The organism is Streptomyces sp. NPDC091416 (assembly GCF_044756845.1).
Taxonomy (GTDB): domain Bacteria; phylum Actinomycetota; class Actinomycetes; order Streptomycetales; family Streptomycetaceae; genus Streptomyces.
Genome location: NZ_JBIVTU010000001.1, coordinates 1,448,058 through 1,502,860 on the forward strand (window position 1 = coordinate 1,448,058; position 54,803 = coordinate 1,502,860).

A 54,803-nucleotide genomic window follows, 5' to 3' on the forward strand; every position below is an offset into this window, starting at 1 on the left:
AGTGACGGTTCTCGACGCCGGTAGGTCGCTCAGAGAGGCAACCTCGTGGCCAGGTAGTTCCATGTCGGGTCGAAGAAATCCTGGCTTTGCTGCACGACCCCGCGCCCGTCCTCCGCTTCGTTCAACGGCGACGGTACGGAAAGAGGGTCGCTCCCGTCCCGTACGCGTCGTAGATCCCCCGCTTCCTCGTTGTCCGGAGGAAGCAGGAGTGCACCCGCGACCGGGAGACAGAGGCCCTGCAGCGCCAGGCTGCGGTTCAGGATGTACAGCTTCATCTGGGGCGAGAACGGCACCACTCGCACCTCGACGTCGACTTCGGACGCGGGATCGCAGCGCTGGAGCTCGAACACCGCCGCCAAGTACGGCCCGAGCATCACGGGCTTGACGCCCTCAGCCATCACGGCCCAGGGGCCTCCCACATCTCACCGGCACGTCCTGCCGGCGGTGAGGCACGCCCGTCGCCCTGCCCACCACACCGCACGAAGGTCCCGCTGCCCTGCCGGGTGACGATCAGCCGGACAGGTCCCAGGACCGCAGACGGGAGTCGCGACCCTGGACGCCGCATCACACCGGAGGCCTCACCCACGGAGCCAGCCGTTCCCCGACTGCCAGATCCTCGCGCCAGTACCGGAAGACGGTTCCCCGGACGATGTCCAGCCGCCCGGCCGCGATCAGGCCGGAGGCCGGACCCGGCCCGCCCGCATCGGCCTCGAAGGCGATCAGTACGGGCGGTGTCCCACCGACCTGCCGGGCAACGAGCCGGACCTCGTCGGGCGTCGGGGCGCGAAACGCCGGGTCCTGGAACGCGGCCGGGCACATGACGAGGACCGGGTCGCTGAACACCAGCTCCAGGCCATGGGCGTACGCGATGTCGTACCCGGCGCCCAGACGCAGCCGCCCGGGGTCCCAGGCAACGATGTCCCAGTCCCACCATGATCCTTCGGGAAGCCCGATCCCGGATCCCCGCCCGCCCGGGACCGCGCCGTCAGGCGTCCGAGCGTTCATGCGCCCGGTGCGGAGGCGATGCGTGCCCGGCAGGACAGAGCGTCACGGCGCGCAACCCCCCGGCCTCGGCGCGCACCTGTGGCCGGGGCCGCCGAGGAGCGCCGCACGCGGCCCGTCCTAGAACACATCCGGGCACCAGGCCCGCCGCGCCGCCCGCAGCATCCCGTCCGCCCGGGCCGCCGCACCCGGGGTCAGTTCCTCGACGCGGCCGAGGGACGCCAGGCGCGTGACGCTCTCGTCGCCCAGGTACAGGGTGCCCAACTCGGTTACGTCCATGGCCAGGTCGGCCGACCGCGTCGTCGGGGTGCACGTGGCGCCGTCCGGGGTGGCGTCCAGGTGGAAGCGGCCCGCGGTGAGGCCCGCCGGGTCGTGGATGTCCAGGACCAGCGAGCCGGGTGTCGCGTAGGTGCGTGCCTCCAGGGCGCGGACGATGTCCAGGAGGCGCACCCACATGAAGTCGGCGTGCGTCACCACGCGGGCCGCGCGCGGGTCCGGGAGGAGGAGCGGGAGCAGGTCGTCGGGGGCGCGGTGGCCGGTGCGGATCGTGGAGATCCAGTCGACCGAGCAGAGGAAGTGCCACAGCGCCCGCTCCGCCGCCGGGGTCACCGCGATCATGCTGCGTACCGTCGCCCGGTTCAGCGGCTGCTTGGCGTCGCCCCAGTGGTCGTCGGCGCGATAGACCAGCAGGCCGTCGACGCTGCCGTCGGGCGCGCGGTAGACGGCGCAGAAGGGCTCGGTCCAGTTGTCGTGCGGGAAGAGCACGTTGCCGGTGTTGAGGTCCCACCAGCGTTCGCCCCGGCTCACCGTCCCGTGCTGCCGGGCCCGGAGCCGGTCGTGCAGGGCCGGGCCCAGCTTCCGTACCTCCGCGCCGTCCACCAGGTCGATCCGGCCGCCGTCCTCGGCCGACGGGACCCGTCCGTGCGGGTCGAGGCCGGTCCGGGGTACGTCGACCTCCCACTCGGTGGTCCACGCCGCCGGGCCGAAGCCGTACCGCCCGTAGATCGGGTACTCGGCGGCGATCAGCGTGGCGGCCACGTCACCGCGGTCCTTCGCCGCAGCCAGGTCCGTGGCCATCATCCGCGTCAGCAGTCCGCGACGCCGGTGCGTGGGCGACACCGTGACGTTGGTGACCGCGTCGGTCGGGACCGTCGCGCCGCCGACGACCGTCAGCTCTTGCGCGAACGACCGGAACGTCGCCACGCACCGCCCCTCGTCGAACACCCCCTGCACGCGGGCCAGGTCCAGGAACGGCAACCGGCCGGCCACCTCCTCGTCCGACGGTGTCGGTGCGCGCAGGAAGCCGGTGTTCAGGGCGCGCAGCCAGTCATGGAGCTCGGGTTCGGTGATGGGGCGGACGTCGAGGGTGCTCATCCGCCCCACGCTAGGTGGGCGGGACCGGAGATGTCACCGGCTTTTCGGGCGGCCCCGTCAGAACGCCGCCCGGATCTCACCGGCTTTCCGGGCAGCCCTCAGAACGCCGCCCGGATCTCCCCGACCTCCGCGCTGCCGCCCATCAGCGGCGCCCGGCCGATCCGCGACACCACCGGGGCGTCGACGCCGAGCAGGCCCAGCGCACGGGCGAGTACCGGGCCGAGCGCCCGGGTCGAACCGTCGTCGATCTTGAAGGCCAGTGCCCTGCCGTCCGCCAGCGCCACCGCCTGGACCGCCTCGGCGCCCATCTTGGACAGCGTCCCCGGCACCTCCCGCATCAGCCAGGTGTCGGGGCGGCGGGTGCCGGCCACGTACTCGGGATGGGCGCGCATCGCGTCCGCCACCCGGCGCTCCGCCGTGCCCTGCTCCGCCGTGACGAACGTACGGAACGCCCGCGCGAGGCCCACCAGCGACAGCGCCATCAGAGGGGCGCCGCAGCCGTCCGTCCCGACCGCGGCGACCGGCTCGCCCGCCGCCTCCTCGACGACGCGGTGGACCAGCTGCTGGAGCGGGTGGGCCGGGTCGAGGTACGTGGCCGGGTCCCAGCCGTTGTGCAGGCAGACCGCGAGCATCGCCGCGTGCTTGCCGGAGCAGTTCATCGTGATCCGCTCCCGGACGTGGCCGGCGGCGAGATACGCCTCCGCCTCCACCGGGTCCAGCGGGAGATCGGGCGGGGTCTGCAGATCGTCGGGCGACAGGCCGTGCTCGGCGAGCATCTTGCGTGCGAGATCGAGGTGGAAGCCCTCGCCCGAATGGCTCGCGGCGGCCAGTGCCAGCCGCTCCCCCGACAGGTCGAGACCGGCCCGGAGCACCGCGGCGGCCTGCATCGGCTTGTTGGAGGAGCGCGGGAAGACCGGGGCCGCCGGATCACCCAGGGACAGCTCCACGCTGCCGTCCGCGGCCAGGACGACCAGGGAGCCCCGGTGGTGCCCCTCGACGAAACCGGACCGGACGACCTCGGCCAGTACGGGCAGAAGGGGCGCCCGGCCGGATATGCCGGACGGGGACGACGGGGCTGCGCTGGAGGTCATGGTGGCCTTCCGGGGACGGGCGGGACCCGCCCCCGGAAGGGTCGCTTCAGGCGAGCAGGTCGTCTACTTGTGCTTCTCCGTCACGGTACCTGCGGGCGATCTCCGCACCGCAATCGTCCGCGGTGCGCTGGAGACGGTAGCGGCGCCGGGAAACCTGCTGTTCGTAGCGGACCAGGCGTCCCATCGCGGTGTGCAGCTCTTCGTCCGTCCGGGCGTCGAGGTCGGAGAGTTCGACCTCGGCGAGCGTCTCCGCCGCCAGCTTGCGGTACTCGTCGCTGCGCGGCGGGCTCAGCGTGACGTGCCGTGCGGAGGAGCGGTGCAGCGACGGGGTGTCCGCGAGGATCTCCGAGAGCCGGTCCACCACGGGGGACTCCGGGTCCCGCCGCCGCGCCAGCTCGGCCCGCAGGATGTCGATGCGCCCCTGCACGAGCCGCCGCACGTAGCTGAGGTCCGCCTCGTCGCGCTGCGCGTCCCTGCGCAGCGCGCGCAGTTCCGGCAGCCGCAGCGCACTCAGATCGAGCGGGGCCGACGCGGCGGCCCCGTCCTCGGAGTCGTGCCCGGTCCGCTGCACGGGTGGGCGCATGGTGCTCGCACCCACAGAGGCCTTGCTCTTGACGCCGGGGCGCGCGACCGGCACTGCGCCCGGGGACTGCCCGGTTCCATGCATGCTCATGCTTGTGTCCATCCCCTCGACCGGTGCGTCGGCACACCGCCTCCCGTGCATGGTGCCACTCCGAGAGGTCCTGTGGAGATGCTCTGTACCCGTTCAGCCCAAGATAGGTTGGTCTGTATGCGTGCAGTGGTACAGAGGGTGGATGGTGCGAGCGTCACGGTGGCGGACGCCGCGGGCGAGGGCGGCGGTTCGGCGGTCGTCGGCGAAATCGTCGGCGAGGGCCTGTGTGTGCTGGTGGGAGTGACCCATGACGACACCCCCGAGAAGGCGGCCCAGCTCGCCCGCAAGCTGTGGTCGGTTCGCATCCTGGAGGGCGAGAAGTCCTGCTCCGATGTGAATGCACCACTTCTGGTGATTTCACAGTTCACTCTCTACGGGGACGCCCGCAAGGGCCGCCGGCCCACGTGGAACGCCGCGGCGCCCGGTGGGGTCGCCGAGCCGCTGGTCGACGAGGTCGTGGCCCAGCTCCGGGCCCTGGGCGCGCAGGTGGAGACGGGCCGGTTCGGAGCGGACATGCGGGTCTCGCTCACCAACCACGGCCCGTTCACCGTCATCGTCGAGGTCTGAGCCGGCGCGTACGCCGACGCGCGGCCTCGCGTACGCCGGCGGGGCCTACGGTTCGACGACCGTCTCCTGGGCCGCGGCCGTGTCGCCCGCCAGCAGCTCCGCGTCCACCGCCACGTTCCGCTTCACCAGGGCCAGCGCGATCGGCCCCAGCTCGTGGTGGCGGGCGGACGTGGTGATGAAGCCGAGCTGACGGCCCTCCGCCCCGTCCGCGGCGAGCCGCACCGGGGTGCCGTGCCCCGGCAGCAGCACCTCGCTGCCGTCCAGGTGCAGGAAGACCAGACGCCGCGGCGGCTTGCCGAGGTTCTGCACCCGGGCCACCGTCTCCTGGCCCCGGTAGCAGCCCTTCTGGAGGTGGACGGCGGTGCCGATCCAGCCCAGCTCGTGCGGGATGGTGCGGTGATCCGTCTCGAACCCGAGCCGCGGACGGTGGCCCTCGACGCGCAGCGCCTCGTAGGCCAGCACCCCGGCGGCCGGGCCGTGCGCCGTCGCGTACGCCTCCAGCAACGCGCGGGGCAGGAACAGATCACGGCCGTAGGGCGTCTCCCGTACGGTCGCACCGTCGGGGACCTCGGCGATGGAGCCGGCCGGCAGGTACACGACCGCGTAGTCCTCGGTCCGGTCGGCGACCTCGACCCGGTAGAAGAACTTCATCGACTCCAGATACGCGATCAGCTCGCCCTGGGTACCCGGCTCGACGTGCATCCACACGGTCTCGCCGTCGTCGACGAGATACAGGGCGTGCTCGATGTGCCCGTTCGCCGTGAGGACCAGGGCCTCGGTGGCCCGGCCCGGGGCCAGTTCGCTGACGTGCTGGGTGATCAGGAGATGCAGCCAGGCCAGCCGGTCGCTCCCGGTGACGGCCACGACCCCGCGGTGCGAGAGATCGACGAGACCGGAGCCGTCGGCAAGGGCGCGCTGCTCGCGGAACAGATCGCCGTAGTGCGCGGCGACGCCTTCGTCACGACCTTCGGCGGGGACGGCGCCGGGCAGGGACAGCAGGGGGCTCTTCATGCGACCAGCGTACGACTAGGGCTTCGGTTCGGATCAGGCCGGACCCCGCGAGCCCGGCGTGATCCGCACGAGAGGCCCTGGGTCTACGGCTGGGGCCCGTCGGCCGGACCGGTCACCGCTCCGGCCGCCTTCGCCGTGCAGTCGGCGCAGCGGCCGAAGATCGCGAAGTGCTTCATGTCCGTCTCGAAGCCGAACGTGCCGCGCAGCTTCTCGGTGAACTCGGCGACGACGTCGACATCGGCCTCGATGACGTTCGTACAGTCCCGGCAGACCAGATGGATGTGGTGGTGGCGGTCGGCCAGGTGGTACGTCGGGGCGCCGTGGCCCAGATGGGCGTGGCTGACCAGCTCCAGCTCCTCGAGGAGCTCCAGGGTCCGGTACACGGTGGAGATGTTCACTCCGGACGCGGTCCGGCGCACCTCGGACAGGATGTCGTCGGGCGTCGCGTGCTCCAGCGTGTCCACGGCTTCCAGGACAAGCTGCCGCTGCGGCGTCAGCCGGTAGCCGCGCTGCCGAAGATCGGTCTTCCAGTCGGTGCTCACCACAGGCTCCAGTGTAGATCCGGGCCGGCCCGTAACCCGGCGGTCCGCCGGAAAAGCGCCTCGTGGACTCCTCGTGGGCTACTTGAAGAACGCGATCCCGTCGTCCGGCAGATCGCCGAGGCTCTTCGCCATCGCCGCGACCTCTTCCGGGGTGACGACCTTCTTCAGGTGCGCCGACATGTACGGCCGCAGCTCGACCTCGGGCGTGGCCTTCTCGCCCACCCACATGAGGTCGCTCTTCACATAGCCGTAGAGCCGCTTGCCACCGCTGTACGGGCCGGAGGCCGCCGTCCGGGCCACCGCGTCGGTGACCAGGTCGATCTGCGGCTTCTGGTGGGCCAGCTCGCCGTACCAGATCTCGATGACGCCCTGGTCGCGGACCATGACGACCTCGACCTTGCGGTCCTTGTCGATGCGCCAGTAGCCGGACTCGGACTCCAGCGGCCTGACCTTGTTGCCCTCGGCGTCGAGCACCCAGGAGTGCGAGACGTACTCCAGGAAGTCGCGTCCGTCGTGGCGGAAGGAGACCTCCTGGCCGAAGTTGCACTTCTCGGCGCCGGGGAAGTCGGACACCCCCGCACCCGTCCAGTTGCCCAGCAGGAAGGCCAGCGGGACGAGGTCCGGGTGGAGGTCGGACGGGATCTCGATCATGAACGGCTCAATCGATCTGTGAGGCGGAAGGCGGGAGGCAGGGGCGCCGGATGAGGAAGGGGGTTCAGCGCTGACCCTGGTACAGCTTCTTCACGGTCAAGCCGGCGAAGGCGAGAACGCCGACGCAGACCAGGACCAGCAGGGCGGAGAAGAATGCCTCAAGCACGGGGGCTCCTTGAACGAGCGGTATGGCGGCAGTACAGGGCCGGGCCCCAGCCTAATGGGTGGGGTCCCGGCCCGCCGGTTCGGGGCGTGCCGCGGGGCGGGTCAGCCCAGCAGCTGGTTCTGCAGGATCACGGTCTGGTGGAAGGGCACGCGCGGCGTTCCGCCGCTTCCCTTGCGGGACTGGACGATCAGGGCGACGGTGTCGCCGGCGGCCAGATAGCTCTGCCGGACCTGGGCCGCGCCGAACGGCTTCGCTTCGGCGAACACGTGTGCCGTCGTTCCCGCCACCTTCCCGTCGCCCGACCACGACTCGTCGAGATCGGCGTCGGCCGCACCGGCCAGCGGATCGCCGGCCGACCCTCCGATGTAACGGTCGTCGAGGAACGCCTGGGCGAAACCCGTCGAGTTGAACCGGAGCAGATAGACCCGGCTCGACGTGCCGTCCGGCATGGTCCAGCCGCGCGCCGCGATGTGGCGCAGCCCCCCGTCGCGCAGCGTGGCGGCGATGTCGCTCCGGTTCTCCTCCTCGTACTCGGACACGAACTGCCGGGTACTCACCCAGCCGCCCGCCAGCTTCTTGTCCACCGTGGCTCCGGCCGGGGCCGGGAGCAGCAGGGCGCGCAGGTCGGCGTAGTGGATCTCGGCCGTGTTGTCCTCGTTGAAGGGGCGCGGCCTGCCCGCCGGCAGGGCGGGCAGGCTCAGCCGGGGGTAGTCCCAGCGGCCGTCGCTCTCCGTGGCGAGGCCCGGTACGTCGGTGCGTTCCATCGCGGTGATCTCGTACGCGGTACCGGCACCGACCCCGCAGAGCACCAGCACGGCGACGGTCCACCGGGACACGGCCCGCAGGATCCGGCGCGGGGGCCGGGACGAGGCGGGCGGAGCGGGCGGCAGCTGCGGGAGGGATGGGACCGCTGCGTCCGGTTCGATGACGGCGGCCGGTGCGGCCGTCTGCTCGCTCATACGTACTCCCCCGGGGACTTGATGTGGTCGAGCTGGTCCATCACCAGCAGGGCGGTGCCCGACGCGTCGAACGGCTCGGTCCCGCTCGCCGAGAAGCTGAGCAGCACCTCTCCGTCGTACGCGACGCAGTACACCGAGTCGAGCTCGCTCTTGTCCCTGGGCGCCCGGAAACACTTGGCGTTCTTCGTGTGGCCGGTGATCTTCGGCCCGTCCCTGAAGATGTCCACCGCGTCGAAGAGACCGGTCTGGAAGCGGTACATGTCCCGGACCGCCTTCCTGTCCTTCATCCGTACCAGCTGGGTGTCGACCACGAGGTCGTTCGCCTCCGCCGCGTACGACCGGACGGCGAGGCCCTGGATGTGCAGTCCGTCGATCCGCTTCGCCAGCTCCCGGCGCTGCTTGCCGGCCAGCCCGCGGCCGCTCTCCTTCATTTCCGCGGCGGCCGCCCGGCCGCTGAGCTCGCTGTCGTTGCCGAGCTCCCCGATGTCCGGACCGAGCCGGTAATCCTTCGGGACCGGCAGGAGCAGCTTGCTGAGCCCGGTGGACGCGCGGCCACGGGACACCTCCCCGGCCGGGTCCTTGCCTCCGCTGTTCACCGGCTTCTGCCAGAGCTTCGTCGCGGCCGTTCGGTCCGCGTGGTCAACGGTGATCTTCGTGTACGTCGCCGCACCGGCGACGGCGGCGAGCACCAGCACGACGGGGACCGCCGCGAGGACGATCCGGCGGGCCCTGCTCCTCGGCGCGGGTTCGGGCGCGGGCTCGGGCATGGTCAGGTCGTCGTTCACAGGCGCTCCAGCTGTCGCTCGGCCAGCGTCCGGATGTCCTTCTTGCTGATCGGCACGGTGTCGAACATGTTGATATCGACCATCACGTCGCCGTGGTGGAAGATCGCCCTGGCCCGGTACTGCGGCATGTAGCCGGCCTTCCGGGACACCTTGTAGAGGTAGTAGCGACCGCTGCCGCTGCCCTTGAGGGCATCGCCCTCGTTGCCCGCACCGTTGTCGTCCCCGGGCATGTACGCGCGCTGGTCCTCGGCGTGGTCGGCCGCCGGGGAGTCCGTACCCGAACGGAACTGCACCAGCCGGATGCCGGCCACGCGGTGCGCGCTCTTCTTCCAGGACGTGGCCGCGATGCGACGGATGTCGGCCGCCAGGAAATTGCCGTACATGTACGCCTCGTCCTTGAAGTCGAGTGCGTAGTCCTCGACCCCCATCCAGCCGTCCTGGACCGGCATCACGTCCTCGTTGTCGCTCCAGCCGGCCGGCCGGGGAACAAGCAGCTTGCGCAGGTCGCCGTCCGTACGGACCTGGCGGTCCTGCGACGCCGGCAGCGGGTCCGGCACCTGATCGGCGGGCAGTGCCTTCGCCGGGTAGGCGAGATCCGGCTGCGAGAGCGCGGCCGGCGGTGTCGGGGCGCGGTCGGCCTGCACGCCGTAGCCGAAGGCGGTGCCGGCCGCGAGGCCCAGGACCACGGCTGCGGCGATGATCAGCGTCGTACGGCCGCGCGGACGCCGCTTCGCAGTCACGAGCGGTGCGGGTGTCATAAGTGGTGCGGCCGCTTCCGGGGAAGCCGCTTCCGGAACCACCTGTTCCGGCGTCTCCACCTGCACGGGAGGCTCGGCCCGCTCGTCAGGATTGGTGTCTTTCGGGTTCAAATTGGGTCCCCCCACGAGACCTGAGGCGCAGATTCCGTTATCTGCGCACACCACTGACCCGCCGGGCCTCAACGAGGTTGTGCGAGCGGGGATTACAGTTCGGCATATGCCGAAGAAGCTCGTGATCAAGGTGACCGCAGGTGCCGACTCCGCCGAGCGCTGCTCCCAGGCGTTCACCGTCGCGGCGGTCGCCGTCGCCAGCGGCGTGGAGGTCTCGCTCTGGCTGACCGGGGAGTCCTCCTGGTTCGCGCTGCCGGGACGGGCCGCCGAGTTCGAACTGCCGCACGCGGCGCCGCTGCCGGATCTGATCGAGTCGATTCAGGCGGCCGGGCAGATCACGCTCTGCACCCAGTGCGCGGCCCGCCGCGACATCACCGAGCAGGACGTCCTGGAGGGCGTGCGGATCGCCGGCGCGCAGGTCTTCGTCAGCGAGATCATGGCCGACGGCGTCCAGGCGCTCGTCTACTGACCGGAGCGGGCACGGCGCGCGGGCGGAACCGGACGGGTCCTCGCTACGGGCGGCGCTTCTTCCCGTCGAGTTCGTCCCACCACGCGTCCGACTCCGGGTCGCCGGTCGCTTCTCCCTTGCCCGGACGGGCACGGGGACGGGACGGAGGCCGGGGCGGCGCGGCGGTGGGGTCGTCCCACCAGCGGTCCTCCGGCCCCTTCCGGTTGGCGACCATCGCCGCGACGGGCGGTATCACCATCGCGACCACGCACATCGCGATGGCGGCGGGCATCGACCAGAGCCTCACGAAGGCCCAGGCGGAGACGAAGAGGACGAGACAGATCCCCATCATCACGAAGTAGGCGCGCCGGCGTCGGCGGTACATGAATCCAGCGTAGGCCCGATCCGCCCGCCCGGCCGGTTCTGGAACGGCACCGGCTCCCCGCCCGGGCAGCACCGTTTCCCGCCCGGACGGCACGAAGGGCCGTACCCCGTTCACAGGAAGCGTCCAACCCCCTGGGGTACGGCCCTTCGGCCGGTCATCGGCAGCGCCGTGACAGTGATCGCTAGACGGCGATGGCCACCTCGGAGAGGCCGCCCGTCTGGGCCACGACCGTGCGGTCGGCGCTGCCGCCGGGGACGAGGGCGCGCAGCGTCCAGGTGCCCTCGGCCGCGTAGAAGCGGAACTGTCCGGTCGCCGAGGTCGGGACCTCGGCGGTGAACTCGCCGGTCGAGTCCAGCAGGCGGACGTAGCCGGTGACGGGCTCGCCGTCGCGGGTCACGCTGCCCTGGATGGTGGTCTCACCGGGCTTGATCGTCGAAGCGTCGGGGCCGCCGGCCTTTGCTCCACACATGGCGTTCTGTCCTTCTGGTCGAGGGGTCGTGCCGGTCCGGGTCGTACGGGTTACTTGTTGGCGCCGAGCTCGATCGGCACGCCCACGAGGGAGCCGTACTCGGTCCACGAACCGTCGTAGTTCTTGACGTTCTCCTGGCCGAGCAGCTGGTGCAGCACGAACCAGGTGAGCGCGGAGCGCTCACCGATGCGGCAGTAGGCGATGGTGTCCTTCGCCAGGTCGACCTGCTCGGCCTCGTAGAGGGCCTTGAGCTCGTCGTCCGACTTGAAGGTGCCGTCGTCGTTGGCGTTCTTCGACCACGGGATGTTGCGGGCGCTCGGCACGTGGCCGGGGCGCTGCGACTGCTCCTGCGGGAGGTGGGCCGGGGCGAGCAGCTTGCCGCTGAACTCGTCGGGCGAGCGCACGTCGACCAGGTTCTGGTTGCCGATGGCCTTCACGACGTCGTCGCGGTAGGCGCGGATCGACTCGTCCTGCGGCTGGGCCTTGTACTGCGTGGCCGGGCGGGACGGGATCTGGTCGCCGTCGACCAGGTCGCGGGAGTCGAGCTCCCACTTCTTGCGGCCGCCGTCGAGCAGGCGGACGTCCTGGTGGCCGTAGAGCTTGAAGTACCAGAACGCGTAGGACGCGAACCAGTTGTTGTTGCCGCCGTAGAGGACGACCGTGGTGTCGTTGCCGATGCCCTTCTTCGACAGCAGCTCCTCGAAGCCGGCCTGGTCGATGAAGTCACGGCGCACCGGGTCCTGGAGGTCCTTGGTCCAGTCGATCCGGATCGCGTTCTTGATGTGGTTCTTCTCGTACGCGGAGGTGTCCTCGTCGACCTCGACGAGGGCGACCTTCGGGTCGTCGATGTGGGCCTCGACCCAGTCGGCGTCTACCAGGACGTCACTGCGGCTCATTCTGTTCTCCTCCGGGGCAGTCTGCGGCGGGACGATGCGAGTGGTGCGCGATGGTGCGTGGTGATCCGGATGTACGCGGCGCGGGTTCGGCGCGTGCACGCGTGCCACGCGGGATGGCCCCGACGAGCGGTCGAAGGGCCGGGAATGCGGGAGAGTCCGACGGATCCCGCTCAGACAGTGCGACAGAGCATGGCGGCGACGCGGCACAGGTCCACTGCCCGCCGCTTCGTGAGATCCGCCTGTCCCCGCTGCGGGAGACCGCCAATAGAGCACTGCATGGAACCGATCGTAGGGACGTACGGGCGGCCATGTCACCGTTGTGTCGCATATTGAGACACGATCGTCCGATACGTGAGACTCAATCGGGGTCGCGGGCACTGCGGGACGGCCGCCCGGCCCACGCGGCACGTCGGGCATCTACGGAACGGACTCGGCTGTCTCAATATGTGGCGGCGCGGTCCGCCCCGGGGGCATGGCTCCGCCCAGGAACCCCTCTACCCGGCCGCACGGGGGGTTATCCGGCGAGGCGTACGTCGGAGCCCGTCACGGAGATCTCCAGCCCGTCGGCGGTCGGCTGGATCTTCTCCAGCTTCAGGCCGTTGGGCAGCTTGCCCACCTCGCGCTCGAAGTCGGTCTTCTCGCGCACGAGTCCTTCGAGCCCGGGAATGCCCTCGCCCGGCACCTTGTCCGCGTGCACCCGCACGGTGTGGCCGTCGACCAGGGTGACGGTGGACAGGACGCTGCGCGAGACCGTCCGGCCGACGACCGGGAGGACGACCGTGCCGGTCACCTTCACCTTGCCGTTGCCGCCGTACTCGACGACGACACCGTCGGCGGCGGCCTTCGTCAGGTCCTCGTACGAGATGACGGCCGTCCCGCTGGCCCGGGCCGCCGTGGCTCCGGAGAAGCCGTCGGTCAGCCGCACCTGGCGCAGTTCGGCCTCCATGCTGCTGATCCGGAGCACCCGGCCGCCGGCGGTCGCCTCGATCCCGGTGACCTTCACGTCGACCTCGTCGAGCTCCGATCCGGCGACCTGGGTCAGGAACGGGAAACCCCGGATGGAGACGTCCGTCGACCCGGTCCGCGCCCCGGAGACGACCACCCGGTCCGCCGCCTCCGACTCCGCGAAGTACACCGCCGCGCGGTCGACCGCGATGAACACCCCGGCCAGAACCACGACGACGATCAGCAGTATTCGCAGTGCACGCATGCCTGTCCTCCCCCGCGCCACATCCATCGGACCCCTGGCGCCCGTGAGCCTACTGCGGCCGCACGTCACGCCCCGGGTGATCGACGTGCGGAAGCCCCCCATCGGTTCCCCGTGGAGGGCTTCGGCAGGCCGGGCGACGCGGTACGGGCTAGGCGATCATGCGCCCGACCAGATAGACGGCCGGGGCGGCCGCGGTCAGCGGCAGGGCCACACCCGCCGTCATGTGGACGAAGCGTGACGGGTAGTCATAGCTCGCCACCCGCAGCCCGATCAGCGCACATCCGCCGGCCGCCAGGCCGAGCAGCGCGCCCTTGGCCCCCAGGTCGGTGACGGCACCTCCCACCGCGCCGGCACCCGCCGCGACGACGAGCGCCGCCACCACGGAGGCCGGTCCGGGCAGCGGCAGCGCGCGGACGAGCACCGCCGCGGCGACGGCCAGACCCCCGGCCGTCACGGCGTCCGGGACGGCCGCGAGGTGGCCGGTCGCGAGCACCGCGAGCGCGGCCGAGGCGACCGTCGCCATCAGCCCCTCCATCCGCTCATCGGCACCGGCCCGGCTGCGCAGCTGGAGCACGACGGTGAGCAGCACCCAGACGCCCAGGGTGCCCAGGATCGCGGCCGGACCGTTCTCCCGGCCGGCCGCGAGCAGCGCCACATCGGCGACGAGGCCGCCGGCGAAGGCGAGCGCGATGCCCTGCCGGGCCGGCCACATGCCGTTGAGCCGGAACCATCCCGCCGCGGTCACCGCCTGGAGCAGCACCAGCGGGACGACCAGGGCGTACTGGCCGACGGCCGCGCCGAGCGCGAGCAGCAGCCCGAGCCCCGCGGTGATCGCGGCCGGCTGCATCCCGGGCGCGATGATCGGCGACCGGCCCTCGGCGCGGGCGCGCTGGGCGTCGGTGATGCGGCTGTTGCCCAGGGTGGTCGGCGCGTTGTAGCCGTCCTCGCCCGGCGCGGGGGCCACGGGGGCCGGGCCGGGCGCGGCGGGCGCTGCCCGGGCCTCGGGGGGCAGCGGGTACGAGCCGGACGCGCCCGGCACCGGCGCCAGGTACGCGGTCTCCTCGGCGGCGGCCTGCACCGGAGCGGCGGGCTGCGCGGGAGCCACGGGCTGCGCAGGCCCGGCGGGGTCGGCGGGCCGGATCGTCGGCTGGTACTGCGTGTCCCAGGTCTGGCCCTCCCAGGTCTGGGTGACCCCCTGGTCCCCGGCCGGCCAGCCGGCCCCGGGCTGTGCCTGCGGGGCCTGCGGGGCCTGCGGGGCCTGCGGGGCCTGCGGGGCCTGCGGGGCGGGTGAACCCTGCTGCGGGTACCCGGCGGCCTGCTGGGGCGGGTGCGGGTCGTACCCGTGGGCCGGCGGCTGCTGCCCGTACGACGGGTCGGCGTATCCCTGCTCCGCGTACCCCTGAGCGGGGTACGCCTGCCCGCCGTACGGCGGGTTCGCGTACGAAGGGTCCCCGTACGGCGGATCCCCGTACGCGGGGTCCCCGTACGGCTGCGGTTGCTGCGGCTGCGGTTCCTGCCCGTACGGATACTGCGGCTGGGGATACGGCGGCTGCTGCTGCGGGTACGGCTGCTGCTGATCGCTGCTGCTCATGTTCTGCGGTTCACCCTCCTGCGAACGGCGGGAGCACCTCGACCGTGCCGCCCTCGGCAAGGCGTACGGTCTCATGGCTCCGGGTCCCGACGGGGTCGCCGTCGATGAGGAACGAGCACCTGCGCAGTACGCGGCTCAGCTCACCGGGGTGCCGTTCGCGTACCGCGTCGAGCGCCTCCTTGAGCGTCGCAGCGGTGTACGGCTCCTCCGCGGTTCCGGCCGCGGCCTTGGCAGCTGCCCAGTAGCGGATGGTTCCCGCGGGCATGGCGGCACTCCTCTCGTCTCGCGTCAGCTCACGCGTCGGCTGTCCATCATGGGTCACCGCGTCATCGCCCAGTCGGCGATGCGGGTGAGCAAGGTCTCGTCCGCCGCGTTCTCCGCGTGGCCCATGCCGGGCTCCAGCCACAGGTCGGCGGCCCCGCCCGCCGCGTCGGCGAGCATCCGCGGGTGGTCGAGCGGGAAGTACGGGTCCTGGTCGCCGTGCACGATCAGGAGCGGGGCCGGGGCGATCCGGCCGGCGGCCTCGACCGGGGACAGCGGGACCGGGTCCCAGTCGTTGCGGTCGATCCGGGTGCGGAAGCCGTACCGCCCGACGATCCGGCCCGTGGGGCGGGTGACCATCCAGTGCAGGCGGCGCATCGGGGCCGTCCCCCGGTAGTACCAGCGCGCTGGAGCGCTCACCGACACCACGGCGTCCGCGTGCGCCTCCCCGTGCGCTTCCGTGCGCCCCCCGGGCTCCCCCGCCGCTCCCGGGGCCGTATACAGCGCTCCGTGCCGAAGCACCACGGAACCGCCCATCGAGAACCCGGCCGTAACGATCCGCGTGTGTCCGAGCGACCGCGCCCAGGCCACGGCGGCCGCCAGATCGAGGACCTCGCGGTCCCCCACCGTGGACCGCCCGCCGGAACGTCCGTGCCCCCGGAACGAGAACGTGATCACCGCCGCACGCTGCGAGAACACCTCCGCGGCGCGCCGCACCGCCGGGCGGTCCGCCGAACCGGTGAATCCGTGCGCGACGACGATGGCGGTGGTGGCGCCGCCCGCCCCGGCGCGGGCGGCGCCATCTCCCGTACACGGGTCGTACACCGCCTCGATGAGGACCCCGTCATCGGCCCGCAACGCAGTCCGCGACGGACCGTGCGTGATCAAGGGAACAGAGGAACTTCGAAATCGCCCCTCGGACACAGAAGTCATGTGGGCTATTCTGCTGGGAAGAGGATCCGGGCAAAGCAGCCCCCGGGTCCTTTTGTGCTTTCCGCGCGTTGTTACGACGACGTTTCGACAAGCTCAGCGGCCCTGGGCGCGGGCCGCACGGGTAAAGGCCGTATGACGAAACGACGTACGACCGCACACGGAAAAAGCGTACGAAGCAGTGCCGCATACTCCCCCGGGTCCGACCCGGGAGTGCCCCTCTCGCAGGGAACGAGGAGGACCGACGTAATGGGCGAGCCAACCGTGCACGATCATCGACCGACGACCCAGGCAGGTGGGCGGCGATGAGTTCACTGCTGCTCCTGACGAATGCCCTCCAACCGTCGACGGAGGTGCTTCCCGCCCTCGGCCTCCTGCTGCACAGCGTGCGGGTGGCTCCCGCCGAAGGACCCGCTCTCGTCGACACCCCCGGTGCCGACGTCATCCTCGTCGACGGACGGCGCGATCTGCCGCAGGTCCGCTCACTCTGCCAGCTGCTGCGGTCCACCGGACCCGGCTGTCCGCTGATCCTCGTCGTCACCGAGGGCGGCCTCGCGGCCGTCACCGCGGACTGGGGCATCGACGACGTGCTGCTGGACACGGCGGGCCCCGCCGAGGTCGAGGCGCGACTGCGGCTGGCCACCGGCCGGCAGCAGATCACGGCCGACGACTCCCCGATGGAGATCCGCAACGGTGATCTCTCGGTGGACGAGGCCACGTACAGCGCGAAGCTCAAGGGCCGCGTCCTGGACCTGACCTTCAAGGAATTCGAACTGCTCAAGTACCTGGCGCAGCACCCGGGCCGGGTCTTCACCCGCGCCCAGCTGCTCCAGGAGGTCTGGGGCTACGACTACTTCGGCGGTACCCGGACGGTCGACGTCCACGTACGGCGGCTGCGCGCCAAGCTCGGTCCCGAGCACGAGTCGCTCATCGGCACCGTCCGCAACGTGGGCTACCGCTTCGTCGCGCCGGAGAAGGTCGAGCGCGCCGCCGCCGAGGAGGCGAAGTCGGCGGCCGCGAAGGCGACCGCCGAAACCCTCACCCGTTCGGAGCAGCCGGAGGCAGCCGGGGTCACGGAAGAAGCCCCGGTCCGGCCTGCCGGGAAGTAGTTCCATCCGCGTAGACTGCCGCGCGTGGCCAAGGTGACGCGGGACGATGTGGCGAGACTGGCGGGGACGTCGACCGCAGTGGTCAGTTACGTCATCAACAACGGACCCCGGCCGGTCGCCCCGGCCACGCGCGAGCGGGTACTCGCCGCGATCAAGGAGCTGGGCTACCGGCCCGACCGGGTCGCCCAGGCGATGGCCTCGCGGCGGACCGACCTCATAGGGATGATCGTGCCGGACGCCCGGCAGCCGTTCTTCGCGGAGATGGCGCACGCGGTCGAACAGGCCGCCGCCGAGCGCGGGAAAATGGTGCTCGTCGGCAACTCCGACTACCGGGACGAGCGCGAGGTCCACTACCTGCGTGCCTTCCTCGGCATGCGCGTCTCCGGGCTGATCCTGGTCAGCCAGGGCCCCAGCGAGCGCGCGGCGGCGGAGATAGAGGCGTGGGACGCCCGGGTCGTGCTGCTGCACGAGCGGCCCGAGGCGATCGACGACGTCGCGGTCGTCACGGACGACGTCGGCGGCGCCCAGCTCGCCACCCGCCACCTGCTGGAGCACGGCAACGCGTACGTCGCGTGCCTGGGCGGCATGGAGTCGACCCCGTCCGTCGGCGACCCGGTCGCCGACCACGTCGAGGGCTGGCGCCGGGCCATGCACGAGTCGGGCCGCTCGACCGAGGGCCGGCTCTTCCAGTCCCCGTACAACCGTTACGACGCCTACCAGGTGGCCCTGGGACTCCTCGCGGGCCCCGACCGTCCGCCGGCGATCTTCTGCACGACGGACGACCAGGCCATCGGGGTGCTGCGGGCCGCGCGCGAGCTGCGGATCGACGTGCCCGGTGAGCTCGCGGTGGCGGGCTTCGACGACGTGAAGGAAGCCGGCCTGACGGACCCGCCGCTGACGACGGTGTTCTCCGACCGTCCGGCGATGGCGCGGGCCGCGGTCGACCTGGTGCTGGACGACTCGCTGCGGGTGTCCGGCTCACGGCGTGAGCGGCTGAAGCAGTTCCCGTCGGCCCTGGTGGTCCGGCGCTCCTGCGGCTGCGGCGAGCCGCCGACGGCCCGGGTGCTCGGCTGACGGACCGGCCTTTATATCGGGCATACGAGCTTCTGCCGGGCTTCTCAGGGCACACTCAGGGTCCTCTCATGTTCGCTGGACAGGCTCGTAGACATGACAGAGAGCCAGCGCCCGAGCGGCGAGTACCCGATGTACCCCTCGTACGGCAACGGAGAGGCGGCCTACCCGCCGCCGCCGTCATACCAGCCCGTCCAGCCGGCCGCCCCGGACCCCGGCACCGCCGTGTGGCCCGCTCCCGGCACGGCCGACGCGTACGCCGGCGGTGCGGGCCACGGCGGCGGGGGCGCCCACGGGCTGCCGCAGCCGGCGCCCGAACCGTCCGCGTCGCGCCGCCGGGTCCGCCGGCCCGTCGCGCTCCTCGCGGCGGTGGCCATCGCGGCCGCGATCGTCGGTGGCGGTACCGCCACCGTGATCGGCCGGCTCACGGACGGCACCACCACCTCCACGGCCGGCAGCGTCATCCCGGGCACCACCGTCTCGCAGAGCAGCAAGGGCACCGTCTCCGGCGTCGCCGCGGCGCTCTCGCCGACGATCGTCGAGATCGGCGCGACCTCGACCGCGGGCCAGTCCACCGGTTCCGGCGTCGTCATCACGTCGGACGGCGAAATCGTCACCAACAACCACGTCATCGCCGGCGCCTCGTCCATCAAGGTCACGCTGAGCACCGGCAAGACGTACGACGCCGAGGTCCTCGGCACCGACGCCGACAAGGACCTCGCCCTGATCAAGCTCCAGGGCGCCAGTGGTCTGAAGACGGCCACGCTCGGCGACTCCTCCCAGGTCGCCGTCGGCGACCAGGTCGTCGCGATCGGCTCGCCCGAGGGCCTGACCGGCACGGTCACCAGCGGCATCGTGTCCGCGCTCGACCGCGACGTCACGGTGGCCAAGGACAGCGACAGCGGCAGCGGCCAGGAGCAGAACCAGGGACAGGGCCGGGGCCAGGGCGGCGGGCAGCAGTGGCCCTTCGAGTTCGGCGGACAGCAGTTCAACGGCGACACCGGCGACTCCACCACCACGTACAAGGCCATCCAGACCGACGCCTCGCTGAACCCGGGCAACTCCGGTGGCGCGCTGATCAACATGAACGGCGAGATCATCGGCATCAACTCGGCGATGTACTCGGCCAGTTCGTCGAGCGGTTCCAGCAGCGCCGCCGCGGGCAGCGTCGGCCTCGGCTTCGCCATCCCGGTGAACACCCTCAAGGCCGACCTCGACACGCTGCGGGCCGGCAACGGCTCCTGACCGCGCGGTGCGGCACGGCCCGGCGGCGCGCGGCTGAGAAACTGGGGCCGCCCCGGCCCGTACGGAACGAGAAGAGGACGAAGCGATGAGCCCCGCCGAAGACGATCCGCAGCGCATCCTGATCGTCGACGACGAGCCCGCCGTGCGCGAGGCCCTGCAGCGCAGCCTCGCGTTCGAGGGGTACGGCACCGAGGTCGCCGTCGACGGTCTCGACGCCCTCACGAAGGCCGAGGTGTACGACCCCGACCTCATCGTCCTCGACATCCAGATGCCACGGATGGACGGGCTGACCGCCGCCCGCCGCATCCGTGCCACGGGCGCCACCACGCCCATCCTGATGCTCACCGCCCGTGACACCGTCGGCGACCGCGTCACCGGTCTCGACGCGGGCGCCGACGACTACCTGGTCAAGCCCTTCGAGCTGGACGAGCTCTTCGCCCGCATCCGGGCCCTGCTGCGCCGCAGTTCGTACGCGGCCGCGGCGGGCCCCGTCCCCGACGACAACGTCCTGGCCTTCGCCGACCTGCGCATGGACCTCGCGACCCGCGAGGTCATGCGCGGCACCCGCCACGTGGAACTGACCCGTACCGAGTTCACCCTCCTGGAGATGTTCCTGGCGCACCCGCGCCAGGTGCTGACCCGCGAGCAGATCCTCAAGGCGGTCTGGGGCTTCGACTTCGAACCGAGCTCCAACTCCCTGGACGTGTACGTGATGTACCTGCGCCGCAAGACGGAGGCGGGCGGCGAACCCCGCCTGGTCCACACGGTCCGCGGCGTGGGATACGCGCTGCGCTCGGGCGGGGGCGAGGGATGACCGGCCCGCTCCGGCGGATCCGCGCCCTGCCGCTGCGCTCCCGGCTGGCGCTGCTGGTCGCGACCGCGGTGGCGGTGGCGGTGGCGGCGGTGGCGGTGGCGTGCTGGTTCGTGACGAAGGCGCAGCTGGAGCATCAGCAGGACACGTCGCTGCGGAACACCACGGTCGACGGGCGCTACCTGACCTCCCTGTACTCGTACTGCCTGGGCACCGGACAGCAACTGCCCCGTACCGACTCCGGGCTCACCGTTCAGCTCATCGACGCCCAGGGAACGGTCTGCACCGACCCGGAGTCGGCGGCGCTTCCGGTGACCGTGTCCGACCTCGCCGTGGTCAGTGGTGAGCAGCCGTCGGCCCTGCACACGTCGACCGACGCGGACGGCGTGAGGATGCGCGTGTTCACGAAGCCGGGCGAGGTGAAAGGCGTCGGCCAGCCCTCCCTGAAGATCGGCATCTCGTTCGCCCGCCCCCTGAGCGAGATCGACCGGCCCCTCACCACCCTCGCCTGGGTCCTCCTCCTCGTCTCCGGCATCGGCGTCATCGGCGCCGGCGCCGCCGGGCTCTGGGTGGCCCGTTCCGGCCTGCGCCCCGTCGACGAGCTCACCGAGGCGGTCGAACACGTCGCCCGCACCGAGGACCTGACGGTCCGCATCCCGGTGGAGGGCGAGGACGAGATCGCCCGCCTCTCCCGGTCGTTCAACTCGATGACCGCCTCGCTCGCCACCTCCCGCGACCGTCAGGCGCAGCTCATCGCGGACGCCGGCCACGAACTCCGCACCCCGCTGACCTCGCTCCGCACCAATGTCGAACTCCTCGCCCGGAGCGACGAGACCGGCCGGGCCATCCCGCCGGACGACCGCCGGGCGCTGATGACGTCGGTGAAGGCCCAGATGACGGAGCTGGCCTCGCTCATCGGCGACCTCCAGGAACTCGCCCGCCCCGACGCGGCGGACCCCGGTCCGCTCCAGGTCGTCGCGCTCCACGACATCGCCCGCACCGCACTGCAACGAGCCCGTCTGCGCGGCCCCGAGCTGACCATCACGGCCGAGCTGGCCCCCTGGTACGTACGGGCCGAACCGGCCTCCCTGGAGCGGGCGGTCGTCAACGTCCTGGACAACGCGGTGAAGTTCAGCCCGCGCGGCGGCACGATCGACGTCGTGCTGCACCGGGGCGAGCTGACGGTCCGCGACCACGGTCCCGGCATCCCCGCCGACGAGCTCCCCCACGTCTTCGAACGCTTCTGGCGCTCACCGTCCGCCCGCCAGCTGCCCGGCTCGGGCCTCGGCCTGTCGATCGTGGCGCGTACGGTCCAGCAGGCGGGCGGCGAGATCGGCCTGCGCCCGGCGGAGGGCGGCGGCACGGAAGCGATGATCCGGCTGCCGGGAGCGCCGCAGCCACCGCCGGAGCCGCCGCAGGGGTAGCGGCGGCAGCCCTACGCCCCCTCCAGCCGCCCCGCCAGCGCCCGCAGCCCCGCCGCGATCTCGCGGGCATCGGGGGCCTCCTCCGGGTCGGTCAGCCACTGGATCATCACGCCGCTCATCAGCGCGAGCTGCACCGACCCGAGCCCCCGCACCTCCTCCTCGGCGACCTCCGCCTCCGGCACCCCGGCCAGCTGGGCCGCCACCCCCCGGCGGCCCTCGCGCTGGCCGGCGGCCAGGAGGGCCAGCAGGTCCGGTGAGCTCTGGGCGTGCACGAAGGCCTCCACCGAGGCGATCCACAGCCAGCGGTCGGTTCGGTACGAGGCGATCTCCCGCGTCCACAGGGCCGCGTACCGCTCGGCTGCCGTACCGCCGCCCCCCGCCCCGGACTCCGTACCGCCCGCCCGGCCCCACTCGTCGAGTGCCGTGAACAGCGCCTGGTTGAGCAGGGCCTCGCGGGAGCCGAAGTGGTAGCCGATCGCCGCCATCGAGACCCGGGAGGCGGTGGCGATGTCGCGCACGGTGGTGCGGAGATAGCCCTTCTCCTCCAGGCAGCGCCTCGCTCCGGCCAGCAGATCCTCACGGTTTCCCATGCCCGGGATCGTACGGCCCATCTTTTGGGCAAGCGATCTATACAAACGTATTGCGCACACGATCTATACAGACGTACAGTCACGTCATGACCACCCACCAGCACACCGCACGCCGACGTGAACTGACCCTCGACGGCCGCCGCCTCTCCTACCTCGACCACGGCCCCGCCAACGGCCGCCCGCTCCTGGCCCTGCACGGCCATCTCTCCGAGGGCTCCTCCTTCGACGACCTGGCCGGCGAGCTCGGCCCCGAATGGCGGGTCATCGCCCCCGACCAGCGCGGCCACGGCGACTCCGACCGGGCGGACGACTACAGCCGGGCGGGCTACGTCCTGGACCTGACCACCCTGCTCGACCACCTGGGCACCGGCCCGGTCGTCGCTCTCGGGCACTCGCTCGGCGGCATCAACGCGCTGCACCTCGCCGCCGCCCGGCCCGCCGCCGTCGCCGCTCTCGTCAACATCGACGCCGCGGTCGACCTGCCGCACCAGGACCCCGGCCCGCTGGCCTTCCTCGCGGACTTCCCGTACACCGCGCCCACCCGGGAACAACTGATCGCCGCCTGCGGCCCGGTGGGCCCGATGGTGGGGCCCCTGCTGAGGCCACTGCCGGACGGCGACGGCTGGCGGCTGCCGTTCCACCCGCAGGACACGCTCGACTCCGAGCGGCAGGTGCACGGCGACCACTGGGCGCAGTGGCTGGCGAGCGACTGCCCCGCGCTGGTGGTCAACGGCCGCACCAGCCAGGCACTCCCCGCCGAGCAGGCCGCCGCGATGGCGTCGCGCCGCCCGCGCACCTCGCTCGTCACGCTGGAGACCGACCACTTCGTCCAGCTCCAGGACCCGAAGGGATGCGCGCGGGCGGTACGGGAGTTCCTGGCGGGCCTGTGACTTCCCGTCTCAGGAAGCCGGGTTGTGCCGGATCAACGACTCCACCAGCCCCGACCGCGTGGCCGGGAAGTCCAGCGGGACGATACCGAGCCCGGTCCAGCCGGACGCCTGCGAGGAGTCGAGGAACGACTGCACCTGCGGGTTGAGCCGGTCCGCGTTCCAGCGGGGCGGCAGCAGGGCCGCGGTGCTCACGTAGTTCATGAACAGCTTGCCCGGCTGCTCCGCCGCCCGGCGGAACTGGGCCTCGATCTTCGGGTACTTGGCGAACGGCTCCGCCATGTAGTCGTCCTGGATGTCGAACAGCCCCGGATCGGCGTACCGCACCCCGGGCAGGCCCCCGTTGTCGGCGAGCAGCACCACCTTGCCGCGCGCCCCGCCCAGCGTCGGCAGCGCGGAGTCGATGCGGAACAGCGGGCGCCAGCCCCGGTTGTCGAGGTAGTCGTCGAAGACCGCGCGGAACGCGGCGTCGCTCTCCTCCGAGTACTCCTGCTTGACCCGCATCAGCACCGTCTCGGTGGGCCGCTGGGCGAGGAAGTCCCGGCAGGCGCCGAGCACATCGCCGAACATCAGGTTCTGGTACGAGGCCCCGTGGTGGATCGCGAACGAGCCACCGGTGATCCGGCAACGTACGTCCAGGAAGCGCACCCCGCTGTTCAGCTGCTCCGCGATCGTCGTGTTCTGGCATTCGGTCCAGGGGCCACCGTAGCGGGCGCCGGAGTCGTGCGAACCGGGAATCGTCAGCCGCTGGAGCGCGGTGGCGTCCGCGATGCCACGCATCCAGTCCTGCACGGTGAGTGCCTGCCGGGCCTCGGCGCGCGCGGGCGCCGTGCCGACGAGGGCCGTGGCGGAAACGGCGAGCGCTCCGGCCAGGAAGTGTCTGCGGTTCGTGGTGTACGGGCTCATGCGAGAACGCCTCCGGGTGCCGTGTGGGGTCAGCCAGCCTGGGATCGGCCCCCGGATTATGACCCGTACACATCACTCACGGAACAGGGCGTACGCCTCGGGTGCGGCGCGGGAACGACGGATGCGCGGGCCGGGGCCGCTGGCCCCCACCCGCGCATCATGCCGGTGTCGTACGCCGGAACTACTGGACGATCGTGATCCGGTCCGTCGCCGGCGGGGCCAGCGGCGCCGCGGCCGTGGAGTGCGCGGCCAGGTAGGCGTTGAACAGGTCCAGGTCGGAGGCGCCGACCAGCTTGTCGGTGCCCGCGCCGAGGGCCGCGAAGCCGTCGCCGCCGCCCGCCAGGAACTCGTTCATCGCGACCCGGTAGGACGCGGCCGGATCGATCGCCTCACCGTTCAGCCTGATGGTGCCGGTGACCACGCGGTCCGCGCCCGACTTCGTCATGTCCAGGGTGTAGGTCAGCCCCTCGGACACCTGGAGGATCTTCGGGCTGGCCTCGTTCGAGCCGCTGACCTGCTGCTGGAGCGCGGCGACCAGCTGCGCGCCGGTCAGGTCGACGACGTTCATCATGTTGGTGAACGGCTGCACGGTGAACGACTCGCCGTACGTCACGACGCCGTCGCCCTCACTGCCCGACGCCTTGTACACCAGGTCGGAACGGATGCCGCCCGGGTTCATGAACGCGACGACCGCCCCGCCCTTGTCCGCCGGGGCCAGACCCTCCAGCTGCGCGTCGGCGATCAGGTTGCCGAGCGGCTTCTCGGGGGCCGTGGAACCGCGGCCGTTGATGTCGGCGGAGATGAAGCCCTGCGGCCGGTTGGCGATCGGCGCCGCGAGGGTGTTCCAGCGGGCGATCAGGGCCGTCATGTCGGTGGCCTTGGCCTGGTCCCGGGTGACGACGTGGTTCGCCGAGACCGGGTTCGCGGGCGCGGGGCGGTGCTTCGAGGACGTCTTCACCGCGGTGCGCACGATGTCCTTGGTGCGGCGGTCGTACGTCAGCGTCGTGTCCGTGTACAGCTTGCCGAACGACGAGGCCGAGGTGACCAGGCGCGGGTTGCCCGCCGGGTCCGGGATCGTGCACACGTACGCCTGGTGGGTGTGGCCCGTCACCAGTGCGTCGACCTTCGGCGAGATGCCCTTGGCGATCTCGGTGATCGGCCCGGAGATCCCGTCACCCGCGGCCGGGCTGTCGCAGTCGTAGTTGTACGAGGACGAGGCCGGGGCGCCACCCTCGTGGATCAGCGCGACGATGGACTTCACGCCCTGCCGGTCCAGCTCCTTGGCGTACTTGTTGACCGTCTCGATCTCGTCGTGGAACTTCAGGCCCTTGACGCCGTTGGCCGTCACGATGTTCGGCGTGCCCTCCAGGGTCACCCCGATGAAGCCGATCTTGACGCCGTTCTTCTTCCACACCGTGTACGGCTTGAGGATCGGCCTGCCGGTCTTCTCGTCCGTCACATTGGCCGCCAGGTACGGGAAGTCGGCGCCCTGGAACTTCTTGCCCTGCTCGTAGCACCCCTCGACCGGGTGACAGCCGCCGTTCTGGAGGCGGGCCAGCTCGGTGGCGCCCTCGTCGAACTCGTGGTTGCCGACGGTCGTCACATCGAGGTCGATCTTGTTGAGCGCCTCGATGGTCGGCTCGTCGTGGAAGAGGCCCGACAGCAGCGGGCTCGCCCCGACCATGTCCCCGCCGGCCGCGGTGATGGAGTACGGGTGACCCTTGCGCGCGGCACGCAGCGAGGAGGCGAGGTACTCCACGCCTCCGGCCGGGACGGCCTTCGTCGTGCCGTCGGCCTGCGTCTCGGTGACCGTACCGGCCGAACCGGCCGGCGGCTCCAGGTTGCCGTGCAGGTCGTTGAAGGACAGCAGTTGCACGTCGACGGTCCGGGCCGGCGCGTGGTGGCCGTGCCCCCTGCCGTGCCCGTGTGCGCCGGCCGGCATGGCGGCGACCAGCGCGCCGACGGTGGCCAGACCGGCTGCGGCGGCAAGCACCCGCCGGGACGCGCGGTTCTTCTGCGGTGTCGCTGACATCGGTCCCCTTGTGAGTTCAGCGGTGGTGTGAGCGTGTGACAAGTCTGGAGACTGCGTGCCGCAGCCTAGGGTCAACGCGCGTAGCGCGACAGGTGTTCGGGGTTACGAATAGGTTGCCGTCCGAGCAGAACGGGGCCATTCACTCATATGGCTTACATATGTGAGCAGAAACGTCACCGCCTGCATCACGGGCGCAAATCTGTACGCATGGACAGCACCACCACACCGAGGGCGGTCGTCCCCGCCCAACAGCCCCCCGGACTGCCAGCCGGCTTTCACGAGATGATCGACGACCTGAAGTCGATCGTGCGGGGCGCGCATGTGCGCGCACAGCTCAAGGTGAACACCGCGATGCTCCAGATGTACTGGGAGATCGGGCGGACGATCCTGGAGCGGCAGCGCGGGGAGAAGTGGGGTACGAAGGTCATCGACCGGATCGCCACCGAACTGCGGACGGCGTTCCCGAACCAGCGGGGTTTCAGCACGCGCAATCTTCAGTACATGCAGCAGCTGGCTCGAACATGGGTCGAACCATTTGCGCAGCAAGCTGCTGCACAAATGCCCTGGGGGCATCTCCAGCTCCTCATGGACAAATGCAAGACCCCCTTCGAGCGGGACTTCTATGCTCAGCACGCCGTCCACCACGGCTGGTCCCGCGACTACCTGGGCTCGATGATCCACACGCAGTTGCACCTCGCCGAAGGCGCCGCGGCCAACAACTTCGACGTCACGCTGCCCGCCGGCTCCGACGCCGTGAAGCAGATCTTCAAGGATCCGTACCGTCTCGACTTCACCGAGCTGGAGGGACGTCCCGCCGAGCGCGATCTGGAGGACGCCCTCGTCGCCAACCTGATCCGCTTCCTCACCGAGCTGGGGGTCGGTTTCGCCTTCGTCGGACGCCAGTACCCCATCGTCGTGGGCGACAGCGAGTACCGCATCGACCTGCTCTTCTACCACTGCAAGCTGCACTGCTACGTCGTCCTGGAGCTCAAGACCCGCAAGGCCCATCCCGAGCACTTCGGACAGCTCGGCTTCTACGTCTCGGTGGTCGACGACCTGGTCCGGGACAAGGAGCGCGACGAGCCCACCCTCGGCATCCTCATCGCCGAGAGCCGCGATCGCGCCATGGTCGAGTACACCCTGCGCGGATACAACACACCCCTGGCCGTCAGCACGTACGCCGGGCTGCCCGACCGGGTACGCGAACTGCTGCCCGCCGCCGAGGACCTCTCCCGCATCGCGGACGGCGTGCTGAACCCGCCGGAGCCCGACAGCTGAGCGTGGAGGAGCACGCGCACCCCTCGTTCGCACCCCACCCGCCGTACGCTCGTACACATGACGACTGACGTACCCCTCCCCGCCCCCGGACGCGAGATCCAGACGCTCGACACCCTCTCCCCCGACCAGGCGACCGCCGTCTCCGAGCTGCTCGCCGAGGCCGCGCAGTCCGACGGCAGGCAGGCCGTTTCCGAGCAGGGACGGCTGCAGTTGCGGGGCGGGCACCGGGAAGGCGTACGGCACTTCCTGCTGACCGCGGGCGGCACGCTGGTCGGGTACGCGCAGCTGGAGGACACCGACCCCGTGGAGGCTCCGGCCGCCGAGCTGGTCGTGCACCCGTCGCACCGCGGGCACGGGCACGGGCGGGCGCTCGGGGCGGCCCTGCTCGCCGCGACCGGCAAGCGGCTGCGGGTCTGGGCGCACGGCGGCAAGTCCGCCGCACGCCACCTCGCGCAGGTGCTCGGGCTCTCGCTCTTCCGGGAACTGCGCCAGCTGCGCCGCCCGTTGAGCCCGCTGAACATCGCCGAGCCGACGCTGCCGCCGGGCGTCACCGTCCGCACGTTCGTGCCGGGCGAGGACGACGCCGCCTGGCTCGCCGTGAACAGCGCCGCCTTTGCGCACCACCCCGAGCAGGGCTCGCTGACCCAGCGCGACCTGGACGACCGCAAGGCCGAGCCCTGGTTCGATCCGAAGGGGTTCTTCCTCGCCGAACGCGGAACGGACGACGGCGGCTCCGAGTTGATCGGCTTCCACTGGACGAAGGTGCACGCCGAGGAGCAGCTCGGCGAGGTCTACGTGGTCGGCATCCGGCCCGACGCGCAGGGCGGCGGCCTGGGCAAGGCGCTCACCGCGACCGGGCTGCGCCACCTCGCCTCCGAAGGGCTGCCCACCGCGATGCTCTACGTCGACGCGGACAACACGGCGGCCGTGTCCGTCTACGAGCGGATGGGCTTCACCACGCACGAGGTCGACCTGATGTACCGCACGGAGTCCTGAGCCGCCGTCAGGAGCAGGAGGGGCGGCGTCCCTTGACGCCGCCCCTTTCTTACGCCACCCTTTCACTACTCAATTAGTGAAAGGGGTGAACATGGCACAGTCCGCAGCGGTCGAGTTCCGCATCGACCGGCGCAGCGGCGTCGCCACGTACCTCCAGATCGTCCAGCAGACCAAACACGCCCTGCGGCTGGGGCTGCTGGAGCCCGGCGACCGGCTGCCCACCGCACGCGAGGTCGTGGAGGCCACCGCCATCAACCCGAACACCGTGCTGAAGGCGTACCGCGAGCTGGAGCGCGAGGGTCTCGTCGAGGCGCGGCGCGGCCTCGGCACCTTCGTCACCCGGGCTCTCGGCGGCGCGGCGGCGGCCGACGACGCCCCGCTGCGCGCCGAGCTCGCCGACTGGGCCGGCCGGGCCCGCGCCGCCGGCCTGGACAGGGACGACGTGAGCGCGCTCTTCACCGCCGTACTGGACAAGACGTTCGAGGGGGATCACACCGGATGACAGGCGCTGCGATCGAGGCCGTGGACCTCGGCATGACATATCGGGGCAGAGGCGGTGGCCGGGTGCTGCGTGACTGCTCGTTCCGGCTGCCCGCCGGGCGCGTGTGCGCGCTCGTCGGGCCCAACGGGGCCGGCAAGTCCACCCTGCTGGGCATCGCCGCGGGGTTCCTGCGGCCGGCCGAGGGAACGGTACGGGTGCTGGGGACATCGCCCGCCGAAGCCCGCGCCCGGATGGCCTTTGTGGCCCAGGACAAGCCGCTGTACCCGCAGTTGACGGTCACCGAGACGCTCTGGGCGGGCGCCGAACTGAACCCCGCCACATGGGACCAGGACACCGCCGAACGCATCGCGGACCCGCTCCCCGGCGGCGCGAGGGTCCGCACCCTGTCGGGCGGCCAGCGCACCCGGCTCGCCCTGGCCCTCGCGCTGGGCAAGCGGCCCGAACTGCTGCTCCTGGACGAGCCGATGGCCGACCTCGACCCCCTGGCGCGGCACCAGCTGATGGGCGCGCTGATGGCGGAGTCCGCCGAGCACGGCACGACCATCGTGATGTCCTCGCACATCCTCACCGAGCTGGAGGGCGCCTGCGACTACCTGCTCCTCGTCGACGGGGGCCGCATCCGCCTCGGCGGTGAGACGGACGACCTGATCGCCGCGCACACCCTGCTCACCGGCCCGGCGGGCGACCTCGCCCCGCACACCGTGGTCGAGTCCCGCACCACGGGGCGGCAGCTGACCGCGCTCGTCAGGAGGGAGGGCCCGGTGGACACGTCCGCCGGCTGGGAGACCGCCGAGCCCTCGCTGGAGGAGCTGCTGCTGGCCCACCTGCGCTCGCCCGACGCGCCCCCACTGCTCACGCCGAGCGCGGACACCCGGACCCGTGAGGCGGTGAGCGCCGCATGAGCACGATCACGACAACCACACCGCCGCGCTCCGCCCCGTCCGGCGCCGGCCTGCGCGGCCCCGTCCGCGTCCTCGTCCTCCAGCACCGCCGCGCCCTGTGGACCGCGGGGGCGCTCGCACTGGCCGGAGTCGTTCTGCTGACCGCGTCCGTGTGGTGGAACTCCGGCACGGCGGACACGTACGCGGACACCGGGTGCTCGTACCCGGACACCTCCCCGCGCTGCCTCGCAGCGCTCGACGACGTCCTCAGCCATCAGGCGTGGCTCAGGGATGTGCTGCGCTACGTGGGCACCGCCATGATGGTGCTGCCCGCAGCCATCGGCGTGTTCGTCGCCGGTCCGATGATCGGCCGGGAGCTGGAGAGCGGCACCTACCGGCTGGCCTGGTCCCAGTCCGTCTCCCCGACCCGCTGGCTCCTCGCCAAGCTCACCGTTCCGGCGGCGATCACGGTGGTGGCGGTGCCGGTGCTCTCGGCTGTGTACGCCTGGTGCCGGACCTCCCCCGACACCGACCGCGTGGCCTGGTACGACACCAGCGCGTACGCCGCGACGGGCACCCTGCCCACGGCCTCGGCCCTGCTCGCCATCGCCATCGGCGCGCTCGCCGCGCTGCTGGTGCGCCGCACGCTCCTCGCCATGAGCATCACGGCCCTGGCCTACGGGGCGGTGGCGCTCACGCTCGGCGCCGTACGCAGCAGCCTGTGGCCGGTCCGTACGGTGATCACGCCGCTGAACGCCACACCGGCCGACCTCCCGGGCGGCACCCTGTTCGTCGGCAGCGGGCTGATGACGGGAGAACAGCGGCTGCCGGGCGAGACCTGCTATCAGGACCCCGTACCCGAGGTGGTGGACCGCTGCCTTGCCGACCACCACATCACCGGCATCTACACCGACTTCCACCCGGCCTCCCATTTCTGGCCGCTCCAGCTCGTCGCAACCGGCATCGTCCTCGTCCTCGCCGCCGCAGCCGTCGCGCTCGCCTTCCGCGTCCTGCGCCGCCGCCACGCCTGAGCGACGACCGGCCGTACCCGGGGCCTCGGGACCCCCGGGTACGGCCACACCGCTTCCTGCATGTCATGTCGCCGTTACCGGGCATTCAGACGCCCTTGCGACCCTCTCAGGATGCAGCCAGCTGTGCCGACCCCCCGCAACGGGAGAAATCCCGGCGGAGAGCGCGCCGACCACGCGATCTCCGCGATCTCCTTCCTCTCCGACGCGCCCCCGGAGCACTCCACGCGGAACAATGGGCCCATGAGCCAGCAGCCCAGCTCCGAGGTCCCGGTCCAGCCCACCGCTCAGCCGTCCGTCGGCTCCCTCGCCGCGCACCGGCCGCACGCCGTCGCCAACCCGTCGTCCTCGGCGGCCCTGTCCACCGCGGCCGACCTCGACCCCGACATCGATGCCGACGCCGACGCGTACGAACCCGGTGCCGACGGGGACGAGCTGCCGCAGGGCAGGTTCCTCGACCGTGAACGCAGTTGGCTCGCGTTCAACGAACGGGTGCTGGAGCTGGCCGAGGACCCGGCCACCCCCCTCCTCGAACGGGCTAATTTCCTCGCCATCTTCGCCTCCAACCTGGACGAGTTCTTCATGGTCCGGGTGGCCGGCCTCAAGCGCCGCATCGCGACCGGTGTCGCCACCCGGTCCGCGTCCGGTCTCCAGCCCCGCGAGGTCCTCGACCTGATCTGGACCCGCTCGCGCGAACTCATGGCCCGGCATGCGGCCTGCTACCAGCAGGACGTCGCCCCCGCCCTGTCGGACGAGGGCATCCAGCTGATCCGCTGGCCGGAGCTGACCGAGAAGGAGCAGGCCCGCCTGTTCACCTTCTTCCGCCAGCGCGTCTTCCCCGTGCTGACGCCGCTGGCCGTCGACCCGGCACACCCCTTCCCGTACATCTCCGGCCTCTCGCTCAACCTCGCCGTCGTCGTACGCAACCCGGTCAGCGGCCACCGCCACTTCGCCCGGGTCAAGGTGCCGCCGCTGCTGACCCGCTTCCTGGAGGCCTCGCCGCAGCGCTACGTCCCCATCGAGGACGTCATCGCGGCCCATCTGGAGGAGCTCTTCCCGGGCATGGAGGTCCTCGCGCACCACATGTTCCGGGTCACCAGGAACGAGGACCTGGAGGTCGAGGAGGACGACGCCGAGAATCTTCTCCAGGCCCTGGAGAAGGAGCTCATGCGGCGCCGCTTCGGCCCGCCGGTCCGCCTGGAGGTCGAGGAGTCCATCGACCCGTACGTGCTGGACCTGCTGGTCCGCGAGCTGAAGGTGTCCGACGCCGAGGTCTACCCGCTGCCCGGACCGCTCGACCTCACCGGACTGTTCGGCATAGCGTCGCTGGACCGGCCCGAGCTGAAGTACCCCAAGTTCATCGCCGGCACGCACCGCGACCTCGCCGAGGTGGAGTCCGCCTCCGCGCCCGACATCTTCGCCGCCCTGCGCGAACGCGACGTACTGCTGCACCACCCGTACGACTCCTTCTCCACCTCCGTCCAGGCCTTCCTGGAACAGGCGGCCGGCGACCCGGACGTCCTCGCGATCAAGCAGACGCTGTACCGGACGTCCGGCGACTCCCCGATAGTCGACGCCCTCATCGACGCCGCCGAGTCCGGCAAGCAGGTCCTCGTACTCGTCGAGATCAAGGCCCGCTTCGACGAGCAGGCCAACATCAAGTGGGCGCGCAAGCTGGAGGAGGCGGGCTGCCACGTCGTCTACGGGCTCGTCGGCCTGAAGACGCACTGCAAGCTCTCGCTCGTCGTCCGCCAGGAGGGCGACACCCTGCGCCGCTACTCACACGTCGGCACGGGCAACTACCACCCCAAGACGGCCCGGCTGTACGAGGACCTCGGCCTGCTCACCGCCGACCCGCAGGTCGGCGCGGACCTCTCCGACCTCTTCAACCGGCTCTCCGGCTACTCGCGCCGCGAGACCTACCGCCGGCTCCTCGTCGCCCCGAAGTCGCTGCGCGACGGGCTGATCGTGCGGATCAACAAGGAGATCGCGCACCACCGGGCCGGCCGGCCCGCCTACGTACGCATCAAGGTCAACTCGATGGTCGATGAAGCGATCATCGACGCCTGTTACCGGGCCGCGCAGGCCGGCGTCCCGGTCGACATCTGGGTCCGCGGCATCTGCGCGATCCGCCCCGGCGTCACCGGCCTCTCCGAGAACGTCCGGGTCCGCTCGGTCCTGGGCCGCTTCCTCGAACACTCCCGGGTCTTCTCGTTCGGCAACGGGGGCGAGCCCGAGGTCTGGTTCGGCAGCGCCGACATGATGCACCGCAACCTCGACCGACGCATCGAGGCCCTGGTCCGGGTCACCGACCCCGCGCACCGGGCCGCACTCAGCCGGCTCCTGGAGACCGGCATGGCCGACACCACCTCCTCCTGGCACCTGGGCCCCGACGGGAACTGGACCCGGCACGCCACGGACGCGGAGGGCCGGCCGCTGCGCCACGTACAGGAAATGCTCATTGACGCCCGGAGGCGCCGGCGTGCGACGCCCTGACCACCAGACACAGGCGGACGTGACCGCGGGGGCGGTGCTCGCACCGTATCTGCGGGACCGGGCCGCGGACTTCCTGCGCAGCCTGCGTCTGCACCGCGAGAACAGTGCCCCCAGCGACGCAGGGCCCCAGGCCGCCGTTCAGGCCGCCGGGGCGCTGCGCCGCTCGTCCCGCCGCATCGGCGGCACCCTGCACACCTTCCGGGCCGCGCTCGACCCGCTCTGGGCCGAGCAGCTGCGCACCGAGCTGGCCTGGCTCTCCGGCACGCTCGCCCGCGAGCACGCGTACGCGGACCGGCTGACCCGGCTCCTCGAAGCGCTGCACGGGCTGTCGGGCGCGCCCCTGCCCGCGGCCCGCGCCGAGCCCGGCTCCACCGCCGTCGTGGACAAGGAACGCGCCGTCCTCGGCGTCGGCGCGGCGCGGGCCGGCGCCCTGCTGGAGCGGCAGCTGACCCTCGCCCGGACCCGCGCCCATTCAGCGGCGCTCCAGGCGCTCGGCTCCTCGCGCTTCCACGCCGTGGCCGACGCCGTCGCGCTGCTCGCCTCCGAGGTCCCGCTCTCCGCCCAGGCCGCCGAACCCGCCGGTGAGCTGCTGCGCGAACCCGCCGACCGGGCCGAGCAACGGCTGCTCGGCGCCGTCGCGGCGCTGCCCCCGTGCGAGACGGCCGAGCCGTACAACGAGGCGCACGACGCGCCCTGGCACCAGACCCGCCTGCTGCTGCGCCTGCACCGGTACGCCCGCGAGGTGGTGCGCGGCGCCCCCGATCCGGTCCTGGCCGGCCCCGGTCACGCGCTCGATCTGCACCGGGACGCGGCGGAGGCTGCTGCGGCGGCGGCCGCGGCCGCCCGGACCCCGCGCATCGCGCCGACGACCGCGTACGCGCTGGGGGTCCTCCACGCCGACCAGCGCCACGAGGTGGAGGCGGCACGGTCCGTGTTCCGGGAGACCTGGCCGTACGCGACGGCGGCGGCGATCCGGCCGTGACCCGGGCGGTGGGCGGCACGGTGCGGGCGGCGGGCTGCGTGCTCTGGCGCCGCCCGCCCACGTCCGCCGGCGAGGACGTGGAGCTCTGCCTCGTCCACCGTCCGCGCTACGACGACTGGTCGTTCCCGAAGGGCAAGCTGAAGCGGGGCGAGTCCCCGCGGGACGCCGCCCTGCGCGAGGTCCTGGAGGAGACGGGCCACCACTGCGTGCCGGGGGCCGTGCTGCCCATGGTCCGTTACGTGGTGAACGGCCGGCCGAAAGAGGTCACGTACTGGTCCGCCGAGGCCACGGCGGGCGCCTTCGTGCCGAACGACGAGGTGGACGGCGTGCTGTGGCTCCGCCCGGACGCCGCCCGCACCCGCCTGACCCAGCCCCGCGACCGCGACCTCCTGGACGCCGCCCTGCGGGTACTGCCGGGCGCGTAACCGGGCCCCGGCGAGTGCGGGGCGGGGCGGCCCGGCCCCGGGGCGGGTTTTCCGTGCCCGAACGCCGGACGGGCTGACGCGGCGCACCCCGGAACCAGGCCGCCCGACACGGTTCACCTCCCGTTCACTCACCCCCGCAAGCCACTTCACCTGTTCTGCCTAATTTCGGCAGTGCACGGTGCGAGGAACACACCGCACCGGACACGACTTCCGCTCGACCCACCACATCGCACGCCGTCGTAGACCGAAACCACCACGGCGGCTCCTGGAAGGAACACCCGAAAGTGAAGCTTCAGCGCAAGAACCGGCTTCGTGCCACCGCGCTCGGTGCCCTCGCCGTCTCCGGCGCCCTGGTCCTCACGGCGTGCGGTTCGGACAACAACAGCGGCGGCGACACCGGCGGGAGCGGCGGCCAGACGAAGGCCGCGTCGAACGTCAAGTGCGACGGCGCCAAGGGTCAGCTGCGCGCCTCCGGGTCCAGCGCCCAGAAGAACGCCATGGACCTCTGGGTCAAGGAGTACATGGCCGCCTGCTCCGGTGTGGAGATCAACTACAACTCCTCCTCGTCCGGCGAGGGCATCGTCGCCTTCAACCAGGGCACCGTCGGCTTCGCCGGCTCCGACTCGGCGCTGAAGCCCGAGGAGGTCGCCGACTCGAAGAAGATCTGCAAGACCGGCCAGGGCATCAACCTCCCGATGGTCGGCGGCCCGATCGCGATCGGCTTCCACCTCGACGGCGTCGACAGCCTCACGCTGGACGCCCCCACCCTCGCCAAGATCTTCGACACGAAGATCAAGAAGTGGAACGACGAGGCGATCGCCAAGCTCAACCCGGGTGCCAAGCTCCCGGACAAGGCGATCCAGCCCTTCCACCGCTCCGAGGACTCCGGCACCACGCAGAACCTCGGCAAGTACCTCGGCGCCGCGGCCCCGAGCGACTGGAAGTACGAGGCCGAGAAGAAGTGGCCGGCCCCCGGTGGCCAGGCCGCGTCCGGCTCCTCCGGTGTCGCCACCCAGGTGAAGCAGGTCGACGGCTCGATCGGCTACTTCGAGCTCTCCTACGCCGCCTCGCAGCAGATCACCACGGTCGACATCAACACCGGCGGCGCCGCCCCGGTCAAGGCCTCCTCGGAGAACGCCTCCAAGGCCATCGCCGCCGCCAAGGTCAAGGGCACCGGCAAGGACCTGGCGCTCGACCTCGACTACACGACCAAGGCCGAGGGCGCGTACCCGCTGGTCCTGGTGACGTACGAGGTCGTCTGCGACACCGGCAACAAGGCCGACACCCTCGGCACCGTGAAGTCCTTCCTCACCTACACCGCCTCCGCCGACGGCCAGAAGCTGCTCACCGAGGCCGGCTACGCCCCGATCCCCGAGGCGATCAACGCCAAGGTCCGCGAGACGGTCGCCGGCCTCTCGTAACCCGCACGCACGCACAGCGCACGACGAACAACGCACGACGCAACCGGCGGCCCGGTCCGGCGCATCCCTCCGGACCGGCCCGCCACCCGAACCCATCCGGTGCACCGCCGCCAGGGGAGTCCCCGAGGGGCTCCCCCACACAGACCGGAAAGACCATGGTTTCCACCACACAGACAGAAATCCCACCGGCCCCGCCGGGCAGGCGCACCCGCGCCAAGTCCACCGGCCGCGCCGGTGACAGGATCTTCCTGGGCCTCTCCCGCGGCTCCGGCATCCTGCTGCTCGTGCTCATGGCGTCGATCGCCGTGTTCCTCAGCTACCGCGCCGCGATCGCCATCTCCAAGGACGAGGGCAACTTCCTCACCACGTTCGACTGGAACCCGGCCGGTGACCCGCCCGTCTTCGGCATCGCCGTCCTGCTCTTCGGGACCGTCGTCAGCTCGATCATCGCGATGGTCATCGCGGTTCCGATCGCTGTCGGCATCGCCCTGTTCATCTCGCACTACGCGCCGCGCAGGCTCGCCGGCGTGATCGCGTACGTCATCGACCTGCTCGCCGCGGTGCCCAGCATCGTCTACGGCATCTGGGGCGCGCTCGTCCTCGTGCCCTACCTCGAAGGCCTGAACCTCTGGCTCGACCAGTTCTTCGGCTGGACGTACGTCTTCGAGAAGACCGAGATAGGCGTCGCCCGCTCGCTCTTCACCGTCGGCATCCTGCTCGCGATCATGATCCTGCCGATCGTGACCAGTGTCAGCCGCGAAGTCTTCCTCCAGGTCCCGAGGATGAACGAGGAGGCCGCGCTCGCGCTCGGCGCCACCCGCTGGGAGGTCATCCGCCTCTCGGTGCTGCCCTTCGGCCGCTCCGGTGTCATCTCCGCCTCGATGCTGGGCCTGGGCCGTGCGCTCGGCGAGACGATGGCCGTCGCCACGGTCCTGTCGCCGAACTTCCTGATCTCGCTGCACGTGCTCAACCCGGGCGGCGGGACGTTCGCCCAGAACATCGCCGCGAAGTTCGGCGAGGCCGACGCGTTCGGGCGCGACGCCCTGATCGCCTCCGGCCTGGTCCTCTTCGTCCTCACCCTGCTGGTCAACGGCGCCGCGCGGCTCATCATCGCCCGCCGCAAGGAGTACTCGGGGGCCAACGCATGAGCCACGCATCCACGAGCGTCCGGGAACGCCCGACGCCCACGCCGCCCACGGCCTCCGGCAACCTGAGCAGCCGGACCCTGCCCCGCCTGGCCCCGCTCGGCTTTGCCGTCGTGGCGATCGCCCTCGGCGTCGGCATCAGCCTGGCCGCCGGCTGGCAGAGCCGCGTGCAGTGGGGCCTGATCTCCGCGCTGCTCTTCCTGGCGATCTCGTACGTCGCGACGAGCGTCGTGGAGAACAAGCGCCAGGCCAAGGACCGCCTCGCCACCAGCCTCGTCTGGGTCTGCTTCCTGATCGCCGTCGTCCCGCTGGCCTCGCTGCTCTGGACGACCATCAGCCGCGGCTCGGAGCGCCTGGACGGCTACTTCCTGACCCACTCGATGGCCGGTGTCCTCGGGCCCGAGGCCAGCGGCGGCGTCTACCACGCCCTGATCGGCACCCTGGAGCAGGTCGGCATCGCCACCCTGATCTCCGCCCCGCTCGGCCTGCTCACCGCGGTCTACCTGGTGGAGTACGGCAAGGGCGCGCTGGCCAGGGCCGTCACCTTCTTCGTCGACGTGATGACCGGCATCCCGTCCATCGTCGCCGGTCTGTTCATCCTGTCGATCATGCTGATCGCGGGACTTGAGCCCTCCGGCCTGATGGGTGCCCTGGCTCTGACGATCCTGATGATCCCGGTCGTGGTCCGCTCCACCGAGGAGATGCTGAAGCTCGTCCCCAACGAGCTCCGCGAGGCCTCCCTCGCCCTCGGCATCCCGAAGTGGCGCACCATCCTGAAGGTGGTCCTGCCGACCGCGATCGGCGGCATCGCCACCGGCGTCATGCTGGCCATCGCGCGCATCGCGGGCGAGACCGCGCCGATCATCCTGCTGGTCTTCGGCAGTCAGCTGATCAACCCGAACCCCTTCGAAGGCGCCCAGTCGTCACTGCCGTTCTACATCTACGAGCAGTACAAGATCGGTGAGGCCGCGTCCTACGACCGCGCATGGGCAGCAGCCCTGGTCCTGATCGCCTTCGTCATGATCCTCAATCTGGTGGCCCGCGGCATCGCCCGCTGGAAGGCCCCCAAGACCGGCCGATAGGGCCAGCAGAAAGCAGTGATTCAGATGGCCAAGCGCATCGACATCAGTGGCCTGTCCGCCTTCTACGGCAGCCACAAGGCGATCGACGACATCTCCATGACCGTGGAGCCCCGCTCCGTGACCGCCTTCATCGGCCCGTCCGGCTGCGGCAAGTCCACCTTCCTGCGCACCCTGAACCGGATGCACGAGGTCACCCCCGGTGGCCGCGTCGAGGGCAAGGTGCTGCTGGACGACGAGAACCTGTACGGATCGAACGTCGACCCGGTCACCGTGCGCCGCACGGTCGGCATGGTCTTCCAGCGCCCGAACCCGTTCCCGACCATGTCGATCTTCGACAACGTCGCGGCGGGCCTGCGGCTCAACGGCTCGTACCGCAAGAACGCCCTGGCCGACATCGTGGAGAAGTCGCTGCGGGGCGCGAACCTGTGGAACGAGGTCAAGGACCGGCTGAACAAGCCCGGCTCCGGTCTCTCCGGCGGCCAGCAGCAGCGTCTGTGCATCGCCCGCGCCATCGCGGTCGAGCCCGACGTCCTGCTGATGGACGAGCCGTGCTCCGCCCTGGACCCGATCTCCACCCTCGCGATCGAGGACCTGATCGGCGAGCTGAAGGAGCGCTTCACGATCGTCATCGTGACGCACAACATGCAGCAGGCGGCCCGGGTCTCGGACCGTACGGCCTTCTTCAACCTCGCGGCGGTCGGCATGCCCGGCAAGCTCGTCGAGATCGACGAGACGGAACGCATCTTCTCCAACCCCTCGGTCCAGGCCACGGAGGACTACATCTCCGGCCGCTTCGGCTGAGGGTTCCCGCAGACGGCCTTGGGGTGCTGCATGGCGGTGCCACCACAAGGCGAAGGGTCCGCCCCGCTCTCCATGAGGAGAGCGGGGCGGACCCGTTCGTACGGTGTGCGGAGCGGCGGTCAGCCGAACATCAGGACGACGACCCCGTAGCTCGCGGCAGCGACCAGCGCCGCCGCCGGCATCGTGATGAACCACCCCAGGATGATGTTCTTCGCGACACCCCAGCGGACCGCGTTGACCCGCTTCGTGGCGCCGACACCCATGATCGCCGAGGTGATGACGTGCGTCGTCGAGATCGGCGCGTGGAAGAGGAACGCCGAACCGAACATGATCGAGGCGCCCGTCGTCTCCGCGGCGAAGCCCTGCGGCGGGTCCAGCTCGATGATCTTCCGGCCGAGCGTACGCATGATGCGCCAGCCACCGGCGTACGTACCCAGCGACAGCATCAGCGCGCAGACGAGCTTCACCCAGACCGGGATCGGGTCGCTGTAGGTCTCGTGGCCGGAGATGACCAGGGCCATCACCACGATGCCCATCGTCTTCTGCGCGTCCTGCAGACCGTGACCGAGCGCCATGCCCGCGGCCGAGACCGTCTGCGCGATCCGGAAACCGCGCTTGGCCTTGTGCGGGTTGGACTTCCGGAACATCCACATGATGGCGACCATCACCAGATAGCCGGCCACCAGGCCGATCACCGGCGAGATGAACATCGGGATGACGACCTTGTCGAGCACCCCGTCCCAGTGCACCAGCGTCCCGCCGGCCAGCGCGGCGCCGACCATTCCGCCGAACAGGGCATGGGAGGACGACGACGGCAGGCCGAAGTACCAGGTGATCAGGTTCCAGATGATCGCGCCGACCAGTGCGGCGAAGAGGATTCCCATCCCCTTGTCGCCCGTGGGCGTCGCGATCAGGCCCTCACTGACGGTCTTGGCGACCCCGCTGCCGAGGAACGCGCCGGCGAGGTTCATCACCGCCGCCATCGCCAGGGCCGCACGGGGGGTGAGGGCCCGGGTGGAGACCGAGGTGGCGATGGCGTTCGCCGAGTCGTGGAAGCCGTTCGTGTACGTGAAGCCGAGCGCGACGCCGATGGTCACGACCAGTACAAAGGTGTCCACGTGGTTCAGGACTCCTTGACCGCGATGGTCTCCACCGTGTTCGCGACGTGCTCGAACGCGTCCGCAGCCTCTTCCAGCACGTCCACGATCTGCTTCAGCTTCAGCACCTCTATGGCGTCGTACTTGCCGTTGAAGAGCTGGGCGAGCAGCTTGCGGTGGATCTGGTCGGCCTGGTTCTCCAGGCGGTTGACCTCGATCCAGTACTCGGTGAGGTTGTCCATGGTCCGCAGGTTCGGCATGGCCGCGGCAGTCAGTTCCGCCGCCCGCGCCAGTACCTCGACCTGCTGCTCGACACCCTTCGGGAGCTCGTCCACCTGGTACAGCACGACCAGGTCGACGGCCTCCTCCATGAAGTCCATGATGTCGTCGAGCGACGAGGCGAGGTTGTAAATGTCCTCGCGGTCGAAGGGCGTAATGAATGAGGAGTTCAGCTGGTGGAAGATCGCGTGGGTGGCATCGTCCCCCGCGTGCTCCGCTGCCCGCATGCGCTCCGCGATCTCGACTCGGGAGGCAGAATCCGCCCCGAGCAGTTCCATCAGGAGTTTCGAGCCCGTGACGATGTTGTCCGCGGATGCGGAGAACATGTCGTAGAAGCTCGTCTCCCTGGGGGTCAGACGAAAGCGCACGTGGGGTCCTCGGGGTGCTTTGGATTCGGTCAGGCTGATGCTAGGCGCATCATCCGGCCACGGCTAACCGGCATTCTTCAGTGTCGCGCATCAGGCACAGTGATCAGCACGGGGCCCCGGTCACGTTTCAGCTGAATTCGTTAGGATATACCCACCAGGGGTATATAAACGGCAGGGTAAAGGGAAAACGGGAGGCAGCAATGACCACTACCGAGGCCACCGAGGCGAATCGGCCGGCCGACGCGGCGCACGACGCGGGCACGGCCGACGCCACGGCTCCCGCCGAAGCGATCGTGACCGACCACGACCGCGGGATACACGGCTACCACCACCAGAAGGCCGAGCACCTCAAGCGTCTGCGCCGCATCGAGGGCCAGATCCGCGGCCTGCAGCGCATGGTCGACGAGGACGTCTACTGCATCGACATACTCACCCAGGTGTCGGCGTCCACCAAGGCGCTCCAGTCCTTCGCGCTCCAGCTGCTGGAGGAGCACCTGCGCCACTGCGTCGCCGATGCGGCGGTCAAGGGCGGCGAGGAGATCGACGCGAAGGTCGAGGAAGCCACCAAGGCCATCGCCCGCCTGCTGCGCACCTGATCAGCGCCCCGGCCCACCCGCCTGCCCACCTGCTCAGCGCCTCGGCCCGCGTCTGTCGCCCGCCCCGTCACCCCGGTGATCCGCCTGCCGGGGGACGGTGGTGCGCTCGGTGATCACCTTCACATCGAGCACCTCGTCGATCCGGTCGGCGCTGAGCCGCTCCCCGATGGCCGCGGACGCCGCGATCATCAGCTCCCCGCAGAGCTCGATCTCGGCGAGAGCCACATGGTCCGATACGGTCCGCGGGCTGAGCGTCACCACGTCACTCACCTCTCACTGCCGTCGCCGACTTCCCAGGGTAGGGAATGCGCCACACACCGCGCATGGCACGGACGGACCATTTCGCCGCCGCCGGATGCCTAGGAACGGCCCGGGCCCGGCCTACGAACCGTCCGCCGTTCCCCCCGGTGCGCGCCCCTGTTCGATCTCTCCCGTGTAGATGTCGCGCGCGTCCGGCAGCGGTACGGAGACCCGCACACCGAACCCGTACAGCAGCGTCGTCGACACCACCTCCCGCGTCCGCCCCTCGTTGACGAAGCTGAACCGGTGGCGCACCTTGCGCAGCCGGCCCTGCTCGTCCAGATACGCGTCGAACGGCACGCTGTCCGTCCGGAACCCGTTCGCCGCCGCCGTCAGCGCACCGCGCGAAGCAGCCGAGGCCCGGCGCGCGGCGCGAGCGATGTCGGTGGTTCCCCGGTAGTGCCGCACGGTGACCCCGGCCAGGTCGGTTTCGCCGACGTACGTCACCGCGCTCACCCCGCCCAGCAGTTCGGCCGCCGCCATCGGGTCGGTGACCCCGCCGGTCACCAGGTTGCCGTCCGCCAGCGCCGTCGTGTCGATCCTGACCCACTTGTCGGCGGGCACCCCGGCCCCGCGGTTCATCATGTACAGCGCACCCGGGGCCAGCAGTTCCGTGATGGGCCGGTGCTCGTCCTCACCCGCCGCGTCCTGCGGCAGCACGACCTTGAGCCGGCCGGACTGGGTACGGAAGTCGTACGTCCCCCTGCCCCTGATCGTCACCCGGGTACCGCCGGACGCCGTCTCCATGGACGTGACCACCTCGGCGCTCCCGGCCACGGCCCCCGGTCCCGCCAGCACCGCCGCGGCCCGCCGCACCGCCGCGACGCCGCCCGGGCCGGACCGGGCGTCGGCCGCGGCACGGTCCCCGTCACCGCCGTCCCCGCCGCACCCGGCGGCCGCCACCATCACGCCCACGACCGCGAGGGCGCACACAGCGCGCGTCCCGCCTCCGGACCTCTGCTGCTGCACCACCATCGCCTGCCAACCCCCAACGCCGACCGCTGCCCGAGCTCCCCACCCGCTCCGCATAACGACCGCCCGTGCCCCCCGTAACGCCGCCCGCACACCCCTCACCGCCGGACGGCCCTGCCCAGTACCTTGGACGCGTGTACGACCAACACACCGCTGAGGTCCCGCCGGCCGTTCCACCGGCCCGGTCCGCCCATGAAGCCACCACCGTCGAACGCGGTTCGTTCTGCACCGCCCGCTGCAGCTGCGGCTGGTCGGGCCCCGCCCGCCGTTCCCGCGACCGGGCCCGTACGGACGCCGAGGAACACCGCACGGCCACGGCCTGACCACGGCCCTCCCCTCGCCCCTCCCTCCCCCCACTCCGGAGGTCCGATGACCCTGCCGAACCGGCGCACCGTCCTGACCGCGGGCGCCGCGGCCGTACTCACCGCAACCACCGCCGCCTGCGACGGCCCCAGCCCGGGCACCCCGGCCGCCGGCCCCACCCCGGCCACGTCCGCGGCCACGACCGGGTCCCCCGCCGCACCGTCGAAGACCTCGTCGCCCGTTCCGGCGGACTGGCCGGCCCTGGCCAGGAGCCTCGCCGGCTCCCTCGTACGCCCCGACGACGCGGCCTACCCGACCGCCCGTCAGCTCTACAACACCCGTTACGACAGCCAGAACCCGGCCGCGGTCGCCTACGTCCGGCACGAGGCGGACATCCGTGAATGCCTGGCGTTCGCCCGCCGCAGCTCCGTACCCGTCGCCATCCGCAGCGGCGGGCACTCCTACGGTGGCTGGTCGAGCGGCAACGGACGGCTGGTCGTTGACGTCTCGTCACTCAACCGCGTCGACCGGAACGGCACGATCGGCGCGGGAGCCCGCCTCCTCGACGTCTACCAGGGCCTCGCCGCGCACGGCCTGACCATCCCCGGCGGCTCCTGCCCCACGGTCGGCATCGCCGGCCTGACCCTCGGCGGCGGTCACGGCGTCGCCTCGCGCGCGTACGGCCTGACGTGCGACAGCCTGACGGGCGCGACGCTCGTCACCGCCGACGGCAGGACGCTCACCACCGACGCCAAGCACCACCCCGACCTGTTCTGGGCGCTGCGCGGCGCGGGCAACGGCAACTTCGGCGTCGTCACCGAACTCCGCTTCCGCACCAGCCCGGCCCCGCAGACCGTCGCCGCGTACATGTCCTGGCCGTGGGCGCGCGCCCGGGACGTGGTGACGGCCTGGCAGGAGTGGGGCCCGGACCAGCCGGACGAGATCTGGTCCGCCGCCCATGTCGCGGCGGGCCCTGGCGGCGGCAACCCGACGGTGTCGGTGTCGGCGTTCAGCCTCGGCACGTACGGCGACCTGCAGAACGCCGTCGACCGCCTCGCCGACCGGATCGGCGCCTCCGCGTCCTCCGTCTCGCTGCGCCGCCGCAGCTACCAGGAGGCGATGCTCGTGTACGCGGGCTGCTCCGGCATCACGGACGCCCAGTGCCACCTGCCCGGCACCACACCGGGCCGCGACCCGCAGGGTTCGCTCCAGCGCGAGACGTACGCGGCCGCCTCCGACTTCTACGACCGCTCACTGCCTCCGGAGGGCGTCCGGGCCCTGCTCGACCGGACCGAGGCCTTCACCCGGATCCCCGGGGACCAGGGCGGCGGCGGCTCGGTCGCCCTCACCGCGCTGGGCGGCGCGGTCAACCGGGTCGACCCGCAGTCCACCGCGTTCGTCCACCGCGGGTCCCGGGTGCTCGCCCAGTACATCGGGGCATGGCGCGCGGGAACGACCGGCACCGCTCAGCAGAAGTGGCTGAAAGACACCCATGCAGCGCTGCGCCCTTACGCCTCGGGGGCGGCCTACCAGAACTACGCGGACCCGGCCCTGACGGACTGGCGAGAGGCCTACTACGGCTCGGCCCTCGCCCGCCTCGGCGAGGTGAAGAAGCAGTACGACCCGGAGGGGTTCTTCACGTACCCGCAGTCCCTGTGACGTACGGCCACCTGGCTGACCACCCACGGGCCCCTCGCTCGGATCATGCGGGCTCGCGAGGTCCCGCCTGATCCAGACCGGTCCAGACCGAACCGGCCCAGCGAGCCCAGCCGGCCGAACCGGCCGAACCGGCCGAACCGAGAGACCTTAGGCCGCCAGGCCTTTCTCGCCCTCCGAGCCGCCGCCCGAACCGGGGCGCGGCTCGGGGATCCCGAGCGCCTCGCCGCTGCCTGCGGCCTCCGCGGAGAGCGGGCTGCGCGACCTGACCAGCCAACCCAGCCGGCCCGACCGTGAGACGGCACCCACCAGGGGCGTCAGCAGCATCATGGCGAGCGGCGCGAGGAGCAGTGCGGCGGCCGTGCCGAGCGCGAAGCCGCCGATCACGTCGGTCGGGTAGTGCACACCCATGTAGATCCGGCAGAACCCTTCCAGCAGGGCGAGCGCGATCGCCGCGATGCCGAACTTGCGGTTCGCCACGAAGAGTCCGACGCCGAGTGCCATCGCCATGGTGGCGTGATCGCTGACGAAGGAGAAGTCGTTCTTCCCGTCCACCAGGACGTCGAGCCCCTGGTGGTCCTTGAAGGGCCGCGGCCGTTCCACGAATCCACGGATCGGGATGTTGATCAGCAGGGCGATCCCGGCGGCGAGCGGCGCCCAGACGAGCCCGGCGACCGCGCTCACCGAGTCCTCGGCCGTGCCGCGCCGGCGGACACTCCACCAGCACCACAGGACCACCAGGACCATGCCGAGCATGATCCCGTACTCACCGACGAACTCCATGACCCGGTCGAACCAGGTCGGAGCGGACTTCGCGAGCCCGTTGATGTCGTAGAGCAGGCTGACATCGGGGTTCGACCCATCCAGTGCGAGTCCAGCCATCTGCCGCGGCCCCTTGCCTTGTCTGCTGCTGCGGCACACACCCATGTGCGCCGCTATGACGAACCCCCGTATTCGGTTCGGTCACTTACGTGCGTCGGGGCGACGCTAGGTCAGTGGCTGCGGCCCCGGTCCATTCAGAGAACGACGCGTCCCGTGCGTACGTTCCACTCTCTACCGAATGATCACCATGACGTTATCGAAGAGTGACTCATCGTCGCAGCTCAGGGCCCAGGCTTCACAGAGAGTTCCGGCCACCGACGCCCCCACGTCAGGCCGCCGGCTGCGCGGTCGGAAGGGCCGCGGCACCGTCCTTGGTGACGCGGGTCGCACCGAAGTAGTCGGGCGTGTCGATCTTGTCGAACCGGATGACGGCACCGGTGTACGGGGCATTGATCATGTACCCGCCTCCCACGTACAGGCCGACGTGGTGAATGGCCCGCGAGTTGGCCAGGTCGTCGGAGAAGAACACCAGGTCCCCGGGGAGCAGCTCGTCGCGCGAGGGGTGCGGCCCGGCGTTGTACTGGTCGTTCGCCACGCGTGGCAGCTCGATGTCGACGGTCCGGTACGCGGCCTGGGTCAGCCCCGAACAGTCGAACCGGCCGCCCTGCTCCGGGGTGCCGTTGCCACCCCACAGGTACTTCGTACCGAGCTTCTTCTGCGCGAAGTAGATGGCACCCGCCGCCTGCTGAGACGGCTGCACCCGCCCGACGGGCCGGGCGAAACTCTTCTCCAGGGTCCGGATGATCTTGACGTAGTTCTGCGTCTCCGTGATGGCGGGGACCCCGCCGGACTTGATGACCCGGTACGCCCCTGCGTTGTAGGCGGCGAGCATGTTGTCGGTGGGGTCCCCGGGAACCTTCTTCACGTACCCGGCGAGCTCGCAGTCGTACGAGGCGGCGGACGGGATCGCATCGGCGGGATCCCAAACGTCCCGGTCCCCGTCGTTGTCCCCGTCGAGCCCGTGCGAGGCCCAGGTCCCCGGGATGAACTGCGCGATGCCCTGAGCGGCGGCCGGACTCTGCGCACGCGGATTCCAGCCGCTCTCCTGGTAGAGCTGGGCGGCGAGGAGCGCCGGGTTGATGGCGGGGCAGAGGTTGCCCCACTTCTGCACAAGAGGCTGGTACTTGGCCGGCACAGCCCCCTTGGCCAACGCCACGGCCCCACCCCCGCCGCCCATGAGGCCGGCGGCGGCGGAGTACGTACCGACGACGAGCAGCGCCACGAAGAGCATGGCTGCGCCGACGCCGATCCCACCTGCCATCCAGTATTTCCGCACCCCTCAACCATCCCCCATCGGGGAGGGGTTCATGGGCGTTTTCGACGGTGTGTACGAGTCATCGGGGTCACTGATGGGCCATCAGGATGCGCCGGTGGACCAGAAGTCGGAGTGGACGTTGGGGCGGGGGATCACTTCGGCCCCCGCGTAACTCGGCCCGCTCGGCTTGGTAACCGGGTCAGCCACCTCCGCCTCGCGGACGCATGGACTGTCCACCTCGAAGAAGAATTGCCCTGCCCCTCCAACGATCAGACTCACTCCAAATCCCTCTTTCGTCTGAGCAAAGATCGCTGGCACCTCCAGATCATCGTTGACTGCCTTGATCCTGTAGTGGCTGCTCCGCCAGAACCGGTCAACTAGCCCCAGGAGGCTTCCGCGGCGCTCGGCAGAAACGATAGTCATCACAACCCGCCTACGGGTTACGTCGCAAGTACCCGTTGTTGTCGGACCATGAACCCACTGGACTCCCGGTTGAATCTCTTCGAATACAGCATCAAGAATGCCGTCAGCATGCTCAGCAGCCTCTTGCATGTCCATGTGAGCCTCACTCCTCTCACTCGACTCGTTGCCGGCACTTGCACACGAGGCGGTCAACGCACACGAGATCAACACGATGGCAGCCCTGCCGAACTTACCCTTCACCGATGCTCCTCGGTCTTGATTTTCTCGGGGCGCCCCGCAGAAACAAGTGCGATGTTATTCGCCGATACCGAATCTCTATGCGGATCGAAGTAACGAGAGTGAGCATCAATCGAAGCTCCGTCCGAGCTGATCAATTTTGGCCCCTCATCAACCTGAAAACGTCGCGCACCAAAGGATTTACTAGCAGGATCCCGGCCGAACCAGAGGTCGTCATCATCCTGGTCTGCGGCCTCACCAAGAAGATGCGCACCGACAGGCCCTGTAGCAGCCAATACGGCAACCCCTACTGCACTCTGTTGCTTCGATGGCAACTTGGTCACGACATCGTTCTCTGCAGCCCCGACGAAAACGTGATCCTTACCTACCCCGAGATCCTCTGCACGATCTACACCGACCCCAGGACTGCCCACCAGGACAATGTCGTCAACCCCTGGGATGCCTCCCGCATGCTGCGTAGCAGCGCCTACGGTCCGAGAACCGTAAGAGTGACCGATCGCGGTCATATGAGGGTCACTATTCTCATTCGTGGCCGACAATCCGCTCATGAACTGCCGGAAGGATCTTCCACCTTCCTCGGCGCGACTATCTCCCATAACATCGAGACCGTCCCATCCATCCGGCGACTGAGGCGCATCGTATCCAAGCCACACAATCGCAGCACTCGAGGAATCGTAGTATCGAGCACCAATCGCCGTGTCGCGTGCGCGCTTCAAATCACCCTCCGCAAACTCTTTGTCCAGCGAAGTATTCAGGCCCGGAACGTACGTTGCGACGTTCTTTGCCTCATCAGGATTACCAAACGAAACAATTGCCCGCCCGTTGCCCTCATCTCCAATGCCCAACAAGTACATAGGCGGCTCGCCAGGTCGCCGTCCCGCCTGCAACTGCCGATCAATCTCCCGCAGCCCCGCCAGCTGCGTCTCCGCCCGCTCCCCGTCCCGCCCCTCCAGCTTGCCGATCAGCAGCTGCAGGTTGTCGCGGTTCGCCGTGTCGCGGATCAGGGCCGGGATGCCGTCCAGGTTGCCGATCTGGTCCGGGTACACCGCGAGGTACTCCTCGCGCTGTTCGTCCGTCAGGCGCGCCCACCACTCCCGCCGCGCCGCCGGGCTCGCGTCGTACGGGATGCCCGACCTCAGGTAGCCCCCGGCCACGTCCCGGACCACCGCCGCGTCGCCCGCCGCGTCCGTCCACGTCCGGTCCGGGACCTTCAGGCCCTCCTCGGCCTTCAGCTTCCGCAGGATCCTGGCGAACCGCCAGTCGACCTCGGCCGCCGTCCGCACCGCCTTCGCGACCCGGTCCGCAATGTCCTGCGCCTTGGCCGTGTGAGGGTTCGGGGCCACCAGCCCCGACGGCGGCAGCAACCCCGGCGCACCCTTCGCCGACGCCGTTCCGCCTGCCAACGGCGCCCCGTCGACCAGGCCCTCCCCCGCCTCCGGATACGTCACCGACCCATCCGGATGCACCGTGAACCTCAGCGCCTGCGCATCCTCCAAGGCCTCCCGCAGCACCCGTTGCTGAGCCTTCATCTCGTACGCGAGGCTGTTCAGCGTCGTACGGACGAGACCGCACTCCGTGTACACGTACTGAAGGTTCCGGCTCAGCTGCCGCAGCCGGCCCACCGCCGCGTCCGCCGCCGCGCCCTGCTGCGTCTCGCGCAAACCGTTCAGCAGCTGCTTCTCGATCCGGTCCCGCCCGGCGTCGGCCCGATTGCTCGCCCTGCCCCAACCGTCGGCCGCACCTTCCAGCTCGGAGCAGTTCAGGTCCCGTAACTGCGCCCAGGTCAGCCCGGAAGTCCCCGCCGTCATCGCTCGACCCCTCGTGTCCGCCTCGCCACGGGCGCGAAGGACGACTTCACCGTCTCGTTCGTCTCGCCCTGGGCCCGGGCGACCGCACGAAGGTTGCCGGCCAGCGCGCCGCACTCACGGCGCGCCGTCTCGAAGCGCCGCTCCCACGACTCGCGTACGGAACCCAGTTCGGCCAGCGCACTCAGGCCGGCCGTCCCCGCGAGCAATCCCTCGTGCGCGGTGGCCAGCTCCGTCCTCACCGGGCCGAGATGCGCCCCCATCCCCTCCGCACCCCCGGCAGCCCGCAGCCACGCCGCTTCGCTGTGCCGCAGCTGGTCCCCACCGGCCGAGCCGCCCTCTCCGCCCGCCAGATCACTCAGCCTCTGCATCCCGTTCACCCCGTTCGCCCCGCTCGCCCGTTCCTTGATCGTGGAGCGGAACTGTGCCAAACAGGGACGCCGCGACACGCCGGGCACCAGGCGCCCGGCAGAGGGCCGACCCCCGCTCTCCCGGCCCTCCTCGGACCTCCCCGCCCCGATCCCGCCCGGCGCAGATCACCCGAACGGTGGACCGGGCACGGTGGACCGGGCACGGCATCCCCACCTCAGCCGGGAATCGCGGCCGGCGGCGCACCGAGGCGAGCCCTGGCGTTCCGGAGGCCAGCAGGCGGCGTTCAGCTGGAGTACACGCCGTTTCAAGATCGCGTCCCCAGAGTGTGCTCGTGCCTACCTCCTCATACGCGCGCGCCGGCGTCGCCTCCGCATGCGCCACTGCGCTGACACTGTCCGGACTGCTGCTCACCGGAATGGCGACCGCTCGGACCGCGGCCGCGAGCACGGCCTCAACCGCGGCCACCGCCGCCTCCGCCGCGGACCCGGACGGCTATGCAAACGTCCGTGTCAACGAGCTCACTTCGTCGGGCAACGACACAGTGGAGCTGTACAACGCCGGCTCGGCCGCCGTGAGCATCAGCGGCTGGAAGATGTCCGACGACAGCTTCTCGCCGCAGTCGTTCAGCCCTTCCTCCAGCACCATCCCGGCCGGTGGCTTCGTCACCTTCGACTCGCCCAAGGGCCTGGGCGATGCGGACAAGCTGGTGATCTACACGTCCGGTGGCACGGTGGTCGACCGCGTCGAGTGGGCGACCGGCCGGGCGAAGCCGGCCATGGCTCGCTGCGGCGGCGATGGCACCGGGGCGTGGGTGACCGCGGCGTCGTCGTCCACCTTCGGCGCCCCGAACACGGCGGGCTGCCCGTCGTCGGTCCCGGCGGCCAGCCGCGTCCGCGTCAACGAGGTCTCCTCCAACAGCCCCGACACCGTGGAGCTGTACAACGGCGGAACGAGCGCGATCAGCGTCGCGGGGTGGAAGTACGCCGACGGTGACACCTCCCACTCCCCGGCGTCGGTCTCGTCCTCCTCACCCAGCGCGACGAGCATCCCGGCGGGTGGCTACCTCACGTTCGGTTCCACCATCGGGCTGGGCGACAACGACTCGGTGTTCCTCGTCGACGGCAGCGGCAACAGCATCGACTCGGCGACCTGGGCGACCGGCGGCGCCAAGCCGTCGTACGAGCGCTGCACCAACGGCACCGGAAGCTTCCGGACGGCCGTGACCGCCACCCCCGGTGCCCAGAACTCCTGCTCGGGCAGCACCGGCGGCGGTGACGACGGCGGCGACGGCGACCCCGAGACCGGTGAGCTGCTGGGCGGCGGCGGTTCGCTGACCAGCGGCTGCACCCCCGAGGCGCCCAGCGGCACGGGCTCCGTCCCGAGCGGCGCCCTGACCTGGCCCGGCGGGCCGGACGTCACGATCGCCGACAACGTCTGCGCGTTCACCACATCCACCGGCACCGAAGGCCGGGACCTGAGCGGCCTGGCGTTCGACCCGGCGCACCCGTCGGTGCTCTGGGCCGTCAAGAACAAGAACTGGCTGTACAAGCTGGTCAAGAGCAACGGCAAGTGGATCCCCGACGCGACGTGGAGCGCGACCGGCAAGCAGATCCGCTTCACGGGCGGCTCCGGCGAACCGGACTCCGAGGGCCTGACGGTCGGCGGCAACGGACACATCTACGTGACCTCCGAGCGCGACAACGCCGACAACAAGGCGCCCAAGGACACGATCATGGAGTTCGACCCGGCGTCGACCGCATCGACGCTGACGCCGGTGCACCAGTGGGACATGACCTCCCAGTTCCCGCAGCTCGACACCGGCAGCAAGGACGACGCCAACCTGGGCTTCGAGGGCGTCGGGTACGTGCCGGACAGCTGGCTGACGGCGAGCGGCTGGACCGACCCGCGCACCGGCACGGCCTACGACCCCGCGAGTTACCCGCTGCACGGGGCGGGCCTGTTCTTCGCCGGCCTGGAGTGGGACGGCTCGCTCCACGTCTACGGCCTGAACTCGGACGGCACGTACACGACGTTCGGCTCCATCCCGACCGGCAAGGCCTCCGTGATGGACGTGACGTTCGACAGCGGCACCCAGCGTCTCGTCGCGACCTGCGACAACACCTGCGGTGAGACCCACACGTTCATGAAGGTCAACGCGTCCGGAGCGCTCGTTCCGGACGTGACCTACAAGAACCCGGCCGTCATGCCGACCGACAACCTGGAGGGCTTCGCGCTCGCACCGGCCTCGACCTGCGTCAACGGCTTCCGCGAAGCGGTCTGGAGCGACGACGGTGTCTACGGCTTCGGTGCCGGTAGCTCCTCCTACGGACACGCCCTCTACAGCGGCTCCTTCCCCTGCTGAGACCGCCTGCCGCGGGTGACGCTGCGCCTCCTCGCCGAAGAGGACCGCGCATCAAGCCCCGATCTGCCCGGCCGGCCCCCGCGCGACGTCTCGCGCGGGGGCCGGCCGGGCTCCGGCGCTCGTCACACCTGGGTCGGGTTCTTGCACATCCAGGGATAGAACGGCGCCCCCTTGTCCCCACGCACCTGCCACATCATGGCGCTCCGCGTCTTCGGCCCGAAGACGCCGTCGACGTTGCTCCCCGTGAAGTGCAGCTGATACTTCTGGAGGGACTTGACGGCCTTCACCGTGCCCGCTCCGTAAGAGCCGTCGATGCCGCCGCTGTTCTGGATCAGCCTGGCAGCCGCGCTCGAGGAGTAGCAGGTCACGATCGTGTCCTGCAGAGCCTTCACCGCGGACGTGGAACCCGTCCCCAGCTTCAGATTGCAGCTGACACCACTACCCGACCGCGCCGGCACCCTGACGTACTCGTAGTTCCCGGTGTATCGCAGTGAGGTGGTGTTGCACGCCGCGACGGCCGCCTGCGCGGAGGAACCCGTGGCGACGGCAAGCGAGAGCGAGGCTGCGGTCACAGCCGTGGCCGTGACCAGGACCTGCAGTCTGCGCGAAATGGCACGCATGTACGTGCCTCCCTTCTGTTCGGACTTCTCATCGGGCTTCTCGTCGGACTTCTCATCGGGACCGGGCCATGAGCGGCCCGGGCTTCCGCTCCGCCGGCTGCCCGTGAGGCCGCGGCATCGACCGAGTGAGCCATGCTCACGACGATCGCCCGGTTCGCGACCCCACGTAGCCCCCGTGGCCCCCCGTGGCGGCCCCCGTAACCCTCACCCGGTGACCATGAAGACGGACGCTAGCCACCGCCCTGGCACGCCGTGAAGGTCACTCGGACCCTTGTGGCACAACATGAACCCTTGTGACGCGACGGTGAACCCGTCCTGACCGCGTATCAGTGACGGTTACAAGCGACAGCGGCGAACCCGGCCCTGCCCTGTCCGCACCGTCGTTCAGTGGCGCTCGGCGGCGGCCCGTCGAACGGTGGACAGGTCACAGGCCGGCCGCGCTCCAGCGGCACATCGCGGCAACGCACCGCGCACTGCGGGCCGTACCACGAGACCGCGATGCGAAGCCGGGCGCCCCGTGCCGTCCGGCCGGACGGCGGAACGGGAAGAATGCGCCCCCATGAGCCTTTCGCAACCCTCCCCGCTCTCCCCCGCCTCCTGGCACCGGCCCATGGTCGCCCGCCTGTCCGACGAACAGCACCGCACCGCGACCATGCTGGAGCTGTTCTTCGACCTCTGCTTCGTCACGGCCGTGGCCCAGGCGGCGACGGCGTTCGAGCACGAACTCGCGGGGGGACACATCGGCCACGGCGTCCTCGGCTACGCGATGGTGTTCTTCGCGATCTGGTGGGCCTGGATGAACTTCACCTGGTTCGCCTCCGCCTACGACACCGACGACGTTCCCTACCGGCTGCTCACCCTCGTCCAGATCACCGGCGCCCTCGTCCTCGCCGCCGGGGCGTCACAGGCGCTGCAGCACGAGGACTTCACGGTCATCACCTGGGGCTACGTGATCATGCGGCTCGCCATGGTCACCCAGTGGCTGCGTGCCGCCCGTTCCGACCCGGAGCGGCGCTCCACGTGCCTGCGTTACGCCGTGGGGATCTTCGTCGTGCAGATCGGCTGGGTCGTACGCCTGGCACTGCCCGAGGACACCGGCCTCGCCACCTTCGGCCTTCTGGTCCTGGCCGAGATCGCCGTACCCGCCTGGGCGGAACGCTCGGCCACCACCACCTGGCACCCGCACCACATCGCCGAACGGTACGGCCTGTTCACCCTGATCGTGCTGGGCGAGTCGATCACCGCCGCCACCGGAGCCGTGCACGCCGCACTCGACTCCCACACGGCACTCGGCGACCTCGCCGCCCTGGTCGTCGGGGGCATCCTGACGGTCTTCGCCCTGTGGTGGCTCTACTTCGCGCGGAGCGCGCGCGTGCACGACCGGCTCAACACCCTGCGCATGGCACTTCTGTGGGGCTACGGCCACTACCTGGTCTTCGCGTCCGCGGCCGCGGTCGGCGCCGGTCTCGCGGTCAACGTGGCACACACGACCGGCCACGGACACCTCTCCGACCGGTCCGCAGCAGCGGTCTACACGATCCCGGTCGCCGTCTTCGTGACCCTCGTATGGCTGTTGCACCACCGCACCGGCGGCCTGCGCCGCGCGGCCGACGTCCTCCACCCCGTCGCGGTCCTCGCCATCCTGGCCGCCACGTTCGCGCCGTCCCCGGTCCTCGTGACCGGCATCATCACGGCGCTCCTCATCGCCGCGACGCTGGTCCTGTCCGCGCGCGGCGACGCAGGCGGTCAAGCGGACGAGGGCACGACCGCGGGCACTCCCCCGGCAGCCGCCGAAGGCCCACACACGCCGCCGGGTTCCTGAACCCCGCGCGACTCAGCGCGTACTACGAGCCTTCGCCGACTGCCCCGACTGCCCCGACTGCCCCGGAAGCACGATCCCCCGTGCCTGGGCGGCCTTCCCCGGGCGCAGGGTCCACGGCACCGGAGACGTCTCGGTCAGCCAGCCGTCGGCAACGATCCCGCTCACTACGAGGCCGCGCACCGAGCGTGAGAGCTTCTTCCAGCCCAGCCCCTTGCACAACTGCCCGTACGAAGGCCCGTGACCGTGCTCCGTACGGAAGGCCACCGTGAACTCGGCCGCCTCCCGGCCGCACTCCGGGTGCGCTTCCCTCCACGTGCCGTGGGCGCCCCCGTCGGGCCGGGGCGCGGGAACGGGCGAGGGTGCGGACATGAACGCCTTCGCGACGCGCCCGAAGGAAGGCCGGCACAGCGTGCACTGCTCCACGGCCTCCACGTGCCGCAGCAACGCCGGACTGACCCCGGA

At 70.8% G+C, this 54,803-nt stretch carries 59 protein-coding genes (2 of these 59 cut by a window edge); 26 read left to right on the forward strand and 33 right to left on the reverse strand.

Annotation, left to right across the window (positions count from 1 at the left end):
* Positions 1–5 carry the final stretch of a hypothetical protein gene (locus ACIQMX_RS06555; protein WP_402475433.1) on the forward strand. 169 nt of this gene lie to the left of the window's left edge, so the window shows 5 of its 174 coding nt (coding positions 170–174); the start codon falls outside the window, past its left edge; its stop codon occupies positions 3–5.
* 24 nt (positions 6–29) lie between these two features.
* Here the strand turns inward: ACIQMX_RS06555 and ACIQMX_RS06560 are convergent, their stop codons facing one another.
* From ACIQMX_RS06560 to ACIQMX_RS06580, 5 genes are all read right to left on the reverse strand, one after another.
* Positions 30–398: a hypothetical protein gene (locus tag ACIQMX_RS06560; RefSeq protein ID WP_402475435.1), complete on the reverse strand. Its 369-nt coding sequence runs from the start codon at positions 396–398 to the stop codon at positions 30–32.
* A 166-nt stretch (positions 399–564) separates the two neighbouring features.
* The gene (locus tag ACIQMX_RS06565) at positions 565–1,005 is read right to left on the reverse strand and encodes a hypothetical protein (RefSeq protein ID WP_402475436.1); all 441 of its coding nucleotides are present in this window, start codon (positions 1,003–1,005) and stop codon (positions 565–567) included.
* 117 nt (positions 1,006–1,122) lie between these two features.
* The gene (locus tag ACIQMX_RS06570; protein ID WP_402475439.1) at positions 1,123–2,376 is read right to left on the reverse strand and encodes a GNAT family N-acetyltransferase; all 1,254 of its coding nucleotides are present in this window, start codon (positions 2,374–2,376) and stop codon (positions 1,123–1,125) included.
* A 98-nt stretch (positions 2,377–2,474) separates the two neighbouring features.
* Positions 2,475–3,467 (reverse strand): asparaginase, encoded by a 993-nt coding sequence (locus ACIQMX_RS06575; RefSeq protein WP_363073168.1) that lies wholly within the window; start codon positions 3,465–3,467, stop codon positions 2,475–2,477.
* Between the two features lie 46 nt (positions 3,468–3,513).
* Positions 3,514–4,140, reverse strand: coding sequence for an ABC transporter substrate-binding protein (locus ACIQMX_RS06580; protein ID WP_363073170.1), 627 nt, complete (start codon positions 4,138–4,140; stop codon positions 3,514–3,516).
* 117 nt (positions 4,141–4,257) lie between these two features.
* On the opposite strand from ACIQMX_RS06580, the gene dtd reads away from it, so the two are divergent.
* The gene (gene dtd / locus ACIQMX_RS06585) at positions 4,258–4,707 is read left to right on the forward strand and encodes a D-aminoacyl-tRNA deacylase (protein WP_363073172.1); all 450 of its coding nucleotides are present in this window, start codon (positions 4,258–4,260) and stop codon (positions 4,705–4,707) included.
* Positions 4,708–4,752: 45 nt separating this feature from the next.
* On the opposite strand, the gene ACIQMX_RS06590 is transcribed toward dtd, so the two are convergent.
* The 6 genes from ACIQMX_RS06590 to ACIQMX_RS06615 all read right to left on the reverse strand — a co-directional run bounded on the left by ACIQMX_RS06590 (position 4,753) and on the right by ACIQMX_RS06615 (position 9,561).
* Positions 4,753–5,718 carry a YgfZ/GcvT domain-containing protein gene (locus tag ACIQMX_RS06590; RefSeq protein ID WP_402475442.1) on the reverse strand — a complete coding sequence of 322 codons (966 nt, stop codon included), beginning with the start codon at positions 5,716–5,718 and terminating at the stop codon, positions 4,753–4,755.
* Positions 5,719–5,801: 83 nt separating this feature from the next.
* Complete coding sequence (locus ACIQMX_RS06595; protein WP_363073176.1) at positions 5,802–6,263, reverse strand: Fur family transcriptional regulator; 462 nt, start codon at positions 6,261–6,263, stop codon at positions 5,802–5,804.
* Between the two features lie 75 nt (positions 6,264–6,338).
* Positions 6,339–6,911, reverse strand: a complete 573-nt coding sequence (locus tag ACIQMX_RS06600; RefSeq protein WP_363073178.1) for an FABP family protein — start codon at positions 6,909–6,911, stop codon at positions 6,339–6,341.
* A gap of 267 nt (positions 6,912–7,178) precedes the next feature.
* Entirely contained in the window at positions 7,179–8,036 is an 858-nt protein-coding gene (locus ACIQMX_RS06605) for a hypothetical protein (RefSeq protein WP_402475446.1), read from the reverse strand.
* Complete coding sequence (locus ACIQMX_RS06610) at positions 8,033–8,803, reverse strand: hypothetical protein (protein WP_402475622.1); 771 nt, start codon at positions 8,801–8,803, stop codon at positions 8,033–8,035. Before ACIQMX_RS06610 ends, ACIQMX_RS06605 begins: the two co-directional genes overlap by 4 nt.
* Positions 8,804–8,817: 14 nt before the next feature.
* On the reverse strand, positions 8,818–9,561 hold the full coding sequence (locus ACIQMX_RS06615; RefSeq protein ID WP_402475449.1) for a hypothetical protein: 744 nt from the start codon (positions 9,559–9,561) through the stop codon (positions 8,818–8,820).
* A 235-nt stretch (positions 9,562–9,796) separates the two neighbouring features.
* Here ACIQMX_RS06615 and ACIQMX_RS06620 point away from each other — a divergent pair, with 235 nt between their 5' ends.
* Complete coding sequence (locus tag ACIQMX_RS06620; RefSeq protein WP_363073185.1) at positions 9,797–10,159, forward strand: DsrE family protein; 363 nt, start codon at positions 9,797–9,799, stop codon at positions 10,157–10,159.
* 43 nt (positions 10,160–10,202) lie between these two features.
* Here the strand turns inward: ACIQMX_RS06620 and ACIQMX_RS06625 are convergent, their stop codons facing one another.
* The 8 genes from ACIQMX_RS06625 to ACIQMX_RS06660 all read right to left on the reverse strand — a co-directional run bounded on the left by ACIQMX_RS06625 (position 10,203) and on the right by ACIQMX_RS06660 (position 15,883).
* Positions 10,203–10,523, reverse strand: coding sequence for a DUF3099 domain-containing protein (locus ACIQMX_RS06625; RefSeq protein ID WP_363073187.1), 321 nt, complete (start codon positions 10,521–10,523; stop codon positions 10,203–10,205).
* Between the two features lie 181 nt (positions 10,524–10,704).
* The gene (locus ACIQMX_RS06630; protein ID WP_018490348.1) at positions 10,705–10,992 is read right to left on the reverse strand and encodes a DUF1416 domain-containing protein; all 288 of its coding nucleotides are present in this window, start codon (positions 10,990–10,992) and stop codon (positions 10,705–10,707) included.
* Positions 10,993–11,042: 50 nt separating this feature from the next.
* Positions 11,043–11,888, reverse strand: coding sequence for a sulfurtransferase (locus ACIQMX_RS06635; protein WP_363073189.1), 846 nt, complete (start codon positions 11,886–11,888; stop codon positions 11,043–11,045).
* A 170-nt stretch (positions 11,889–12,058) separates the two neighbouring features.
* On the reverse strand, positions 12,059–12,166 hold the full coding sequence (locus tag ACIQMX_RS06640) for a putative leader peptide (protein ID WP_363073191.1): 108 nt from the start codon (positions 12,164–12,166) through the stop codon (positions 12,059–12,061).
* A 236-nt stretch (positions 12,167–12,402) separates the two neighbouring features.
* On the reverse strand, positions 12,403–13,098 hold the full coding sequence (locus ACIQMX_RS06645; protein WP_363073193.1) for a DUF2993 domain-containing protein: 696 nt from the start codon (positions 13,096–13,098) through the stop codon (positions 12,403–12,405).
* Positions 13,099–13,246: 148 nt separating this feature from the next.
* Complete coding sequence (locus ACIQMX_RS06650) at positions 13,247–14,689, reverse strand: hypothetical protein (protein WP_402475453.1); 1,443 nt, start codon at positions 14,687–14,689, stop codon at positions 13,247–13,249.
* 10 nt (positions 14,690–14,699) lie between these two features.
* The gene (locus ACIQMX_RS06655) at positions 14,700–14,954 is read right to left on the reverse strand and encodes a MoaD/ThiS family protein (RefSeq protein WP_363073197.1); all 255 of its coding nucleotides are present in this window, start codon (positions 14,952–14,954) and stop codon (positions 14,700–14,702) included.
* 53 nt (positions 14,955–15,007) lie between these two features.
* A complete protein-coding gene (locus ACIQMX_RS06660) occupies positions 15,008–15,883 on the reverse strand; it encodes an alpha/beta hydrolase (RefSeq protein ID WP_402475456.1) in 876 nt (291 codons plus the stop codon).
* 302 nt (positions 15,884–16,185) lie between these two features.
* On the opposite strand from ACIQMX_RS06660, the gene ACIQMX_RS06665 reads away from it, so the two are divergent.
* From ACIQMX_RS06665 to ACIQMX_RS06685, 5 genes are all read left to right on the forward strand, one after another.
* Complete coding sequence (locus tag ACIQMX_RS06665) at positions 16,186–16,989, forward strand: response regulator transcription factor (RefSeq protein WP_363073201.1); 804 nt, start codon at positions 16,186–16,188, stop codon at positions 16,987–16,989.
* Positions 16,990–17,013: 24 nt separating this feature from the next.
* The gene (locus ACIQMX_RS06670; RefSeq protein ID WP_363073203.1) at positions 17,014–18,063 is read left to right on the forward strand and encodes a LacI family DNA-binding transcriptional regulator; all 1,050 of its coding nucleotides are present in this window, start codon (positions 17,014–17,016) and stop codon (positions 18,061–18,063) included.
* 93 nt (positions 18,064–18,156) lie between these two features.
* Positions 18,157–19,305: a trypsin-like peptidase domain-containing protein gene (locus ACIQMX_RS06675; protein WP_402475460.1), complete on the forward strand. Its 1,149-nt coding sequence runs from the start codon at positions 18,157–18,159 to the stop codon at positions 19,303–19,305.
* Between the two features lie 85 nt (positions 19,306–19,390).
* Entirely contained in the window at positions 19,391–20,119 is a 729-nt protein-coding gene (locus ACIQMX_RS06680) for a response regulator transcription factor (RefSeq protein WP_363073207.1), read from the forward strand.
* Positions 20,116–21,540 carry a HAMP domain-containing sensor histidine kinase gene (locus ACIQMX_RS06685; RefSeq protein ID WP_363073209.1) on the forward strand — a complete coding sequence of 475 codons (1,425 nt, stop codon included), beginning with the start codon at positions 20,116–20,118 and terminating at the stop codon, positions 21,538–21,540. The genes ACIQMX_RS06680 and ACIQMX_RS06685 overlap by 4 nt, the downstream gene beginning before the upstream one ends.
* Positions 21,541–21,551: 11 nt before the next feature.
* Here ACIQMX_RS06685 and ACIQMX_RS06690 read toward each other — a convergent pair whose 3' ends face one another.
* Positions 21,552–22,130, reverse strand: a complete 579-nt coding sequence (locus ACIQMX_RS06690; RefSeq protein ID WP_363073211.1) for a helix-turn-helix domain-containing protein — start codon at positions 22,128–22,130, stop codon at positions 21,552–21,554.
* Between the two features lie 86 nt (positions 22,131–22,216).
* On the opposite strand from ACIQMX_RS06690, the gene ACIQMX_RS06695 reads away from it, so the two are divergent.
* On the forward strand, positions 22,217–23,020 hold the full coding sequence (locus ACIQMX_RS06695) for an alpha/beta fold hydrolase (RefSeq protein WP_402475465.1): 804 nt from the start codon (positions 22,217–22,219) through the stop codon (positions 23,018–23,020).
* Positions 23,021–23,029: 9 nt separating this feature from the next.
* Here ACIQMX_RS06695 and ACIQMX_RS06700 read toward each other — a convergent pair whose 3' ends face one another.
* Both ACIQMX_RS06700 and ACIQMX_RS06705 read right to left on the reverse strand, forming a co-directional pair.
* Entirely contained in the window at positions 23,030–23,923 is an 894-nt protein-coding gene (locus tag ACIQMX_RS06700) for a phosphatidylinositol-specific phospholipase C (protein ID WP_363073214.1), read from the reverse strand.
* Between the two features lie 181 nt (positions 23,924–24,104).
* Positions 24,105–25,955, reverse strand: coding sequence for a bifunctional metallophosphatase/5'-nucleotidase (locus tag ACIQMX_RS06705; RefSeq protein ID WP_402475468.1), 1,851 nt, complete (start codon positions 25,953–25,955; stop codon positions 24,105–24,107).
* Positions 25,956–26,162: 207 nt separating this feature from the next.
* Between ACIQMX_RS06705 and ACIQMX_RS06710 the strand changes: the two genes are divergently transcribed.
* The 12 genes from ACIQMX_RS06710 to pstB all read left to right on the forward strand — a co-directional run bounded on the left by ACIQMX_RS06710 (position 26,163) and on the right by pstB (position 38,992).
* Positions 26,163–27,233 (forward strand): YhcG family protein, encoded by a 1,071-nt coding sequence (locus ACIQMX_RS06710; protein ID WP_402475471.1) that lies wholly within the window; start codon positions 26,163–26,165, stop codon positions 27,231–27,233.
* 57 nt (positions 27,234–27,290) lie between these two features.
* On the forward strand, positions 27,291–28,229 hold the full coding sequence (gene mshD, locus ACIQMX_RS06715) for a mycothiol synthase (RefSeq protein ID WP_363073220.1): 939 nt from the start codon (positions 27,291–27,293) through the stop codon (positions 28,227–28,229).
* 91 nt (positions 28,230–28,320) lie between these two features.
* Positions 28,321–28,731 carry a GntR family transcriptional regulator gene (locus ACIQMX_RS06720; protein ID WP_363073222.1) on the forward strand — a complete coding sequence of 137 codons (411 nt, stop codon included), beginning with the start codon at positions 28,321–28,323 and terminating at the stop codon, positions 28,729–28,731.
* Positions 28,728–29,633: an ABC transporter ATP-binding protein gene (locus tag ACIQMX_RS06725; protein ID WP_363073224.1), complete on the forward strand. Its 906-nt coding sequence runs from the start codon at positions 28,728–28,730 to the stop codon at positions 29,631–29,633. The genes ACIQMX_RS06720 and ACIQMX_RS06725 overlap by 4 nt, the downstream gene beginning before the upstream one ends.
* The gene (locus tag ACIQMX_RS06730) at positions 29,630–30,643 is read left to right on the forward strand and encodes an ABC transporter permease (RefSeq protein ID WP_402475474.1); all 1,014 of its coding nucleotides are present in this window, start codon (positions 29,630–29,632) and stop codon (positions 30,641–30,643) included. Before ACIQMX_RS06725 ends, ACIQMX_RS06730 begins: the two co-directional genes overlap by 4 nt.
* 240 nt (positions 30,644–30,883) lie before the next feature.
* Entirely contained in the window at positions 30,884–33,136 is a 2,253-nt protein-coding gene (locus ACIQMX_RS06735; RefSeq protein ID WP_363073228.1) for an RNA degradosome polyphosphate kinase, read from the forward strand.
* Positions 33,123–34,118 carry a CHAD domain-containing protein gene (locus tag ACIQMX_RS06740; protein WP_402475477.1) on the forward strand — a complete coding sequence of 332 codons (996 nt, stop codon included), beginning with the start codon at positions 33,123–33,125 and terminating at the stop codon, positions 34,116–34,118. The genes ACIQMX_RS06735 and ACIQMX_RS06740 overlap by 14 nt, the downstream gene beginning before the upstream one ends.
* Before the next feature lie 8 nt (positions 34,119–34,126).
* Entirely contained in the window at positions 34,127–34,543 is a 417-nt protein-coding gene (locus tag ACIQMX_RS06745; RefSeq protein WP_402475623.1) for an NUDIX hydrolase, read from the forward strand.
* A 284-nt stretch (positions 34,544–34,827) separates the two neighbouring features.
* Positions 34,828–35,964, forward strand: a complete 1,137-nt coding sequence (gene pstS, locus ACIQMX_RS06750) for a phosphate ABC transporter substrate-binding protein PstS (protein ID WP_363073232.1) — start codon at positions 34,828–34,830, stop codon at positions 35,962–35,964.
* A 155-nt stretch (positions 35,965–36,119) separates the two neighbouring features.
* Entirely contained in the window at positions 36,120–37,112 is a 993-nt protein-coding gene (gene pstC / locus ACIQMX_RS06755; RefSeq protein ID WP_363073234.1) for a phosphate ABC transporter permease subunit PstC, read from the forward strand.
* Entirely contained in the window at positions 37,109–38,191 is a 1,083-nt protein-coding gene (gene pstA, locus ACIQMX_RS06760; protein ID WP_363073236.1) for a phosphate ABC transporter permease PstA, read from the forward strand. Before pstC ends, pstA begins: the two co-directional genes overlap by 4 nt.
* Positions 38,192–38,215: 24 nt before the next feature.
* A complete protein-coding gene (gene pstB, locus ACIQMX_RS06765) occupies positions 38,216–38,992 on the forward strand; it encodes a phosphate ABC transporter ATP-binding protein PstB (RefSeq protein WP_326659443.1) in 777 nt (258 codons plus the stop codon).
* Positions 38,993–39,111: 119 nt separating this feature from the next.
* On the opposite strand, the gene ACIQMX_RS06770 is transcribed toward pstB, so the two are convergent.
* The gene (locus ACIQMX_RS06770; RefSeq protein WP_363073238.1) at positions 39,112–40,110 is read right to left on the reverse strand and encodes an inorganic phosphate transporter; all 999 of its coding nucleotides are present in this window, start codon (positions 40,108–40,110) and stop codon (positions 39,112–39,114) included.
* 5 nt (positions 40,111–40,115) lie between these two features.
* The gene (locus ACIQMX_RS06775; RefSeq protein ID WP_148019498.1) at positions 40,116–40,736 is read right to left on the reverse strand and encodes a DUF47 domain-containing protein; all 621 of its coding nucleotides are present in this window, start codon (positions 40,734–40,736) and stop codon (positions 40,116–40,118) included.
* Between the two features lie 200 nt (positions 40,737–40,936).
* Here ACIQMX_RS06775 and ACIQMX_RS06780 point away from each other — a divergent pair, with 200 nt between their 5' ends.
* A complete protein-coding gene (locus ACIQMX_RS06780) occupies positions 40,937–41,332 on the forward strand; it encodes a metal-sensitive transcriptional regulator (RefSeq protein ID WP_402475482.1) in 396 nt (131 codons plus the stop codon).
* Positions 41,333–41,365: 33 nt separating this feature from the next.
* Here ACIQMX_RS06780 and ACIQMX_RS06785 read toward each other — a convergent pair whose 3' ends face one another.
* Together ACIQMX_RS06785 and ACIQMX_RS06790 are read right to left on the reverse strand one after the other, a co-directional pair.
* A complete protein-coding gene (locus ACIQMX_RS06785) occupies positions 41,366–41,593 on the reverse strand; it encodes a hypothetical protein (RefSeq protein ID WP_363073242.1) in 228 nt (75 codons plus the stop codon).
* Between the two features lie 120 nt (positions 41,594–41,713).
* Complete coding sequence (locus tag ACIQMX_RS06790) at positions 41,714–42,607, reverse strand: hypothetical protein (protein ID WP_402475486.1); 894 nt, start codon at positions 42,605–42,607, stop codon at positions 41,714–41,716.
* A 131-nt stretch (positions 42,608–42,738) separates the two neighbouring features.
* On the opposite strand from ACIQMX_RS06790, the gene ACIQMX_RS06795 reads away from it, so the two are divergent.
* Together ACIQMX_RS06795 and ACIQMX_RS06800 are read left to right on the forward strand one after the other, a co-directional pair.
* Positions 42,739–42,927: a hypothetical protein gene (locus ACIQMX_RS06795; RefSeq protein WP_363073246.1), complete on the forward strand. Its 189-nt coding sequence runs from the start codon at positions 42,739–42,741 to the stop codon at positions 42,925–42,927.
* Positions 42,928–42,973: 46 nt separating this feature from the next.
* Entirely contained in the window at positions 42,974–44,566 is a 1,593-nt protein-coding gene (locus tag ACIQMX_RS06800) for an FAD-binding oxidoreductase (protein ID WP_402475489.1), read from the forward strand.
* A gap of 147 nt (positions 44,567–44,713) precedes the next feature.
* On the opposite strand, the gene ACIQMX_RS06805 is transcribed toward ACIQMX_RS06800, so the two are convergent.
* The 5 genes from ACIQMX_RS06805 to ACIQMX_RS06825 all read right to left on the reverse strand — a co-directional run bounded on the left by ACIQMX_RS06805 (position 44,714) and on the right by ACIQMX_RS06825 (position 49,536).
* A complete protein-coding gene (locus ACIQMX_RS06805; protein ID WP_363073250.1) occupies positions 44,714–45,445 on the reverse strand; it encodes a phosphatase PAP2 family protein in 732 nt (243 codons plus the stop codon).
* A gap of 268 nt (positions 45,446–45,713) precedes the next feature.
* Positions 45,714–46,706: an NlpC/P60 family protein gene (locus ACIQMX_RS06810; protein WP_402475494.1), complete on the reverse strand. Its 993-nt coding sequence runs from the start codon at positions 46,704–46,706 to the stop codon at positions 45,714–45,716.
* Positions 46,707–46,802: 96 nt separating this feature from the next.
* A complete protein-coding gene (locus ACIQMX_RS06815; RefSeq protein ID WP_402475495.1) occupies positions 46,803–47,363 on the reverse strand; it encodes a hypothetical protein in 561 nt (186 codons plus the stop codon).
* On the reverse strand, positions 47,360–49,168 hold the full coding sequence (locus ACIQMX_RS06820; RefSeq protein WP_402475497.1) for an alpha/beta hydrolase: 1,809 nt from the start codon (positions 49,166–49,168) through the stop codon (positions 47,360–47,362). The genes ACIQMX_RS06815 and ACIQMX_RS06820 overlap by 4 nt, the downstream gene beginning before the upstream one ends.
* Positions 49,165–49,536, reverse strand: a complete 372-nt coding sequence (locus ACIQMX_RS06825; RefSeq protein ID WP_402475499.1) for a hypothetical protein — start codon at positions 49,534–49,536, stop codon at positions 49,165–49,167. The genes ACIQMX_RS06820 and ACIQMX_RS06825 overlap by 4 nt, the downstream gene beginning before the upstream one ends.
* A 332-nt stretch (positions 49,537–49,868) precedes the next feature.
* On the opposite strand from ACIQMX_RS06825, the gene ACIQMX_RS06830 reads away from it, so the two are divergent.
* Positions 49,869–51,899, forward strand: coding sequence for a lamin tail domain-containing protein (locus tag ACIQMX_RS06830; protein ID WP_402475502.1), 2,031 nt, complete (start codon positions 49,869–49,871; stop codon positions 51,897–51,899).
* A gap of 122 nt (positions 51,900–52,021) precedes the next feature.
* Here the strand turns inward: ACIQMX_RS06830 and ACIQMX_RS06835 are convergent, their stop codons facing one another.
* On the reverse strand, positions 52,022–52,519 hold the full coding sequence (locus tag ACIQMX_RS06835) for a peptidoglycan-binding domain-containing protein (protein WP_363073260.1): 498 nt from the start codon (positions 52,517–52,519) through the stop codon (positions 52,022–52,024).
* Positions 52,520–53,078: 559 nt separating this feature from the next.
* On the opposite strand from ACIQMX_RS06835, the gene ACIQMX_RS06840 reads away from it, so the two are divergent.
* Positions 53,079–54,341: a low temperature requirement protein A gene (locus ACIQMX_RS06840; protein WP_402475503.1), complete on the forward strand. Its 1,263-nt coding sequence runs from the start codon at positions 53,079–53,081 to the stop codon at positions 54,339–54,341.
* Positions 54,342–54,353: 12 nt separating this feature from the next.
* Here ACIQMX_RS06840 and ACIQMX_RS06845 read toward each other — a convergent pair whose 3' ends face one another.
* Positions 54,354–54,803: the 3' end of a hypothetical protein gene (locus ACIQMX_RS06845; protein ID WP_402475504.1), read on the reverse strand. It continues 765 nt past the right edge of the window; the window shows 450 of its 1,215 coding nt (coding positions 766–1,215); the start codon falls outside the window, past its right edge; it ends in the stop codon at positions 54,354–54,356.

Bases quoted from the DNA above. Each gene is read 5' to 3' on its own strand.
- ACIQMX_RS06560 (WP_402475435.1), bottom strand. From the start codon at position 398: ATGGCTGAGGGCGTCAAGCCCGTGATGCTCGGGCCGTACTTGGCGGCG.
- ACIQMX_RS06565 (WP_402475436.1), bottom strand. From the start codon at position 1,005: ATGAACGCTCGGACGCCTGACGGCGCGGTCCCGGGCGGGCGGGGATCC.
- ACIQMX_RS06570 (WP_402475439.1), bottom strand. From the start codon at position 2,376: ATGAGCACCCTCGACGTCCGCCCCATCACCGAACCCGAGCTCCATGAC.
- ACIQMX_RS06575 (WP_363073168.1), bottom strand. From the start codon at position 3,467: ATGACCTCCAGCGCAGCCCCGTCGTCCCCGTCCGGCATATCCGGCCGG.
- ACIQMX_RS06580 (WP_363073170.1), bottom strand. From the start codon at position 4,140: ATGAGCATGCATGGAACCGGGCAGTCCCCGGGCGCAGTGCCGGTCGCG.
- dtd (WP_363073172.1), top strand. From the start codon at position 4,258: ATGCGTGCAGTGGTACAGAGGGTGGATGGTGCGAGCGTCACGGTGGCG.
- ACIQMX_RS06590 (WP_402475442.1), bottom strand. From the start codon at position 5,718: ATGAAGAGCCCCCTGCTGTCCCTGCCCGGCGCCGTCCCCGCCGAAGGT.
- ACIQMX_RS06600 (WP_363073178.1), bottom strand. From the start codon at position 6,911: ATGATCGAGATCCCGTCCGACCTCCACCCGGACCTCGTCCCGCTGGCC.
- ACIQMX_RS06605 (WP_402475446.1), bottom strand. From the start codon at position 8,036: ATGAGCGAGCAGACGGCCGCACCGGCCGCCGTCATCGAACCGGACGCA.
- ACIQMX_RS06610 (WP_402475622.1), bottom strand. From the start codon at position 8,803: ATGCCCGAGCCCGCGCCCGAACCCGCGCCGAGGAGCAGGGCCCGCCGG.
- ACIQMX_RS06620 (WP_363073185.1), top strand. From the start codon at position 9,797: ATGCCGAAGAAGCTCGTGATCAAGGTGACCGCAGGTGCCGACTCCGCC.
- ACIQMX_RS06625 (WP_363073187.1), bottom strand. From the start codon at position 10,523: ATGTACCGCCGACGCCGGCGCGCCTACTTCGTGATGATGGGGATCTGT.
- ACIQMX_RS06630 (WP_018490348.1), bottom strand. From the start codon at position 10,992: ATGTGTGGAGCAAAGGCCGGCGGCCCCGACGCTTCGACGATCAAGCCC.
- ACIQMX_RS06635 (WP_363073189.1), bottom strand. From the start codon at position 11,888: ATGAGCCGCAGTGACGTCCTGGTAGACGCCGACTGGGTCGAGGCCCAC.
- ACIQMX_RS06640 (WP_363073191.1), bottom strand. From the start codon at position 12,166: ATGCAGTGCTCTATTGGCGGTCTCCCGCAGCGGGGACAGGCGGATCTC.
- ACIQMX_RS06645 (WP_363073193.1), bottom strand. From the start codon at position 13,098: ATGCGTGCACTGCGAATACTGCTGATCGTCGTCGTGGTTCTGGCCGGG.
- ACIQMX_RS06650 (WP_402475453.1), bottom strand. From the start codon at position 14,689: ATGAGCAGCAGCGATCAGCAGCAGCCGTACCCGCAGCAGCAGCCGCCG.
- ACIQMX_RS06655 (WP_363073197.1), bottom strand. From the start codon at position 14,954: ATGCCCGCGGGAACCATCCGCTACTGGGCAGCTGCCAAGGCCGCGGCC.
- ACIQMX_RS06660 (WP_402475456.1), bottom strand. From the start codon at position 15,883: ATGACTTCTGTGTCCGAGGGGCGATTTCGAAGTTCCTCTGTTCCCTTG.
- ACIQMX_RS06665 (WP_363073201.1), top strand. From the start codon at position 16,186: ATGAGTTCACTGCTGCTCCTGACGAATGCCCTCCAACCGTCGACGGAG.
- ACIQMX_RS06675 (WP_402475460.1), top strand. From the start codon at position 18,157: ATGACAGAGAGCCAGCGCCCGAGCGGCGAGTACCCGATGTACCCCTCG.
- ACIQMX_RS06680 (WP_363073207.1), top strand. From the start codon at position 19,391: ATGAGCCCCGCCGAAGACGATCCGCAGCGCATCCTGATCGTCGACGAC.
- ACIQMX_RS06685 (WP_363073209.1), top strand. From the start codon at position 20,116: ATGACCGGCCCGCTCCGGCGGATCCGCGCCCTGCCGCTGCGCTCCCGG.
- ACIQMX_RS06690 (WP_363073211.1), bottom strand. From the start codon at position 22,130: ATGGGAAACCGTGAGGATCTGCTGGCCGGAGCGAGGCGCTGCCTGGAG.
- ACIQMX_RS06695 (WP_402475465.1), top strand. From the start codon at position 22,217: ATGACCACCCACCAGCACACCGCACGCCGACGTGAACTGACCCTCGAC.
- ACIQMX_RS06700 (WP_363073214.1), bottom strand. From the start codon at position 23,923: ATGAGCCCGTACACCACGAACCGCAGACACTTCCTGGCCGGAGCGCTC.
- ACIQMX_RS06705 (WP_402475468.1), bottom strand. From the start codon at position 25,955: ATGTCAGCGACACCGCAGAAGAACCGCGCGTCCCGGCGGGTGCTTGCC.
- ACIQMX_RS06710 (WP_402475471.1), top strand. From the start codon at position 26,163: ATGGACAGCACCACCACACCGAGGGCGGTCGTCCCCGCCCAACAGCCC.
- mshD (WP_363073220.1), top strand. From the start codon at position 27,291: ATGACGACTGACGTACCCCTCCCCGCCCCCGGACGCGAGATCCAGACG.
- ACIQMX_RS06720 (WP_363073222.1), top strand. From the start codon at position 28,321: ATGGCACAGTCCGCAGCGGTCGAGTTCCGCATCGACCGGCGCAGCGGC.
- ACIQMX_RS06725 (WP_363073224.1), top strand. From the start codon at position 28,728: ATGACAGGCGCTGCGATCGAGGCCGTGGACCTCGGCATGACATATCGG.
- ACIQMX_RS06730 (WP_402475474.1), top strand. From the start codon at position 29,630: ATGAGCACGATCACGACAACCACACCGCCGCGCTCCGCCCCGTCCGGC.
- ACIQMX_RS06735 (WP_363073228.1), top strand. From the start codon at position 30,884: ATGAGCCAGCAGCCCAGCTCCGAGGTCCCGGTCCAGCCCACCGCTCAG.
- pstC (WP_363073234.1), top strand. From the start codon at position 36,120: ATGGTTTCCACCACACAGACAGAAATCCCACCGGCCCCGCCGGGCAGG.
- pstA (WP_363073236.1), top strand. From the start codon at position 37,109: ATGAGCCACGCATCCACGAGCGTCCGGGAACGCCCGACGCCCACGCCG.
- pstB (WP_326659443.1), top strand. From the start codon at position 38,216: ATGGCCAAGCGCATCGACATCAGTGGCCTGTCCGCCTTCTACGGCAGC.
- ACIQMX_RS06780 (WP_402475482.1), top strand. From the start codon at position 40,937: ATGACCACTACCGAGGCCACCGAGGCGAATCGGCCGGCCGACGCGGCG.
- ACIQMX_RS06790 (WP_402475486.1), bottom strand. From the start codon at position 42,607: ATGGTGGTGCAGCAGCAGAGGTCCGGAGGCGGGACGCGCGCTGTGTGC.
- ACIQMX_RS06800 (WP_402475489.1), top strand. From the start codon at position 42,974: ATGACCCTGCCGAACCGGCGCACCGTCCTGACCGCGGGCGCCGCGGCC.
- ACIQMX_RS06805 (WP_363073250.1), bottom strand. From the start codon at position 45,445: ATGGCTGGACTCGCACTGGATGGGTCGAACCCCGATGTCAGCCTGCTC.
- ACIQMX_RS06810 (WP_402475494.1), bottom strand. From the start codon at position 46,706: ATGGCAGGTGGGATCGGCGTCGGCGCAGCCATGCTCTTCGTGGCGCTG.
- ACIQMX_RS06820 (WP_402475497.1), bottom strand. From the start codon at position 49,168: ATGACGGCGGGGACTTCCGGGCTGACCTGGGCGCAGTTACGGGACCTG.
- ACIQMX_RS06825 (WP_402475499.1), bottom strand. From the start codon at position 49,536: ATGCAGAGGCTGAGTGATCTGGCGGGCGGAGAGGGCGGCTCGGCCGGT.
- ACIQMX_RS06835 (WP_363073260.1), bottom strand. From the start codon at position 52,519: ATGCGTGCCATTTCGCGCAGACTGCAGGTCCTGGTCACGGCCACGGCT.
- ACIQMX_RS06840 (WP_402475503.1), top strand. From the start codon at position 53,079: ATGAGCCTTTCGCAACCCTCCCCGCTCTCCCCCGCCTCCTGGCACCGG.